Raw genomic sequence first — 55968 nt, 5'->3', positions numbered from 1 at the left:
CCCAAGGACGGTAAAGAACACGGAAGAACACTCCGCCCCAGATCAGCAACAAAAGAACTGTCTCCGCAGCCAGCAGTGCCTCAACCGCGCCAGCAAGACCTGCTACCGGGGTCCACCAGGCTGCCGTGAACCCCAATACAAGCAAAGCCAGCAGTTCACAACCAAAACGCCAACGTTTCCAGCCAAACCCCAGCAACGCATTGGTGCCCAGTGTACGCACGCAATACATTGGTACGTAGACCGACAGCATCCGTGCAGCAACAAGCGCAGGGCCGAAGCTCGGCCCCAGCAACCACGGCAGCAATCCGGCCGCCCACCACACCACCGCTCCCATCAAGATGCCATAGCCACCCGTTGCCGCAGCCAGTGCCAAAAGCAAGCGCCCTGCCTTGGCACGCCCGGCTCCTGCCCGAAACAAGTGAGGCAGCGCGGCCATCATCAGTGAATCTACCGGCAACACCGCGACGCTGATAAACCGATACGCTGCGACGTAGTTGCCGGCCAATACCTCACCTCCCCAGCGCAACGCGAAGGCTTTGTCCATGGAGCCAAGTGCCAGCCCGCTGGCCTGGATCGCCGAAAATCCGAGCCCTGCCCATACATCGCTTCGACCCAGTCCGCGATCAACATTTGTAATGTTCAGTTCACGCATGCAGATGACGCACGACACAGCTGCGGTTATAGCAGTGGCCAGCAGGTGCAGCCACGCATAGCCTCCAATACTTGCTCCGCCTGGCAGCAAGGCCACCGCGACGACGGCCAGGATCCTCATCACCGAAAGTGCTACAGGGACCGCTGCCGCATGCCCCATCCAGTCGCGTGAGGCATACGCAAATGCTACCTGGGACACGACGGGTGCCAAGACCAGCTCCGATATCGCAACTGCCATCAATAATGGCCAACCGGCGCCCACGAACATTCCATGTGCGACTGCCATGAACATGACGGCCAACCCCGCGCCGCTCCACATCAACACTCGTGATGCTTGCCGCCAGCGATCGGCAAGCAGTTCCGAGGCACGCGCTGCATCCTGATACATTCGCAGCCCCTGCCCCAGACCGGCAAATCCACTCATTGCAAGCGCAAGGGCTATGACGCCCGAGAACGCTCCATAACTGGAAGCACCAAGCTCTCGGGCAAGAAGCAGCACCCAAAGCAGTTGGGCACTCAAACGTGCACCACTCCACAGCATGACTACCGCTGAATTTCGCGCCAAGGCACCGGGGCGATAACTTCTCAAGGCAAAAACCTGGTTGGGCAGCGTTATTGAAAAATGCTCGAGACTTTCTGACGATCCGCGTCATCACAACCAGCCCCGTCGGGAACCAGGGCAGAAATCGGGGTGGGCGCTTACTCAGGTGCACGCGGAGGCTGCTGGAAGCAATGCAGACCAAATTGCCTCCCTCGGCCGGCCTCAGCTCCTCATTTGTTTCCGGTCATGCCGCCTTCGGCAAAAAACCGAGCAATACGATCCGATGGACCGCTCTTCTCAAGCACGTTTGGAGTGCAACGCAACTCTTTGAAGTTGCCGCTTATGATGTAGTCCGCCACACCTTCAGGCAGGTCGCCTTCCAGTACCGCATTCGCGCCAAGACCATCAGGTCGCTCGGTACGCGACCGCATGACAATGACGGGAACGCCCAGCGCAGCCAGCTCTTCCTGATTTGAGCCTCCATCTGTCAGCACACAGGCAGCACCCGCCGCCAAGCGAATGAATTTCCTGTAGCCCATGCGCGGGAGGGTGGTGATGCCGGCGTTCGATACTAGCCGGTCCAGCAATCCTTCCTTGACCAGCCGCCCACGAGTCGCCGGATGCAATACGAACTGGATGTGCAAATGCGACGCCAGTCGCTCGATCAAGCCGACCAACTGCCGCAGCCGCTTCGGTTCATACAGATTTTGGAAGCGATGCAAGGACACGACAAGATAGGGGTTCTCCGCATCCGGAGTGACACTGGCCACCTCGGCAAGTCGCACCGCGTCGATGATTGTGTTGCCTTCCGTGTCTATTACCATGCTGCAGCCACGGCGACGCATATACTCGGCCGAGGCAGCGTTCGGACACATCGCGATATCGGTCATCCGGAAAACCAGTCGTCTGAACAGCTCTTCGGGAAAAGGGTCGAACAACCGACCAGAAGTCAATCCACTCTCCAGATGCACGACACCGACCTTGCATCGACGCGCCGCGAACGAGGCAACGAGTGTCGACAGCGTATCGCCATGAACGAGCACGTAGGTTTTTGTATCAGGCGCTGCAGCATGCGCTCGGAGCTTGCTCTTGATGCCTCGATAGGCCGATGGCGCCCAGCGCAACAGCGAGAAAATCGTGGAACGCTCTGTAGCCTGCACTACCGAAATCTGGGGCGAGGTAATCCCGAACTCATCGATGAGATCTTGCATGGTCTCATGGTGCTGCCCGGTCATCAGCATTAACGATGGGAGGTTTCTCTGCTCGCAGGCCACCATGACCGGCGCAACCTTGATCAGCTGCGCTCGCGTGCCAACAACGAAAACCAGCTTGCCTGACATTTTCCTCACACATCCCGGCGATACGTCAGCGCAGTGATCTGCTCCGACACCAGCCCGATCAGAAACACGATCACCGCAGCGCTCCACATCAGCGTGCTGCCGTTGGTGAGGCGACCTTCGTGCGCGAAGGTCCAGGCGTAGTTGGCGCAGCCGAGCAGGAAGAAAAGGCCGCTCGCCGGCACGAACAGCTTCAGCGGCGAGTACAGCGTGGCGATCTTGAAGATGATCAGCAGGAAGCGTATGCCGTCGCGCAGGGGTTTGATGTGGCTTTTGCCGACGCGCTGTGCCGCCTTGATCGGAATGTAGGCGACCGGGTAGGCGCTCCGGAAGAACGCCATGGTGCTGGTGGTGGGGTAGCTGAAGCCGTTCGGCAGCAGGTGCAGGAACTCGCGGAACTTGTCCGCGCGCACGGCGCGGAAGCCGGAGGTGAGGTCGAGCACGGGGTGACCGGTCATCTTGGTGGCCAGCCAGTTGTACAAGGTGTTGGCGATGCCGCGGCCGACGCCGGCTTGGCTGCCCCAATCGCGGGCGCCCACCACCATGTCGTAGCCCTGCTCCAGCTTTTCCAGCAGGCGGGCGACGTCGGCCGGATCGTGCTGGCCGTCGCCGTCCATGAACACCAGGATGTCGCCGCCGGCGGCACGGGTGCCGCGCTTGATCGCCGCGCCGTTGCCCATCGAGTACGGCGAACTGAGGCAGGTGACGCCGTTGTCCTTGCAGATGCGGCGGGTGTCGTCGGTGGAACCGTCGTCGACCACGATGAGCTCGGCCTCGGGCTGGGCGGCGCGCAGGCGCGGCAGCAGTGCGGCCAGCGCGGGCGCCTCGTTCTTGGCGGGCAGGATGATGCTCAGGCGGTTCAACAGGCGGCTCCCCCGGGTGGAGCGGGGATCATAGCGTGAAGGCCGGGCGCAGGTTGCAGAAGGGGTTGGGCTTTTTGAGGGCTTCATCCAGCGCGGTGGCTGGGCAGCGGGGCGCCTACCCTATCGCGTCAAGTAACTTCGAAAACCCTCGAACGTCCGTCATTCCAACGAAAGTTGGAATCCAGTGCCTTGGCTGTTCAAGGGCTTGGAGTCGCTGAATCCCAGCTTTCGCCGGGATGACGAACAAAAACCGAGTTATTCGAGGTGCCCGTCAGGCAATCCGGCCAGACGTCAGGTGATCAGGCTCATGCCGGCATGTTTGGCGGCACCGCGGTCAAACGTCATGGTGTGTTCGCAGCCGGCGGACGTAGCGGTGCATGCGATCAGGCAGTCGGCAAAATCTGCCTTGGAGTTGCGGTAAACGCGCACTGCTTTCCAGACGACCTCCGCACGCTCCACTATCAACTCCTTGGTGCGTAGCAGGGCTTCCAGTGCTTCGGTGAGCTGCGCGCGGTCCAGGCCATACGCCGCACCCAGCACCCAGGCCAATTCGATCACGGATACGATCGAAATCCAGCCCGGCGCCTCGACGGTCAGCGCGTCGAGCAAGGCCGAGGCCTTGGCCGACTGCGTCGTATCGTCCTGCATGATGTAACGCACCAGGACATTGGTATCCAGGCCGATCATTTCGCCGCCGCACCCGCCGCTGCGATCGCGGCGTTCATCTGCTCGATCGACACCGGTTTGCGCGCTTTGCCGAACATGCCCTTGAGTGCGCTCACGGAGCGCGTGGCAGCGATGAACTCATACCGGCCAGGCTCGATTTCCACAAATTCCACCCGATCCCCGGCACGCACATGCATGGCCTCACGCACGGCAACCGGAATCGTGATCTGGCCCTTGCTGGTAACGCTGGCGGTGGTCATGGCCTTCTCCTTCGAGTTCCTTATATCATTGTAAGGAGCTAGAGATGCGCGATCAAGGTAGCCGGGCGCATCGGCCGTGCTTGCACCGTGCAGATGCGCGGATCACCCAGGAACCGGGCCTAGTGATTGCCTTGTCGGCAACACCATTCCGGCGAGAGCGGCGGGCAGCGCTCGCTCTACCCGCTGCTTCCTCCCCTGCTCGCCCTTCAAAGGACTTCCCATGGTCGCTGGGGAGGGTTGGTGGGGTTGCGTCCGGACGAGAGATCAAGAGCTTTACCCCCTCCTGGCCTCCCCCTGCAAGCAGGGGGAGGGACCAGATATGGAGTTCCTGCACGCAGGGGGAGGGACCAGATATGGAGTTCCTGCACGCAGGGGGAGGGACCAGATATGGAGTTCCTGCACGCAGGGGGAGGGACCGGATATGGGGTTCCTGCGCAGGGAGGGCCCGGCTTGGTGTCCTTGGCTCAAACGGAGAGGGGCCGTGCGGGATGTCTTGACCGATACGGCAAGCGGGCCCGCGAGGTGGGTTTGCGCACTGCGTCAACCTGTGCGGCCCTGCCCACCAACGATGGGTGACCTGCGCGCCGGACTGCGGTAGATTCAACAACATACAGGGGCAAGGTCGAGTAGGTTATGTCATCTCAATTACAGCCGTCGCTCGCGGGCTTGTCCGGCATGGCCCGCCGGTTGGTATCTGAAGGGGTAATGCCCGAGGACGTGGTCCGCAAGGCCATGGTCGACAGCAGCCAGCAGAAGGCCACGCTGGGCGCCAGGCTGCTGGACCGCAGCCTGGTCGACAGCGCCGAGCTGACCCGGATCGCCTCGGCCGAATTCGGCATGCCGATGATGGACGTGGCCACGCTGAACCCGGCCACGATGCCGCTGGACCTGATCAGCGAGGCGCTGATCACCAAGCACCAGGCGTTGCCGCTGTTCCGCCGCGGCAAGCGGCTGTACGTGGGCATCGCCGACCCGATGCAGTCGCATGCGCTGGACGAGATCAAGTTCCACTCCAACTGCATGGTGGAGCCGATCCTGGTGGAGCGTGGCTCGCTGCAGCGGGTGATCGAGAGCCTGCTCAACAACATGCGCAACACCATGCCCGACATGGGCGGCGGCGACCTCGACGAGCTGGACATCGAGGGCGGCGACGACGAGGGCGAGTCGAGCAGCGGCGTCGACGCGAATGCGAACGACGACGCGCCAGTGGTGAAGTTCGTCAACAAGATCCTGGTCGACGCAATCCGCCGCGGCGCCTCGGACATCCATTTCGAGCCGTTCGAAACCCAATACCGCGTGCGCCTGCGCATGGACGGCATGCTGAAGGCGGTGGCCAACCCGCCGATGAAGATGGCCAACCGCATCTCCTCGCGCATCAAGGTGATGGCCCAGCTGGACATCGCCGAGAAGCGCGTGCCGCAGGACGGCCGCATCAAGCTCAACCTGTCCAAGACCCGCGCGGTCGACTTCCGCGTGAGCACGCTGCCCACGCTGTTCGGCGAGAAGATCGTGCTGCGCATCCTGGACGGCTCCTCGGCCAGGATCGGCATCGAGAAGCTGGGCTACGAGCCGAACCAGCAGAAGCTCTACGTCGATGCGATCCACAAGCCGTACGGCATGGTGCTGGTCACCGGCCCCACCGGCTCGGGCAAGACGGTGTCGCTGTACACCGGCCTGAACATGCTCAACACCGCCGAGCGCAACATCTCGACGGTGGAAGACCCGGTGGAAATCCGCGTCGAGGGCATCAACCAGGTGCAGCAGAACGTGAAGCGCGGCATGACCTTCGCCAGCGCGCTGCGCTCGTTCCTTCGCCAGGACCCGGACGTGATCATGGTCGGCGAGATCCGCGACCTGGAGACCGCCGAGATCGCGATCAAGGCGGCGCAGACCGGTCACATGGTGCTGTCCACGCTGCACACCAACGATGCCGCGCAGACCATCTCGCGCCTGATGAACATGGGCATCGCGCCGTACAACATCACCTCGTCGGTGACCCTGATCATCGCCCAGCGCCTGGCGCGACGCCTGCACGATTGCAAGAAGCCGATCGAGCTGCCGCCCAAGGTGCTGCTGGATGCCGGTTTCACCCAGGCCGACATCGACGCGGGGCTGACCATCTACGAGGCCGTCGGCTGCGACAGCTGCAACGAGGGTTACAAGGGTCGCGTGGGCATCTATCAGGTGATGCCGATGCTGGAGGATATCCAGAAGATCATCCTGCAAGGCGGCAACGCGCTGCAGATCGCCGAGGTGGCCAAGGCCGCCGGCATCAACGACCTGCGCGCGTCGGCCCTGCTGAAGGTGAAGCAGGGGCTGACCAGCCTGACCGAGATTGACCGCGTCACCAAGGAATGAGCGGCGGATATGGAACCCCTTTTGCACCGAACTTGCGTCCGACGCCACGGTTTGACGCCGCAAAAATGGCATAAGCTGCACAAATACTGTCTGCCGCCCGCATAGGGCGGCTCCGGGACTGGTCCACTGGGGGAAGATGCGCATGGCCACGGCTACCGCAACGAACATCAACAAGGCGCGCGAGCTCGGGGCCCAGCGCGCCGAAGTCAGCAAGCTGACCACCTACGAGTGGGTGGCGCTGGACAAGCGCGGCAAGCGCATGAAAGGCGACATGCCGGCGAAGAACGCCTCGCTGGTCAAGGCCGAACTGCGCCGCCAGGGCATGAACCCGCAGACCGTGCGCGAGCGCGCCAAGCCGCTGTTCGGCGCCACCGGCAGCACGGTCAAGCCGGGCGACGTGGCCGTGTTCAGCCGCCAGATCGCCACCATGATGGCCTCCGGCGTGCCGATGGTGCAGTCCTTCGACATCATCGCCGACGGCCAGAAGAACATCCGTTTCAAGAACATCCTGCTCGACGTGAAGCAGAACATCGAGGGCGGCGCGGCGCTGCACGAGGCGCTGGCGCGCTACCCGGTGCAGTTCGACGAGCTGTATTGCAACCTGGTGCACGCCGGCGAGACCTCCGGCGTGCTGGATACCGTGCTGGACACCGTGGCGACCTACAAGGAGCGCACGGAGGCGATCAAGAAGAAGATCAAGAAGGCGCTGTTCTACCCGATGATGGTGCTGGTGGTGGTGTTCCTGGTCTGCCTGATCATGCTGTTGTTCGTGGTGCCGGTGTTCGCCAAGACCTTCCAGGATGCCGGCGCGCAGCTGCCGGCGCCGACCCAGTTGCTGGTGACCGCGTCGGAATTCATGCAGAGCTACTGGTGGGTGGTGATCGGCGTGACCGTGGGCGGCGTGGTCGCGCTGGTCGTCGCCAAGAAGCGCTCGGTGAAGTTCGCCCACTTCCTCGACCGCATGGCGCTGAAGATGCCGGTGATGGGCAACATCGTGCGCAACTCGGCGATCGCCCGCTTCGCCCGCACCCTCGGCGTGACGTTCCGCGCCGGCGTGCCGCTGGTCGAGGCGCTGGACGCGGTGGCCGGCGCCACCGGCAGCGTGGTCTACGGCGATGCCGTGAAGCAGATGCGCGAGGACATCTCGGTCGGCCACCAGCTGCAGCTGGCGATGAAGCAGACCGGGCTGTTCCCGAACATGGTGGTACAGATGACCGCGATCGGCGAAGAGTCCGGCGCGCTGGACAACATGTTGTTCAAGGTCGCCGAGTTCTACGAGGAAGAAGTCAGCAACGCGGTCGACACCCTGTCCACGTTGCTCGAACCGATCATCATGGTGGTGCTGGGCACCCTGGTCGGCGGCATGGTGATCGCGCTGTACCTGCCGATCTTCAAGCTCGCCGGCACGTTCTGATTCCTGACGTTGCTGATGCTTGGGGAATCGAGCATCGCGGCAACCCCGCACCCTCTCCCTAAGGGAGAGGGGCTTTCAGAAAACCCGCACCTGCTTTGGAGCCCCTCTCCCCTCGGGAGAGGGGTGGGGGAGAGGGTACGATCCAGCGATGAACCCCAAGCCACCGCTACCCACGCACACGCTCAATACGGCGAAGTCGCTGCGAACCTCCGGCACCGACGCAGAGCACGAGCTGTGGTACCACCTGCGTGCCCGGCGCCTGGATGGACTCAAGTTCCGCCGCCAACATCCCATGCCGCCCTACGTCGCGGACTTTTACTGCGATGAGCTCAAGTTGGTCATCGAGCTGGACGCTTCACAGCACGATGAGCAAAGCGACTCGATCCGTACACAGGCACTGCAGCGCCAGGGCCTGTTTGTGCTGAGATTCTGGGACAATCAGGTATTGCAGGAAACCGGAGCAGTGCTTGAGGCGATCTTGAATTTCGCTCGGCACCGCACCCTCTCCCCCACCCCTCTCCCGACGGGAGAGGGGCTTTAGAGCAAGGCCGACGCATGCCCGAACTTCCCTTTGCCCTGTGGATCGCCCTGGCCGGCGTGCTCGGCCTGCTGGTGGGCAGCTTTCTCAACGTGGTGATCCTGCGCCTGCCCGAGCGCATGGCGGCGGCGTGGCGGCAGGAAGCGCGCGACGTGCTGGAGCTGCAGGCCGATGCCACACCGCTGCCGCCGGGCATCGTGCGCGAGCCGTCGCACTGTCCGCATTGCAAGCATCCGCTGTCGGCGCTGGACAATATTCCGCTGTTCGGCTGGTTGCTGCTGCGCGGACGCTGCCGCTACTGCCAGGCGAAGATCTCGCTGCAGTACCCGCTGGTGGAACTGCTCAGCGGCGTGCTGAGCGCGGTGATGGTGTGGAAGTTCGGACCGTCGTGGGCGGCGCTGGCGGGGCTGGCGCTGACCTGGACGCTGATCGCGCTGTCCGGCATCGACTTCCGCACCCAGTTGTTGCCCGACCAGCTCACCCTGCCGCTGCTGTGGTTGGGCCTGCTGCTGTCGCTGCTGCCGATGTTCGTCACCGCGCCGGCGTCGATCCTGGCCGCGGCGATCGGCTACCTCAGCCTGTGGAGCGTGTACTGGGCGTTCAAGCTGCTCACCGGCAAGGAAGGCATGGGCCACGGCGATTTCAAGCTGCTCGCCGCGTTGGGCGCATGGATGGGGCCAGTGGCGCTGCTGCCGATCATCCTGCTGTCGTCGCTGATCGGCGCGCTGGTCGGCGGCACCCTGATCGCGCTGCGCAAGCATGAGCGCGAGATTCCGATGCCGTTCGGCCCGTTCATCGCCGCCGCCGGCTGGGTCTGGTTCGTGGCCGGCGCGGACCTGCTGCAGGGTTACATGCAATTGACCGGCCTGCGGTGAACGCGCGGCCACGCGCGCTGGTGATTGCCCTGACCGGTGGCGTGGCCGCCGGCAAGACGGCGGTGACGCGGCGCTTCGAGGCGCTGGGCGTGCATGTGCACGACGCCGACGTGGCCGCCCGCGAGGTGATCGAGCCGGGCACGTCGGGGCTGGCTGCGGTAGTCGACGCGTTCGGCGCCGGGGTGCTGGACGATGCGGGCCGGCTGGATCGCGCGGCGATGCGCCGTCACGTATTCGCCGACCCGACGGCACGAAAAACGCTGGAAGCCATCATCCACCCGCGCGTGCGCCAATGGCTGCACGAGCGCGCGCTGGCCGAACGCGGGCCGTATTGCCTGCTGGCGATTCCGCTGCTGGCCGAGAACATCGAGCACTATCGCTGGGTCGACCGCGTGCTGCTGATCGACGCTCCCGAAGCGGTGCAGCTCGCGCGCCTGATCGAGCGCGACGGCATCGACGAAACCCTCGCCAGCCGCATGCTGGCGCACCAGGCCAGCCGCGCCGAGCGCCTGGCCGTGGCCGATGACGTGATCGAGAACAGCGCTGACGAAAGTGCGCTGGACCAGGCCGTCGCCGACCTGCATCGGCGCTACCTGGCCCTGGCGGCCGCCCGGTAGGAGCCCGCTGGCGGGCGGTGCTTTGAAGGCCGGGATGACCAGACGTTCGTCTGTTGAAAGCCGGATTCGGGATTCGCGAAAGCAGGAGCAAGAGCATCGCCCGCGAGCGGGCTCCTACAGGGTCAGGTGTCGCGCATGTCGAGCAGGGCTTGCAGGACCGGCCGATCCGCCGGGGTGAGGATCGCCATGTCCACCAGGCTGGGGAACTGCCATTGCAACGCCTGCCCTTCCAGCGGGCGCGGCTCGCCGGCCCACGCATCGACCCGCCAGGCATCGAGCAGCAGCTCACGCTCGCCATAGTTCCATGGCAGCGCGACCAGCGGCTCGGCGTGTTGCAGCGTGACGCCCAGCTCCTCGCGCAGTTCGCGCGCCAGCGCCGCCACCGGCGCCTCGCCCGGTTCGCGCTTGCCGCCGGGAAACTCCCACAGCCCGGCCAGATGCTTGCCGGGCGGACGCTGCGCCAGCAGCACGCGGCCGTCGGCATCCAGCAGCAGCCCGGCCATCACGTGCATGACCGCGCACGACACGGAAGCAGGCATCAGGCGCTGCGCAGGTATTCGACCATGTCGAAGTCGTAGGCGTGCTCGGCATCGGCCTTGTGGTGCACGCGCGAGACCTCGGTCCACTCGCTGAAGTGCACGCCGGGGAAGAACGCGTCGGCGCCGTCGATCGCGGCGGCCACCCAGGTGAGGTACATGCGGCGCGCGCGCGGCAGCGCTTCGGCGAACACCATGCTGCCGCCGATCACGATCAGGCCGGTGTTGTCGCAACGCGCCTGCGCCTCCTCGATCGAGCGCACGGTGATCTGCCCCGGATACGGCGCCTCGTGACGGCGCGTCAGCACCAGGTTGACCCGGTCCGGCAACGCGCGGCCGATCGACAGCGCGGTGTTGTAGCCCATCAGCACGTTCTTGCCGGTGGTCAGCTGCTTGAACCAGCGCAGGTCGTCGGGCAGATGCCAGGGCAACTGGCCCTTGCGGCCGATCGCGAAGTTTTCGTCGAGTGCGGCAATCAGCGAAATGGCCATGGCAAATCCTTGGAAGGCTGGATGGTCAGTGGGACGGCCGGCGCCCGCGAGCGGTGCCGCCGATGACGCCCGATCTTAACAGGCGGCAACGCCGAGATGCCGGCCTCGCAGATTCCTGCGCCGCGGCTACACGGCCACGGCGGCCTTGATCGCCGGATGCGACTGGTAACCCTCGACCGCGATGTGCTCGTAGCGGAAATCGAAGATCGAGCGCACCGCCGGATCGAGCTGCAGCCGCGGCAGCGGCAGCGGTTCGCGGCCCAGCTGCAGCCGCGCCTGTTCGCGGTGGTTGTTGTACAGGTGGGCGTCACCCAGCGTGTGCACGAAGTCGCCCACACCCAGGCCGCAGACCTGCGCCACCATGTGGGTGAGCAGCGCGTAGCTGGCGATGTTGAACGGCACGCCGAGGAAGATGTCGCCGGAGCGCTGGTACAGTTGGCAGCTGAGTTTTCCGTCCGCCACGTAGAACTGGAACATGGTGTGACAGGGCATCAGCGCCATCTTCGGCAACTCGCCCACGTTCCAGGCGCTGACGATCAGCCGGCGCGAGTCCGGGTTGCGCCGGATCTCGTCGACCACCCAGGCGATCTGGTCGACCGTGCCGCCGTCGGCGGTGGGCCACGCGCGCCACTGCTGGCCGTAGACGGGGCCGAGGTCGCCGTTCGCGTCGGCCCACTCGTCCCAGATGCGCACGCCGTGTTCTTTCAGGTAGGCGATGTTGGTGTCGCCGCGCAAGAACCAGATCAGCTCGTGCACGATCGACTTGAGGTGCAGCTTCTTGGTGGTAACCAGCGGAAAGCCTTCGTTGAGGTCGAAGCGCATCTGCCAGCCGAACACGCTGCGCGTGCCGGTACCGGTGCGGTCGGTCTTTTCGGTGCCATGGTCGAGGACGTGGCGGAGCAGGTCGAGATAGGCGTGCATCGGTGGATTCTAGCCCGCGGGGCATGACAAGGGTCACTCCCGCCATGCGCTTGCCCGCCCTAGACTCGGGCCTTTCACCAGGAGATGGACCATGGCGCAGTGGTTTTTCAGCTACGGCAAGAACAGCGATCGGATCGGCCCGCTCGACGACGCCGCGGCACGGGCGCAGGCACAGCGCCAGCCGGACGGCTACTGCTGGTGCGAGGGCTTCGCCGAATGGAAGCCGATCCGCAGCGTGGCCGAGTTCGGCGGCACGCCGCTGGCGCCGCCACCGATCCCGCCGGCGATGGGCAGCGGCCGCGCCGACGAGATCGACTATCGCATCGTCGGCACCGACATGCAGTTCGTCGAGATCGAGCTGGACCCCGGCGAAAGCGCGATCGCCGAGGCTGGCGCGCTGATGTACAAGGAAGCCGCGGTGCAGATGGACACCGTATTCGGCGACGGCTCCAGCGGCGGCCAGAGCGGCGGCGGCCTGATGGACAAGCTGCTCTCCGCCGGCAAGCGGGTGATCACCGGCGAGAGCCTGTTCACCACAGTGTTCACGCATGCCGGCCAGGGCAAGGCCAAGGTGGCGTTCGCCGCGCCCTACCCCGGCACGGTGATGGCGATGAAGCTGTCCGACCACGGCGGCCGGCTGATCTGCCAGAAGGATGCGTTCCTGGCCGGCGCACGCGGCGTGCAGCTGGGCATCTTCTTCCAGCGCAAGATCCTCACCGGCCTGTTCGGCGGCGAGGGCTTCGTCATGCAGAAACTCGAGGGCGACGGCTGGGTGTTCGTGCACGCCGGCGGCACCGTGGTGCAACGCGAGCTGCAGGCCGGCGAGCGGCTCGACGTGGACACCGGCTGCGTGGTCGCCTTCCACGACACGGTGAATATGGACGTCAAACCCGTCGGCGGCATCAAGAGCATGTTGTTCGGCGGCGAAGGCGTGTTCCTGGCCACGCTGACCGGGCCGGGCACGGTGTGGCTGCAGTCGCTGCCGTTCTCGCGCATGGCCGGGCGCATGCTGGCGGCGGCGCCGCAGGGCGGTGGCCAGCGCCGCGGCGAAGGATCGATCCTCGGCGGCCTGGGCGACATCCTCGGCGGCGACCGCAACTTCTGACCACCCGGCGCGGTAGGAGCCCGCTTGCGGGCGATGCTTTCGATGTATAGCGAGAAGAGCATCGCCCGCGAGCGGGCTCCTACGAAGAACTCAGGCGCGCGCAGCCAGCGGCAGCGTGGGTGCGCGACGCGACATCGCCAGCAGTACCAGCCCGACTGCGATCAGCGGCAGCGACTGCATCTGTCCCATCGTCACCCACTGGGTACCGAACAGGTAGCCGAGCTGCGGGTCGGGCACGCGCACGAATTCCACCGCGAAGCGGAAACAGCCGTACAGCAACGCGAACAGGCCGGACACCAGGTAACGCGGCCGCGGCTTCAGCGAGACCAGCCACAGCACCACGAACATCAGCACGCCCTCCAGCAGCATCTCGTACAGCTGCGAGGGATGCCGCGGCAGCCGGTCCGGCGCCTGCGGAAAGATCATCGCCCACGACACGTCGCTGGGCTTGCCCCACAGCTCGCCATTGATGAAGTTGCCGAGCCGTCCCAGCCCCAGCCCGATCGGCACCAGCGGCGCCACGAAGTCGATGGTGTCGAAGAAATGCAGCTTCTGCTTGCGTGACCACCACCAGCCCGCCGCGAGCACGCCGAGCAGGCCGCCATGGAAGCTCATGCCGCCATCCCACACCTTGAACAGGGTCTGCGGCGCGGTCCAGATCCAGTCGATGTCGACGTAGAACAGCATGTACCACACGCGCCCGCCCACGATCACGCCGAGCATGCCGTAGAACAGCAGGTCGCCCAGCGCATCGCGGCTGACCGGCAGGCGCCCCTGCCGTCGACGGTATTCGCCCAGCACCGCCACGAAGAAAAAGCCGAGCAGGTACATCAGGCCGTACCAGTGCACCTGGATCGGGCCGAGGTGGAAGGCGACGGGATCGAAATCGACGACGTAAGGCTGGGACATGGCGACCGCGCTGACAGGCAAAGGTCAAGTGTAGCGGGACGCCGGAACGGGCGGCGGCCTCTTCCGTCACGGCTTTCGCAACCACTAGAATCCCCGCTGATCGTCCGCACTGGGGAGTTTGGACGAGGATCGCGCATCCGCCCCGCCGGGGGATGTCCGCATCCAGCCCGACCACCTTGCTCCAGGCGGCCGGACTTATTGCATGGAGCTTCAGGGGAGAAAACCGATGTCTTGCTGTCTTGCGCGGACCATGCTGTCCGCTGCCTGTCTGTTGTTGCCCGCCGCGGCCGTAGCGGCCGATCTGGTACCGGTGGAGGACTTCGCGCGTCACCCGCTGTTGACGATGCCGCGGCTCTCGCCGAATGGGCAGTACCTCGCCGTGAACATGAATGACCCCGGTGGCGATTCGCACATGCTGGCCGTCTACAAGGTGGACGACATGAAGCAGCCGGTGAGCATGCTGCGCCTGCCGAAATACGAGATTGCCGCCGATATCACCTGGGTCAGCAATACCCGGCTGGTAGTGGACAAAGGCAAGATGTACGGCTCGATCGACAAGCCTTTCCTGACCGGTGAAGTCATCGCCACCGATCTGGACGGCAGGAATCAGGACTATCTCTACGGCCGCGACAGCCTGAGGTACGGCTCGCGTGCCGCCACGCGTGGCACCGATCGGGGATGGGGCTTCGTCGAAAGCAAGCCACTGCCAGCCAATGGCCACTTCTACATGAGCACGCAGAGTTGGGAGAACACCGGTACCAGCACGCTGTACGACGTTGACGCAGGCAAGAACACCCGTCATCTGATCGGCCAGATCAGCGTCGGCGGCATGAGTTTCATGGTCGGTGCCGATGGCAAGGCCCACTTTGCTTACGGGCGCAACGACAACTACGACTACGTCGTCTACCAGCAGCAGGCAGCAGGCTGGGCCAAGATGACACCCGCCCAGGTTGGCGGCAGCTTCACACCGATCTTTTTCACCCCGGACAAACAAGGGATCTACGCCGAGTACAACGCTGGCGGCGGTCCGACTGTGCTGGTGGCACAGGACGAGAACGGCGACAACCGCAAGGTGCTCGCCAGCGACGGCTTCAGCAGCATCGGCGATATCGAATGGACGGCTTGGCCGTACCAGCCGTTCGCCACGGCACCGGCCACCGGCGTGCCCAAGGTCAGTTACCTCGATCCGAACCTGCCCATGGCAAAACTGCATCGCGCGTTGAGCCTGAAATTCCCCGGCGACTACGTCCACTTCATCGACTCCAGCGAGGATGGCGGCAAGGTGCTGTTCGAGGTCAGCAGTGACCGCGATCCGGGAACCTACTACCTGATCGATACGCACCACTACAAGGTGCTCAAGCTGTTCGCCACGGCGCCGTGGATCGATCCAGCCAGGATGGCCGAGCGTCGTCCGCTGCACTTCAAGGCCAGCGACGGCATGGAGCTGGAAGCGATCCTGACGATTCCGAAGGGCGCCAGCCAGACCAACCTGCCAATGATCCTGCTGCCGCACGGTGGCCCGATCGGCGTGCAGGACGACTGGTCTTACGACAACGGCGCCCAGTTCCTCGCCAGTCGTGGCTATCTCGTGCTGCAGGTGAATTACCGCGGCTCCAGCGGCCGCGGCGAGGACTTCAAGGAGGCCGGTTACCTGAAGTGGGGCACCCGCATCCAGCAGGACCTGATCGACGGCGTGAAGTGGGCGATCGCTGAGAAGTATGCCGACCCGCAGCGCATCTGCGTCTACGGCGGCAGCTTCGGCGGCTACTCGGCGATGATGACCACGATCCGTGCGCCGGGCCTGTTCAAGTGCGCGGTGGGCTACGCCGGCGTCTACGACCTGAAGATGATGTACAAGAAAGGCGATGTCCGCGAAAGCAAGTCAGGCCGCAGCTACCTGAACACGGTCATCGGCAAGGACGACGCCGACCTCGACGCCAACTCGCCCGACAAGCTGGCCGACAAGATCGACGTACCGGTGCTGCTGGTCCACGGCGAAGACGACAAGCGTGCGCCGTTCGCGCAGGCCAAGGCGATGCGCGCCGCGCTCGACGCCGCGCACAAGCCGTACGAGTGGCTGAGCAAGCCGGGCGAGGGCCACGGCTTCTACGACGAGAAGAACACCATCGAGTTCTACAACCGGCTGCAGGCTTTCCTGGAGAAAAACATCGGCCCCGGCGCGTCAGGGACGCGGTAGTCATCGGACAGAACCTTGCCAAGGAGCAACCATGATCATCAAGCATATCCATCGGCTGATACTGTGCGCGGCATTCGTCCTGCTCGCGCCCGTGGCCGCCCACGCCAGCGAAATTCCCTACCGGGATTTCGCGCGGCATCCGCCACTGACCCATCCGGTGATTTCGCCCGACGGCAAGCACCTGGCCGTGTCGGTCCACAACGAAGATGGCAGCTACCAGCTCGGCGTGCTGGCGCTGCCGGACCTGAAGCCGGTCAGTCGCCTGAACATGGCCCCGCGCACCCTGCCCATCGGCATCACCTGGGTCAGCAACACGCGCCTGGTGATGGGGCTGGGCGAGGAAAGCGGCACGCTCGAGGCGCCGCAGGGCACCGGTGAGGTGGTGGCTGTCGACTTCGACGGCTCGCACAAGCGCGTGCTCTACAGCTGGCGCGTGCGCGACACCAAGGGCACGAACATGAACATCCTGAGCATGGTACGCGGTGCCGGCTTCATCGCCGGCACGCCGCACCAGCTCAACGGCCATGTCTACATCAGCGTCAGCCCGTTCCGCACGCATGCCAGCAGCGGCTCCCGCGACAGCGGCCAGAGCCTGATCTACGACGTCGAGACCGACAGCGGCCACGCCACGCTGATGGGCCGGATCGACGAGGCCGGCATGAGCTTCGTGCTGCACGACGACGTGGCCCGCTTCGCCTACGGCAGCAACCAGGACGACCCCTACCGCATCGACGTCTACCGCCGCGAGAATGCCGACAGCCCGTGGCACAAGCTCCCGGCCAGCATCACCGGCAAGCGCCTGGTGCCGATCCACATCAGCGCCGACGGCAAACACCTCTACTCGCTGTACAGCGCCGACGGCGGCCCCGACCAGCTGGTGGTGAGCAACCTCGACGGCAGCGCGCGCAGGGTGCTGGCCGGCGACGATTTCGCCGCGGTGGACGACGTGCTGTGGACGCCCTATCCGTACCAGCCCTACGGCGTGGTGTTCGGCGCCGGCAAACCACGTATCCAGTACCTCGACGACAGCATCTACGCGCAGATCAGCCAGGCTCTCGCGGCCAAATTCCCGGACGAGTTCCTCACCGTCGCCAGCGCCAGCCAGGACGGCATGCAGCTGATCATCGGCGCGCACAGCGACCGCGACCCCGGCACCTACGCACTGTTCGATCGCAGCAGCATGAACCTGCAGCCGCTGTTCCGCAGCCAGCCGTGGATCGACCCGCAGCAGATGGTGCCGCGCCAGCCGATCAAGTTCACCGCCAGCGACGGCACCCAGCTGGCCGGCTTCCTGACCATGCCGGCCAACAGCGCCGGCAAGCCGATGCCGCTGGTGCTGCTGCCGCATGGCGGGCCGATCGGCGTGGCCGACTCGTGGGGCTACGACCCCTGGTCGCAGTTCCTGGCCAATCGCGGCTATGCGGTGCTGCAGGTCAACTACCGCGGCTCGGGTGGCCGCGGCACCGACTTCGAGCACTCCGGCTACAAGCAATTCGGCAGCGGCATCCAGCAGGACCTGATCGACGGCGTGAACTGGGCGATCAGGCAGGGCTACGCCGACGCGCGGCGCGTGTGCGTGTTCGGCGCCAGCTTCGGCGGCTACTCCTCGCTGATGGCGCCGATCCGTGCACCGGGCATGTTCAAGTGCGCGGTGGACTACGCCGGCGTATCGGACTACGCCATCGAGCTGCATCGCAGCGACACCCGCCGCTCGGCTGGCGGCCGCAACTACTTCATGCAGGCCATCGGCACCGACGACGACACCATCCGCGCGATCTCGCCGATCTACCACCTGGACAAGTTCAACATCCCGGTGCTGATCATCCACGGCAAGGACGACCCGCGCGTGCCATACGAGAACGCCACCGAGCTGCGTGCGGCGCTGGACAAGGCCGGCAAGCCGTACGAATGGCTGGTGCGCGACAAGGAGCAGCACGGCTTCTACAGCGAGGAAAACAACATCGCCTTCTATGAGGCACTGCAGGCCTTCCTCGACAGGCACATCGGCAAGGGCGCGCACTGACGCAAGCCCGCTGCCTCGCCGGCCATCCGAGAAGCCGCCTTCGAGCAAGGCGGCTTTTTTTGCACCCGCACCACCGCCGGAGAGGCCCCGACCAAGCGGCCAAAACCGCTCGGCGAAGGGCATCTGCAAATTGTTGCGGGCACGTGAACCTTACGTTATGGTCGAGCTCGTGCGCCCCTGCCCGGTCTCGGGCATGGCGTCACAAAGGGACGGCGGAGGAAATCCCGCCAAATACCTGCGACTGGGGAGGCCGCAGGCATTTCTGCCACACAAAAGGGGAAATTCATGCACCGCAAGCTTCTTGCAGGCGCTATCTGCGCCTCGCTGTCACTGCCGTTGTGGGCAAGCTCCGCGCACGCGCCAAACCAGGCCGACAGTCAAGCCGACCAAGCCACTACACAGGCCAGCCAGCAGGACACCAAGGCCGACAAGAAAGAGGCCACCAAGCTGCAAGGCATCCAGGTCACCGGCTCGCTGCTGCCGCGCGCACAGATCGAAACGGCCACGCCGACCATCCAGATCACCGCCGAACAGATCACCAAGCAAGGCTTCACCACTGTCGCCGAGGCCTTGCAGGCGCTGCCGCAAGCCACCGGCTCGGTGCAGGGCGCGCAGTTCTCCGGCGGCTTCACCCAGGGTGCGCAGACGATCAGCCTGCTCGGCCTCGATCCCGGCTTCACGCTGTTCCTGATCGACGGCAAGCCGATGGCCGACTACCCCCTGCTGTACAACGGCTCGGGCAACTTCGTGGACATCGCCACCATCCCGATGGCGATGGTCGACCACATCGACATCGTGCCGGGCAACCAGTCCGCGATCTACGGCTCCAGCGCGATCGCCGGCGTGGTCAACATCATCCTCAAGCAGCACGTCGAAGGCGTCACCATGAATCTGCGCGGCGGCGGCTTCAGCGAGGGCGGCGGCGGCAGCCAGCGCTTCCAGCTGACCGGTGGCCACGACTGGGAGAAGGCCAAGCTGACCTACAGCGTGGAGCTGCGCAACCAGCGCCCGATCTACCGCTACCAGCGCCGCTGGTTCGACTCCAACAATGACCGCCCCGGCTTGCCGGCCGGCGCATCGCGCCCGGCCCTGGACTACCTGCTGCAGGATCTGTTCCACAGCCAGATCGGCACCGACCGCTTCTTCGTGCCGGGCGGGCAGGCCAGCTGCGACCGCGTCGCTTCCGGCTTCGGCAACACCACGGTATACGCCACCGACGCGGCCGGCCGCGGCCACTTCTGCGGCAGCCCGAACTCGCCGGCCTACTCCACCATCATGAACGGCTCGAAGGCAGGTACCGGCTACCTGAACTTCTCCTACGACATCACGCCGAACACCCAGTTCTACGCGAACGCGCTCTACAACGTGACCAAGTCCGACTACTACGTCGGCTCCAACTACACCTGGTGGGGCTCTGGCGTGGACCTCGGCCCAATCTACGCCAACAATGTCGACAACGGCTCGGCGCTGGACGGCCCCGGCACGTTTGTCTCGACCCAGTACACCATCGACAGCTCGGCCGCCGGCATCGGCAACCTCGCCAACGAGAAGGACCTCAATCGCTCCTACGTGGCCAACATGGGTTTCCGCGGCACGTTCGGCGACTCCGACTGGGGCTACGACGCCTACTACCACCGCTCCGACAACGTGATCACCACCCGCCAGTTGCACCTGGTGGCCAACAAGGTCGACAACTACTTCCTCGGCGACCAGGTGGGCTGGGATCCGGTGTTCGATGCCTACCCGGCATACAACCTGAATCTCGATCGTTTCTACTCGCTCATGTCGCCGGCAACCTATCGCTCGCTGAGCGAACAGATTCGTACGCGTTCGCACACGTACACCCAGGAAGTGACCGGCACGGTTACCAACACCAATCTGTTCGATCTACCCGGCGGCTCCGCCGGCCTCGCCGTACTGCTGCAGTACGGCGACCAGAAGTGGGAGAACCCCACCGACCAGCGCCTGATCGACGGCTACTTCTGGGGACTGACCGGCACCCAGGGCACCGGCAAGCGTGATCGCTACGCCGCCGCCACGGAGTTGAGCCTGCCCATTACCAGTTGGCTGACCGCCAGCACCTCGCTGCGCTACGACACCTACAAGGCCGCCGGCCGCACGGATTCCAAGGTCACCTACAAGGCCGGCCTGGAACTGCGCCCGATCGACACGCTCCTGATCCGCGGCACCTACGCCACCGCTTTCCGTGCTCCGGACATGGCGGGCCTGTTCCAGGGAGAGAGCGGCTTCTACACCAACGTGGTCGATTACTACCGCTGCCGCCTGGCCAACGGCGACAACTTCGACGTCGACACCTGCAGCTACAACAACGAGCAGGTATTCGGCACGCAGGCCGGCAACAAGGACTTGAAGAACATCACCGCCAAGTCGCTGACCGGCGGCATCGTCTGGTCGCCATCGGACAAGTTCAACATCCACGCCGACTACTACCGGATCACCATCAGCGACGAAGTGTCCCAGCGCAGCATCAACGGCATCATGTCGCTGGAGGCGGACTGCCGGATCGGCCATACCGTGGGCGGCTCACCGGTGGACATCAACTCGCCCCGCTGCGTCGAGGCGCTGGCTCTGGTCGACCGCAACAACCCGTCCAATCCGCTGCAGTCCGGCATCAACAGCGTCCACACCTATCCGATCAATATTTCCAACGAACGGGTTACCGGCATCACCGCCGGCGCCCAGTACCGCTGGGATGCGGGTCAGGCGGGCGACTTCACGTTCGGCGCCGATTACAACGTCACCCTGGACCACACCTATCGCCAGTATCCCGGCGATCCGACCCTCGATCTGCTGACCTACCGCACCTTCCCGCGCGAGTTCAAGCATCGCGAGAGCGCCACCATCAACTGGAGCAAGGGACCGCTGAGCGCGACCTTGTACGGTCTGCGGGGGGGGCCGACGATGAACTTCAAGCAGACGGGTACGGTCGGCCCGTGGATCACCTACAACGCCAGCGTGGCGCTGCAGGTCAACGACGAGGTCAAGGTATCGCTGATCTCCAACAACCTGCTCAACAAGCGGCCGCCGCGCGACAGCACCTACACCTCGTACCCGTACTACGACGGCTTCAACTACAACGGCTACGGTCGCTCGATCTTCGCCGAGCTGGAGTGGAAGATGTTCTAGGCATCGCGACGTGGACCAAGGGGCCGGCATCTGCCGGCCCTTTTTTTTGTGCGGCATCCATCAGGGTCGACCGATGCCCGGCCTGCTCCCGCGGAACGCTGAGCAGTGTGCATGCGACACGCCCTGCCGGGCCTCAGGCCGGCACGGCCCGAGGCCCGGCAGGTATCAGAGCAGCACCGGCTGATCCGGCAGTTCGTCGCGGCGGGTCCCGCCGTCGCCGGGGAAATGCCGTTCCAGCAAGGCGTTGGCGGCGGCAATGCCGTCGAGACTGCCGGTGCGCCATTGCCCGGTGGCGTAGCTTTCGCGCATGCGGGCGCAGACCGCCGCCCATTCGTGCGCCGCCACCTTCGCCGCGATGCCGCGGTCGGCGACGATCTCGATGCGATGCTCGGCCATCAGCACGTAGAACAACACGCCGCTGTTGTGTTCGGTGTCCCATACGCGCAACTGGGCGAATACCTGGCGCGCGCGGGCTGCGGCGTCGAGGCCCTCCAGCACGGCCAGCGGTGCCAGCCGCGATTCGACCGCGAAGCGGATCTCGCCCAGGTGGTGGCGTTCGCCGGCGGCAATCGCCGCGGCCATCTCGTCCAGCAGTGCGGGCGGAAAGCGCCGCGACAGCTGGAACCAGCTACCGCAAAGATTCGCCCACAGTCGCCGCATGCGCGCCATCACCAGCTCCCCGAAGAACCGCCGCCGCCGAAGCTGCCGCCGCCGCCGCTGAAGCCGCCGCCGCCGAAACTTCCGCCGCCGCTGCCGCCACCCCAGCCGCCTCCACCGAAGCCGCCCCAGCCACCGCCGCCGATCGAGCGGCCGGCGCCGCCGGGCAGCAGCATCAGCACGCCGCCGACCAGCGCGCCGAGGATGCCGGCGCCCATCGAGATCAGCAGCCACAGCAAGCCGCCGACCAGCACGGCGCCCAGCGGCCCCCTGACCAGCGCCGGAGTGCGGCCGAAGATGCCGCGCAGGAACAGTGCCACGAACACGGCGATCATCAGGCCGCTCTGCAGATCGAGGCCGGGGCGGCCACGCTCGGGAGCGCCTTGCAGCGGCGGCGGCAGCGGTTCGCCGTTGATCAGCTGGGTCAATGCACCGACCGCGTCGCTGATGCCGCCGAAGTAATCGTTGCTGCGGAACTTCGGGGCGATGTATTCGCGAATGATCCGCGCGGTGGCCGCATCGGGAATCGCGCCCTCCAGGCCGTAACCCACCTCGATGCGTACATGCCGATCGTCTTTCGCAATCAGCAGCAGCACGCCGTCGTCGGTGCCCTTGCGGCCGACCTTGTTCGCCTCGGCCACTGCCAGCGAATAGCTCTCGATGTCCTGCTCGCCGGTGCTGCCGACCATCAGCACCACCAGTTGCGCGCCCTTGGCCTGTTCCAGCGCCACCAGCTGTGCGTCGAGCTGGTCGACCTGCTGCGCGCTCAGCGTACCGGTGAGATCGGTGACGTGCCGTGCCAGCTTCGGCACGGCAGCGGCCGCGTGCAGCAGCACCGGCAGCAGCAGCGCCAGCAGCAGCCAGCGGCGCGGGAAGCGCCCGGGCATCATCAATGCGTCGCGGCAGGCGCCGGCGCGGTGGTGCCGAAATCCACCTTCGGCGCGGTGGAGATCGCCTGTTCGTTCTCGACCGTGAAGTTCGGCTTGACCTGGTAACCGAAGATCTTCGCGGTCATGTTGTTCGGGAAGGTGCGGATCATCGCGTTGTATGCCTGCACCGCCTGCACGTAGCGGTTGCGCGCCACGGTGACCCGGTTCTCGGTGCCTTCCAGCTGCGCCTGCAGGTTCTGGAACAGGCCGTCGGCCTTCAGCTGCGGGTAGTTCTCGCTGACCACCATCAGCCGCGACAGCGCACTGCCCAGCTCGCCCTGCGCGGCCTGGAACTGCTTGAGCTTCTGCGGATCGTTCAGCGAATCGGCGTTGACCTGCAGGCTGCCGACCCTGGCGCGCGCCTCGGTGACCTCGGTGAACACCTTCTCTTCGTGCTGGGCGTAGCCCTTGACCGTGTTGACCAGGTTCGGCACCAGGTCGGCGCGGCGCTGGTACTGGTTCAGCACTTCGGACCAGGCCGCCTTGACTGCCTCGTCCTGCTTCTGGATGGCGTTGTAGCCGCAGCCGCCGAGGCCGAAGGCGAGCAGCAACAGCACGAGGTTGCGCAGAAGTTTCATGGCATCGCTCCGATCCGGTGGAAGGCCATTCCATCATCCCATGCCGCTTGCCGCAATCGTGTCAGCACGGGGTGAACGCGCGCGCTAACCGAACAGGCGCGGACCGAGGATCAAGCCCCAGCTCAGCACCACCAGCACCAGCAGCACGAACACCGCCGCCGAACCCATGTCCTTGGCCCGTCCGGCCAGCTCGTTGAACTCCGGGCTGACCTTGTCGACCACCGCCTCGATCGCCGAATTGAGCAGCTCGGCCGACAGCACCAGCATCGGCGCCAGGATCAGCACGAATTTCTCCGCCCCGCCATGACCCAGCCACAGGCCGAGCGGGATCAGCACCACCGCCAGGCAGGCTTCCAGCCGGAACGAGGCCTCGTGCCGCCAGCCGGCCCGAAGCCCCTTCATCGACCACAGAAACGCGTTCCAGACCTGTTTCGGACCGCGAAAACCTTCGGCGGCCATCAGCGGCGCCGCCCGACCGACCGCAAGCGCCGCGGCGGTATCAATGCGATGGACATGGACGGCAAGACTCCCTGGAACAGGTCGATTCGAGCGGCCGATGATGCCACAAGCGCCGGCAGCGGGCGCCCGCCGCAGCTTCGGTGTCTTGCCGCAGTGCAGCTACACCCCGATGGCGAATGGGTTACGCTTCGTCGGTTGTGGTCCGTCCATGGGCCGCATGGCACTGGCGCGTGCCCGCATGCGCCACGGTTCGAATCTCGTACGGAAAACCTATGGCAACCCAGAACCCGCCCGTCTCGCAGACGCGCTCATTCAGTACCGTCTTCCTGATCGAAATGTGGGAGCGCTTCGGCTTCTACGGCATGCAGGTGTTGATGGTCACCTACATGGTGAAGAAGCTCGGCTTCGTCGACAGCAAGGCCAACCTGATCTGGGGTGCCGCCGCAGCACTGATCTACGCCACGCCGGCGATCGGCGGCTGGGTCGGCGACAAGCTGATCGGCACCCGCCGCACCATGCTGCTCGGCGCCGTGGTGCTGACGCTGGGCTACGCGATGTTGTGGATTCCCACCAACAACGCCTACTTCCTGTACATCGCGCTCGGCGTGATCATCGTCGGCAACGGCTTCTTCAAGCCGAACGCCGGCAACCTGGTGCGCAAGATCTACGAGGGCGACGACACCAAGATCGACAGCGCCTTCACCATCTACTACATGGCGGTGAACATCGGCTCGACCATCTCGATGCTGCTGACGCCGTGGATCCGCGACTACGTGGGTGCCAAATACGGCGACGCCTGGGGCTGGCACACCGCGTTCGGCGTCTGCGCGGTCGGCCTGGTGCTCGGCCTGGTCAACTACACGCTGATGCACCGCACGCTGGCGCACATCGGCTCGCCGGCCGACGACAAGCCGGTCGACGTCAAGCGCCTCGGCACAGTGCTGCTGGCCGCGATCGGCATGGTGTTCGTCTCCGCCTTCATCCTGCAGGACCAGACGGTCGCCAAGTGGTGCGTGTACGCCGCCGGCGTGGTGATCCTGGGCATCTTCGTGCACCTGATCCGCGGCAGTGAGCCGCACGAGCGCGCCGGCCTGGTCGCCGCGCTGGTGCTCACGGTGCAAACGATCTTCTTCTTCATCTTCTACCAGCAGATGTCGACCTCGCTGAACCTGTTCGCCCAGCGCAACGTCGACCTCTCGTTCGGCCTGTTCGGCCTGCATCTGTTCAACTGGATTCCCGAGCAGTTCCAGTCGCTCAACGCGATCTGGATCGTGCTGCTGAGCCCGGTGCTGGTGTTCGTCTACAACACCATGGGCAAGGTCGGCAAAAACCCGTCGGTGGCGGCCAAGTTCGCCTGGGGCTTCGCTGCGGTGGCGATCGGCTTCTTCATCTACGGCGTCGGCGCCCGCTTCGCGGTGAACGGCCAGGTCTCGTCGTGGATCATGGTGTGGGGCTACGGCCTGTATTCGCTGGGCGAGTTGCTGGTGTCGGGCCTCGGCCTGGCGATGATCGCGCGCTACGTGCCGGCGCGGATGGGCGGCTTCATGATGGGCGCCTACTACGTCGCATCCGGCATCTCGCAGTACCTGGGCAGCGTGGTGGCGAACTTCGCCAGCATTCCGACCGACATCAAGGATCCGCTGGTGTCGCTGCCGATCTACACCGCGCTGTTCAACAAGCTCGGCTTCGCCGGCGTGGCCTGCACGGTGATCGCGCTGGCGATGCTGCCGCTGATGAAGAAGCTGTCGAGCAGCCATTCCGACTCCGTCGCCAACAACCCGCTGCCGCCCGTGCGCAGCGAGGAATTCAACACGCCGACGTGAGCCGCCGTGCCCGTCGCGCACGGCGCGGCGGGCACGCCGTTTTCAGCAAGCCCGGAAGATCGCCATGCCGCACCGATCCACCCAACGCATCGGCCTGTTTGCGCTGACGCGCACGCTGGCCTGGCTGCGGATCTGCGCCATCGCCGGCCAGAGCGCCGCCGTGCTGGTGTGCGCCTGGTGGATGCAGCTGGCCATTCCGCTGCTGCCGCTGCTGCTCGGCATCGGCCTGCTCGCGGTGTTCTCGGTGTTCGCCGCGTGGCGGCTGACCCAGCCGTGGCCGCTGCGCGAATGGGAGGCGGTCGGCCACATCGCCTTCGACACGCTGGTGCTGGGCTACCTGCTGTACTTCACCGGCGGCGCCAGCAACCCGTTCATCACCCTGCTGCTGGTGCCGATCGCGCTCAGCGCGGCGGCGCTGCCCGGCCGGGCGGTACTGACGGTGGCCGCGCTGGCCGGCGTCGCCTACGTGAGCCTGCTCTACTCGTACGTGCCGCTGCCGCTGCCGATGGCCGCCGATTCGCCCAGCCGGTTCACGCTGCACGTGGTCGGCATGGGCGTGAACTTCGTGATCATGGCGCTGCTGCTGAGTTTCTTCATCAGCCGACTGGCGCATGTCCTGCGCCTGCAGCAGCTCGAAGTACAGCGCGTGCGCGAACGCGCGCTGCGCGACGAGGGCATCCTGGCCATCGCCACCCAGGCCGCCGGTGCGGCGCACGAGCTCAACACGCCGCTGTCCACCATGCGCACCCTGCTGCCCGAACTGCGCCGCGAGCATGCCGACGACGAGACGCTGGCCGAGGACCTGGCGCTGCTGGAGAGCCAGGTCGACCGCTGCCGCACGATCCTTCGCGAGATGGTCGCCTTCGGTAAGGCGCAGCTGTCGCAAGAGCCGGAGCGGCTCACGGTGGCGGTGTTCATCCACGGCTGCCTGGAGCGCTTCCAGTTGCTGCGGCCGGAAGCCGAAGTGACCCTGCCGCTGGACGAGGACGTCGCCCGGATCGTGCTGCGGACCCCGCCGGGCCTGCGTCACGCGCTACTCAACCTGCTCAACAACGCCGCCGACGCTTCGGCCATCAACCATTCCAACGCGGTGGCGCTGCACGTCTCGCGCGACGGCGAGTGGCTGCAGCTGAGCGTGCGCGACCACGGCCCCGGCTTCGACACCGAAGGCGAGCTGACCCTGCTTGGCTACTCGCGGAAGCAGACCGGGCTGGGCATCGGCCTGGCCCTGGCCGAAGCCACGGCCGAGCGGCTCAACGGCGAGCTGATTGCCAGCAATACCGCGCGCGGCGCCGAGGTCTGTCTGCGCCTGCCACTGGCGGTGATCGCCGAGAGATAACCTGCCGGACGTGCAAGTGCCGCCGCTTCCGGCAAGAATGGGCGCCTGATCCACTTCCAGGAAACACCGCCGATGACCGAGTTGCCTCATGCCGCCACGGCCCGCCCGCTGCTGCTGGTCGACGACGACACCACCTTCCTGCGTGTGCTGGCGCGCGCGCTCGGCTCGCGCGGCTTCGAAGTCATCACCGCCAGCAACTTCGAGGAGGCGCGGGCGCTGACGCGGCGGCACAGCCCGCGCTACTGCGTGCTCGACTTGAAGTTGGGCGAGGAGAACGGCCTGCGCCTGATTCCCGAGCTGCACACTCTGGTGCCGGACCTCCGCGTGCTGCTGCTGACCGGCTACGCCTCAATCGCCACCGCGGTGGAGGCGATCAAGCGCGGCGCCCACGACTATCTGGCCAAGCCGGTCGACGCCGACGCCGTGGTGCGCGCCCTGCTCGACGGCGACAACGAGAGCGACAGCGACGGCGACCTGCCGGACGCGCCCGAACAGCCGCTGGCGCTGCGCCGGCTGGAATGGGAGCACATCCAGCGCGTGCTGACCGAATGCGACGGCAACATCTCCGAGACCGCCCGCCGCCTCGGCATGCACCGCCGCACCCTGCAGCGCAAGCTGAGCAAGCACCCGGTACGCGAACGCCCCGACCGGGAAGACTAGACCGCATTCGCAGGAGCGCGCCGGGCACCTTTCGCCGTGCCCATGCATCCCATCGCCGCCCTCGCTGCGACAACGCGCCATCTGTCGCGCGCACGGCAGCGAACTATCCTTGCAACCCTAGACCCCCATCCAGAGTGTCGTCTTGAACACCCTACCCCTCGGCCTTTGTGCAGTCGCACTCGCCGTGTCCGCCAGCTCGCTGCTGGCCGCCGATGAACCCGCCCCCGCCGCCACCCTCGCCCCGATCTCGGTACACGCCAGCGACACCATGGTGATGGAAACGCCCAGCGTGCAGGTCCGCCTAAAACGGGAAAAGCTGCAGCAGCAGAACCTCACCGAAAGCGCCGACGCACTCAAGTACGCACCGAACATGATGGTGCGCAAGCGCTACATCGGCGATCCGAACGCGGTGATCAGCGGCCGCAACGCCGGCACCCTGCAGAGCGCGCGCAGCCTGGTCTACGCCGACGGCCTGCTGCTCTCCAACCTGATGACCAACGGCTGGGACGGCGCGCCGCGCTGGGGCATGGTGGCGCCCGAGGAAATCGGCGCCGTCGACATCCTCTATGGACCGTATTCCGCGCTGTACCCGGGCAACTCGCTGGGCAGCACCGTGCTGGTCCACACCGTGCTGCCGCAGCAGTTCACCGCCAGCGTGAGCACCCAGTTCTTCAGCCAGGATTACCGCGACGCGTACGGCGCCGGCGGCCACTACAACGGCCATCAGGCTGCCGCCACGCTGGGCGACAAGCAGGGGCGCTTCAGCTGGCTGCTGGAATTCAGCCGGCTCGACAACCATGGCCAGCCGATGCAATACGCCACCGCGAAGGCCGGCGGCAATGCGGCCGCGGCGTTGCCGGTCAGCGGCGCCGTGCCGGACCGCAACCCGAACGGCTCGCCGCGGCTGGTGTACGGCGCCAACAGCATCGAGCACACGGTGCAGGACCAGGCGAAGCTGAAGGTCGGCGTGGACATCAACGAACAGGTTGCCGCGCTGTTCACCGTAGGCTGGTGGCGCAACCGCGCCGAGGATCGCACCCGCAGCCTGATCCGCGATGCTGCCGGCCACCCGGTCACCGGCGGCGCGATCAGCGCGGCCGGACAGACCTGGACCCTGCCGGCCAGCGGCCTGGCACCCTCCTCGGCCAGCGACACCCACCTGCTGTACGGCGTCGAGTTGAACGGCCACCTCGACAACGGCTGGCGCTGGACCGCGGTGGCCAGCCACTACGACTTCCTGCGCTCGCAGGCGGCCACCGCCAACCTGGCCAAACCCGGCGCGCCCACGGGCGGGCCCGGCACGATCGCCGACAAGGCCGGTTCCGGCTGGGACACGCTGGACCTGCGCAGCTCCGGGCCGCTCGGCGAGCGCCACATGCTGTACGCCGGCGCGCATGGCGACCGCTACGTACTGGACAGCCGCGTGCGCAGCGCCAGCGACTGGCGCGGCGATGCCGACGGTGCGCAGGTCAGCGCGTTCGCCGGCCGCACGCAGGCCCGCGCACTGTACCTGCAGGACGTGTGGAGCTTCGCCGACGCCTGGGCGCTGACCCTGGGCGGCCGGCTGGAGCAATGGCGCGCCTACGGCGGCCTGCGCGCGAATGCGGTCAACGCCGTGCATTACGCCGATCGCCGGCGTACCGACTTCTCGCCCAAGGCGGCGCTGAGCTGGGACCTCGCCGACGGCTGGGAGCTGCGCCTGGCCCACGGCAAGGCGGTGCGCTACCCGACCGTGACCGAACTGTTCCAGGGCAGCCTGTCGGCCAACGCGATCGTCAACAACAATCCCGCGCTGAAGCCCGAGACCGACGAGTCCACCGACCTCACCCTGACCCGCCACCTTGCGCACGGCCACTGGCGCGTCTCGCTGTACCAGGACCGCATCGCCGATTCGCTGTACTCGCAGACCGACATCACCGTCACCCCCACCGTCACCAGCGTGCAGAACATCGACAGGATGCGCAGCCGCGGCATCGAGGGCGAGATCAATCTCACTGACCTCTGGCTGGACGGCCTCGAACTGCAGGCCAGCCTCGCCTTCAACCATGCGAAGACGCTTGAGGACCGCCAGTACCCGCTGGCCAACGGCAAGACCTTCCCGCGCATTCCGAAAGTCCGCGCCAGCGTGTTCGCCGACTACCGCTTCGCGCCGCAGTGGGACGCCTCGCTCGGCATCCGCCACTCCGGCCGCCAGTACGGCACGCTGGACAACAGCGACTACGTGGACGGCTACGGTGCGGTGAGCCGCTTCACCGTAGCCGACGCGAAGCTGCGCTGGAAGTTCGCGCCAGGCTGGACCGCCGCGCTCGGCGTCGACAACCTCACCAACGAGCAGTACTGGGTCTACCATCCCTACGCCGGCCGTACCTGGTTCGGCGAGCTGCACTGGGAGCTGTGAGGAACCGCCATGCGTTACCTGCTGATCGCCCTGTTCTGCCTGCTGTCGCCCGCGCTGTTCGCGCACGACGGCATGCGCATGGAGATGCCGAAAGGCCCTGAGCTGGGCGCCAGCACCGCGTTCGACAGCCACGGCCGGCTGTGGCTGGTGGACGCGGCCGACGGCCACGTGCGGCTGCGCCATTCCGACGACGACGGCCGCACGCTGAGTGCGCCGGTCGAGGTGAACGCCGCGGCCGAGCGCATCTACGCCGAAGGCGAGAACCGCCCGAAGCTCGCGTTCGGCCCGCACGACGAAATCTACGTAAGCTGGTCGCAACCGCGCGCCGCGCCGTGGACCGGCTTCGTGCGCTTCGCCCGCTCGCTGGATCGCGGCGAACACTTCAGCGAACCGCTGACCGTGCACCGCGACCGTGCCGAGATCACCCATCGCTTCGATGCGCTCGCCGTTGACGACAAGGGCCGCATCGTGGTCGCCTGGATCGACAAGCGCGACCTGCTCGCTGCCGATGCCCACGGCAAGCCGTACCTGGGCGCCGCGATCTACTACAGCTGGTCGGACGATGGCGGCAAGAGCTTCGTGGCCGAGCGCAAGCTCGTCGACCAGAGCTGCGAATGCTGCCGCATCGCGCTGGCACGCACGCCCGCTGGCGAAGTCGCCGCGTTCTTCCGCAGCATCTATGGCGACAACATCCGCGACCACGCCTATGCCGTGTTGCGCACGGACGGCCAGACCAGCCAGGCCGCCCGTGCCACCTTCAGCGACTGGCAGATCGCCGGCTGCCCGCACCATGGCCCTGGCCTGGCGATCGGCGCCGACGGCATCCGCCACGCCGTGTGGTACGAAGCCAAAGGCCAGCCCACGATCTGGTACGGCCAGCTCGATCCCGGCCATGCGCCGAAACACCCACTGGCGATCGCCGGCGCCGGTGCCGGCCATGCTGACGTGGCCGTGCACGAGCGCATCGTGTGGGTGGCCTGGAACCAGGTAAGTGCGGACGGCTATGCGCTGATGCTGCGCCGCTCGTCCGACAACGGCGCGCACTTCGATGTCCCACGCGAAATCGCCCGCAGCAGCGGCGCGGCAGGCTCGCCGCAGCTGCTGCTGAAACAGGGCCGCGCGTTCGTGGCGTGGAACACCGCCACCGGTTTCCGCCTCGTCGAGCTGCCGCAATGAAACGCCTGCTGCTTGCCTTCGCCCTGTGGTTGCCGGCGCTGGCCAGCGCCGGCTCACTGCAGCCACTGGCCGCCGCCGACGTTCCCGTGCTGCTGCAGCCGCCGGCGCACGGCGCGCGCATCCTCGCGCTGTGGTCGCTCGACTGCGCCTACTGCGAACCGAACCTCGAAGCGCTGGCCAGGGTTCAACGCGCCGATCCTGGCAACATCGAACTGGTCACTGTGACGACGGACAGCATCGAGCTGCGCCAGACGATCGAGGCACGCTTGCGCAGCATGAAAATGGACGGCTATCCCGCGCGTGCCTACGCCGAGGCCTCGCCCGAACGCACCAACTTCCTGCTCGACCCGCACTGGGGCGGCGAGACGCCGCGCGTGCTACTGATCCGCGCCGACGGCAGCCGGCGCGGCATCAGCGGCGCGCTGACTCCAGCGCAGCTGCGCAAGCTTCCGTAGGAGCCCGCTTGCGGGCGATGCCTTCCCGAATCCCGAAAGAGCATCGCCCGCAAGCGGGCTCCTACGGCAACAGCGGCGGTGGTGCGACCTACGGCTGCGCGACACTATCGGCCGGCGCCGGCGCCGGCAACTCCGCGGTGCCGTCGTCCTCGTCGCCGTAGAGCGCCACGTGCGGCACGCCGTCGGCGCCGATCCAGCCGCGGTACATGCCGTCGGTGTTGAACGGGATCGAGATGTGGCCTTGCGCATCCAGCGCGATCGCGCCGCCGTTGCCGCCCATCGAGGGGATTTCCTGGTTGATCACCTCGGCGGCGGCGCGCTTCAGCGGCACGCGCATCTGGGTGACCTTCATGCAGATCTGGTGCGCGGCCACCGTGCGGATGTAGAACTCGCCCCAGCCGGTGCCGGACACGGCGCAGCCGCTGTTGGCGTAGGTTCCGGCGCCGATGATCGGCGAGTCGCCGATGCGGCCCCAGCGCTTGTCGGTCATCCCGCCGGTGGAGGTTCCGGCAGCGAGGCGGCCCTGCGCGTCCAGTGCCACCGCGCCGACCGTGCCGAAGTGCTTGGCCGTCTCGACGTCCGCGTGCGGCTGCTTCGCGGCGTCCTCCTTCAACGCCTTTTGCAACTGCTGCCAGCGCGCTTCGGTGCGGAAGTACGACGAATCGACCAGGGCGATGCCGTGCTCCTTCGCGAAGGCTTCGGCGCCCGTGCCGGACAGCATCACGTGCGGCGACTGCTCCATCACCGCGCGCGCCAGCAGGATCGGGTTCTTCACGTGTTCGACCCCGGCCACCGCGCCGGCACGCAGCGTGTTGCCGTCCATGATCGCCGCGTCCAGCTCGTTGCTGCCGTCATGGGTGAACACCGCGCCCTTGCCGGCGTTGAAGTTCGGATCGTCCTCCAGCACGGTGATCGCCGCGGCCACCGCGTCCAGCGCGCTGCCGCCCGCCTTGAGCCGGGCGTAGCCATCCTGCAGCGCGTAGGCCATCGCCGTGCGCACCGCCTGCTCCTTCGCCGGCGTCATGTCGCGCTTGATCACGCCGGCGCCGCCATGGATCACCAGCACGGGTGAAACGGCGGCGTGGCTCATGCCGGTGATTCCGAGGGTGGCCAGGGCAAGGAACAGATGGTGCGGTCTCACGTGGGTGTTCTCCCGGACAACAGCATGAGTATACCGGGACGCGGTTGGTCACCTGGGCGTGAAGCGCACCCGCTCGCCATCCAGCACCAGCTTCATGCCGGCAAGGTCGGCCACCCGTTGCATCGCCGTGCCCGCAGGCATGTCGTTGAACGACAACGTGACCGGAGCATGGCCCAGCGCCTCCGGGTTGGCGAGCGTCCAGCCCGCCTTCGCCGCTATCGATTCCGCCACGGCACGCGCCGTGCTGTTCGTGACGTGCCCGGTGACCTTGACCGGGGAAGCTTCGGCAACCGCCCGTGCGGGGCAGCCAGCCTGCGGCGTGACGTCGATGACATACGCATGCTTGCCGTCGCCCCCCGTGCCGGCGGCGTGCAATTTATGACCAAGCGCGCCAAGCAGCTGGCTATGCGCAAGCGGCGACTCACCTGTATTGCCCACGGCAAGGTCGATACGCACCTGCCGATCGCCGGCGGGCACGGTGGTCGCTTCCACCCTCAGGGTCCCCACGCTTGCCATCGCTGCCTTGCCCGGCGCCATGCACAGCGCCAGGGCCACATTCTCCGCATGACGCTCGTGACCAGCGTCGGTTGAAAGTTCGACTTGCATGTCCAACTGATACTCCTGACCCCGGACCTTCCAGGTCGCATGGTCTGCCTGGACTTCCCACGCCGGGCGCTCTCCTTGCGGCGCACTGGCGGCATAGACCGAGCCGGCCACCACGATGGCGACGGCAATGCCGGCGATCATTCCGGTGTTCCGACGCCAACGGTTCGGTGAAGGCAGTTTCAACATGGCAATACGCTCCGTGAGTGGATGGCGAGGGGACCACGTGCACCCCACCGGCAGCGCGAACGCGGCCGACTGGGTCTTCAACATCGCATTCGCATAGCTGCGCCGTTGTGCGCCGTGCTCGCGCAGCACGGCGGCGTCGCAGGCCAGTTCCTGGTCGTGACGCAGCGCGGCCAGTGCCCACCATGCCAACGGGTGGAACCAGAACAGCGCAGCAAGGACTCGCGCGAGCAGGCACCACCAGCCGTCGCCGCGGCGCGCATGGGCGGTCTCGTGGGCCAGGATCAACGCGCGTTCGCCAGCGTCGTAGCGCTGCTCGAAATCCGCCGGCAGCACGATGCGCGCGCGCCAGGCGCCGATCAGGGCGGGACCGACATCCGGACCGGGTGCACGCAGCACTGGCCAGCGCGACTGCGCATCGACAACGCTCGTGGCGCCACACAGCCGCATGCGGTAACGCGCCTGCGCGAGAACGGCTTGCAACAGGCTGGCCATGCTGCCCAACAGCCACAGCAGCATAGTCCACACGCGCCAGTCGGTCGCACTCGGTCCAGCGGCGTACACCGGCAACGCGGTCGCTGCCGAGGTGATCGCAACCACCACCGGCGACAACATCACGGCCGGTGCTGCTGTCGCATGCGGCAGCTGGCTGGCCAGCAGCGCCAGCGGCGGTAGCAGCCACAGCTGGAACGCGCGCTCGGCGCCGAACAGACGGCGGCATGGCCGGCGCAGCGCGGCCGCCATCAGCGCGGCGGCGGTGAAGGCGAGGATCAGCAGCCAGCCGCGTCCGAGCCAGTCGATTCCGGTCAGCTCAACACTGCTCATCGTCGAGCTCCTTGAGCAGCTTGCGCAGTTCGGCGATGTCCTTTTTCGACAGCTTGCGCTGCTCGGAGAAGTGCGCCACCAGCGGCGCCACGCGGCCGCCGAACAGGCGGTCGAGCAGGCCCTTGCTCTCCTGCTGCACGTACTGCTCGCGCGTCAGCAGCGGCGTGTAGAGGTAACGGCGACCGTCGCGCTCGGCATGCACGGCCTTCTTCCGGAGCAGGCGGTTGAGCAGGGACTTCACCGTGCCTTCCTGCCAGCGCTGTGTCGGACCGACTTCGGCCAGGATCTCCTCGGCCGTGCGCGGCGCCTCGCGCCACAGCACGTCCATCACCACCGCCTCGGCTTCGCTGATCGCCATGGGTCACCGTTTACGCGTGTAAGTGATTGTGATGTTTACACGCGTAAATGATGCCGTCAAGCTCGGGCAGGCGGTCGCACTGGCGGGCTTGCGACCTTGGTACAAGGCCGGCTCGGGCCAAACCGTCGTATCCTTGGCAGCTGACTCTCCCTGAGGAAGGCACAGCGATGAACAAGGTTTATCCGAGCGCGGCACAAGCCCTTGACGGCCTGCTGGGCGACGGCATGACGATCGCCGCCGGCGGCTTCGGCCTGTGCGGCATCCCCGAGAACCTGATCGGCGCGCTGCTGGAAGCCGGCACCAAGGGCCTGACCATCGTCGGCAACAACGCCGGCGTGGACGATTTCGGCATGGGCCCGCTCTTGAAGACGCACCAGGTCAAGCGCGTGTACGCCTCCTACGTCGGCGAGAACAAGGAGTTCGAGCGCCAGGTGCTGGCCGGCGAACTCGAATTGCACCTGACCCCGCAGGGCACGTTGGCCGAGAAGCTGCGCGCCGGCGGCGCCGGCATTCCCGGCTTCTACACGCGTACCGCGTTCGGCACCAAGCTGGCCGAGGGCAAGGAAACCAAGGTCTTCAACGGCAGGGAATACGTGCTGGAGGAATCCATTACCGCCGACCTGTCGATCGTCAAGGCCTGGAAGGGCGATGCGCACGGCAACCTGGTGTTCCGCGAAACCGCGCGCAACTTCAACCCGATGATCGCCACCTGCGGCAAGGTCTGCGTGGCCGAGGTGGAGCAGCTGGTGCCGGTGGGCGAGCTGGACCCGAACAACATCCACGTGCCGGGCATCTACGTCGACCGCATCGTGCAGGGCGCGAAGTACGAGAAGCGCATCGAGTTCCGCACCATCGCCGGCGTGGCCGGCGGCAAGGAAAGCCCGATCCGCGTGGCGATGGCCAGGCGCGCCGCGAAGGAACTGCGCGACGGCTTCTACGTGAACCTCGGCATCGGCATCCCGACCATGGTGGCGAACTACATCCCCGATGGGGTCAGCGTCACCCTGCAGTCGGAAAACGGCCTGCTCGGCATCGGCCCGTTCCCGACCGAGGACCAGCTCGATCCCGATCTGATCAACGCCGGCAAACAGACCATCACCACCCTGCCTGGCTCCAGCTTCTTCTCCAGCGCGGAGTCGTTCGCGATGATCCGCGGCGGCCACATCGACCTGTCGATTCTCGGCGGGCTGGAAGTGTCCTGCACCGGCGACCTGGCCAACTGGATGGTGCCGGGCAAGATGGTCAAGGGTCCGGGCGGCGCGATGGACCTGGTCAGCGGCGTCAAGCGCGTGGTGGTGCTGATGGAGCACACCGCGAAGGACGGCTCGCCGAAGGTCAAGAGCCAGTGCGACCTGCCGCTCACCGGCAAGCAGGTGGTGGACCTGATCATCACCGACCTGTGCGTGTTCTCCGTGGAGAAAGGCAAGGGCCTGACCCTGATCGAGCTCAACGACGGCGTGACGCTGGACGAAGTGAAGGCGAAGACCGGCTGCACCTTCGCGGTGGCGCTACCGGCCGGTTGACGCCGGTGCAGGAGCGCACCCGGCGCACAAGCTGCGCTCCTACGATTCGCTGAAACTCCGCTCCGGCACGTCGGCCGGCAGCGGATGCGGGAAGCGGATGCGGGCGATGTTTTCCTGACCCTGGCCCGCCTGCAGCTCCAGTGGCCAGGCGAAGCGTTCGCTGATGCGCTGCGCTATGGCCAGTTCGAAGCCGTGCCGGTCGGCACCCCGGGCGCGAACCGGGTAGCCGCTGCCGGGCGCCTGCGAGGTGATCCGGTTACGCACGCTGATGCTGCCGGGCAGCACGCTGACCACCACGCTGCCCTGCTCGGTCTGCTGGCAGGCATTGCGGATCAACTGCCAGCACAACACCGAGAATGCCCGCGGCGAACCCTGCAGCGCGAAGCGCTGCCGGCTCCTCCAGCAGCAGTTCGATCGGCCGACCGATCAGCAGCTCGCGGGCGAAGTCCAGTTCCCTGTGCAACGCGTCGTTGACGACGAAGCACTGCTCGTCGGCAGCGCTGCCCGTCTCGCGCGCGAGGATCAGCAGCGCATCCACCAGGACCTCCATCTCGCGGGTGGCGCGCTTGATCCGGCGCACCGAGCGCAGGCCGAATTCGCTGAGGCCTTCCTCCTCGGCCAGCATGTCCACCGACATCTTGATCACCGTGAGCGGACTGCGCAGCTCATGGCTGGCGTCGCGGGTGAAATTGCGCTCGCGCTGGTTGTAGCTGGCCAGGCGCGTGGCGAAACCGTGCAGCCCCCGCGCCAGCGAAGCCACGTCGGCATCGGCATGGGCGGACAATTGCTCCAGGTGCAGCGACTCCGGATCCAGCAACTGGCCATCCCAACGGCTCACCACCCGGGCCAGCGCACGCACCGGACGCCATTCGCGCCGCATGGCGAGCCAGGCCAGCGCGGTGGTAAGCACGATCACCGCGATCACCACCGCGGTGTGCGCCACGTTGTAGATGCCCAGGACGCAGACGATCGCCACGATCAAGAACTGCAGGGCAAACACCCACGCGATGCGCCGGCGGAAAGCCCCCACACGAAACGTGATTGCGTTGACCCTGCTATCCATTACCTGCGTGCGCCCACCTGTATGCGCCGTGTCGATATCAGGCCGTCTGGGGCGAAGAGGCCACTTCCGACTCAAGATCCGCAAGACGATAGCCCGCCGAGTGGATCGTGTGTAGCAAAGGCCGCGCGAAAGGTTTGTCGATGACCCGGCGCAGGTTGTACAGGTGCGAACGCAAGGTGTCCGAATCGGGCAGTGTGTCGCCCCAGATCTCGCGCTCGATGTCGCGCCGGCTGACCACCCGCGGCGACTCGCGCATCAGGATCGCCAGCAGCTTCAGGCCGATCGGCGACACGGTCAGTTCCTGGCCGTCGCGGGTCAGCCGCAGCGTGGCGGTGTCCAGCATCATGTCGCCGACGCTGAGCACCTCGGTGGACACCTGGCGGCGGTCGCGGCGGATCAGCGCACGCAGCCGCGCCTCCAGCTCGCGCACCTCGAACGGTTTGACCAGGTAGTCGTCGGCGCCGGCCTCCAGCCCGATCAGCTTGTCCTCCAGCGTGTCGCGGGCGGTCAGCATCAGCACCGGGGTGGCCTTCTTGGCCTCGCGGCGCAGCTTGCGGCAGACCTCCAGCCCGTCCAGGCCCGGCAGCATCAGATCCAGCACCAGCACGTCATAGCTGTTGGACACCGCCAGGTGCAGCCCGCTCACGCCGTCGGCGGCGTAATCCACCGAGTAGCCGCGCCGCTCCAGGAATTCGCCGACCATCTCGGCGATCTGGCGGTTGTCCTCGACCAGCAGGATCAGGCCCGCCTGTTCGTCATGTACCGTCATTGTCCTTACCTCCGTGCCTTCACATACGTGAAGAGCTAACCGGTGCGCAAGTGACGGCCGCGTGAAAACGGCGCCGGCGGTTCAGAACCGATTCGGTTTCAGCGCAGCAGCGGCCGCAGCGGTTTCCACACGGTATCCAGCACCCGCGGCTGGGCGGCAGCCACCGGATGCAGGCCGTCGGCCTGCATCAGCGCCGGATCGAGCGCCACGCCTTCGAGCAGGAACGGCACCAGCGCGACGTGGCGGCTTTGCGCCAGCTCCGCATAGACCGCGCGCAGCCCGTCGCGGTAGCGCGGGCCGTAGTTCACCGGCAGCTCGATACCGACCAGCAGCACGCGCACCTTCGCTTTTTGCGCCGCCACGACCATCGCGTCCAGATTGTCGCGCAGCGCCGGCAGCGGCAGGCCGCGCAGGCCATCGTTGGCGCCCAGCTCCAGCACCAGCACGGCCGGCCGGTACGTCGCCAGCAGCGCCGGCAGGCGGTGGCGCCCGCTCAGCGAGGTCTCGCCGCTGATGCTGGCATTGATCGCGCGCCACTTCGGTACCATCTGGTTGAGACGCGCATCCAGCAGATGCACCCAGCCGGCCTCGACCGGGATGTTGTGCGCGGCGGACAGCGAGTCACCCAGCACCAGCACGGTTTTCGGCGCCGCCGCCTGGGCGCTGCCGATGCCGCACAGAAAAACCAGCAACCACAGGCACTGACGCATGAGTGATTCTTCCCGGCCGCTTCTTGAAGCCCGCGATGTTAGCAAGTCGGTCAACGGTCCCGAGGGGAGGCTGGAAATCCTCAGCCAGGTCAGCCTGCAGGTGCAGCCGGGCGAGAGCTTCGCCATCGTCGGCGCCTCCGGTTCCGGCAAGACCACCCTGCTCGGCCTGCTGGCCGGGCTGGACACGCCGGACGGCGGCAGCATCGCGCTGGACGGCCATGCCTTGCAGCAGTTGGACGAGGAGGCCCGCGCCGACCTGCGCCGGCGCCTGGTCGGCTTCGTGTTCCAGTCGTTCCACCTGCTGCCCGCGCTCACCGCCGAGGAGAACGTGATGCTGCCGCTGGAACTGGAGGGCAGCAGCGATGCGCGCCAGCGCGCCCGCGCCGCGCTCGACGCGGTGGGCCTGGGCGCGCGGCGGCGACATTATCCGGCCCAGTTGTCCGGCGGCGAGCAGCAGCGCGTGGCGATCGCCCGTGCGTTCGTGCACCGCCCGCGCGTGCTGTTCGCCGACGAACCCACCGGCAACCTCGACCAGCGCACCGGCCACCACGTCTGCGACCTGCTGTTCGCGCTGAACCGCGACCACCACACCACCCTGGTGCTGGTCACCCACGACGCGGCCCTGGCCGCGCGTTGCGACCGCCGGATCGAGCTGGAGGAAGGCCGCGTCGTCTCGACCGGCACGGACGTGCCGGCATGAAGATGCTGCTGCTTGCCCTGCGCAGCCTGCGTCGCGAATGGCACCTGCCGGAACTGCGCACGCTGGCCGCCTCGCTGGTGCTGGCGGTGGTCGCGCTGGGCGTGGTCGCCACGCTGGCGACGCGGATCGAGCGCGGCATGCTGGCCAGCGCCGCCGAACTGATCGGCGGCGACGTCGGCGTGTCGGCGCCGCAGGCCCTGCCGCCGGTATTCGCCGAGCGCGCGCGTCGTAACGGCCTGCAGCTCGCCCGCACCGCCAGCTTTCCCAGCGTGGCGTTCGCCCATGAGCAGACCCAGTTGCTCGACGTGCAGGCGGTCGATGCGCACTATCCGCTGCGCGGCAAGCTGGAGCTGCGCGACGCCGCCGGCCGCACGCGCAACGGCCACGCCCCAGCCGCGGGCGAGGTCTATCTCGACCACCGTGCCCTGGTGGCGCTGGGCCTCCAGGTCGGCCAGCCGCTGCAACTCGGCGGCCGCGAGCTGACCATCGGCGCCGAACTGCTGCGCCAGCCCGACGGCGGCGAGCTGCTGGCGCTGGCGCCGCGCGCGCTGATGAGCCTGGCCGACGCCGAGCAGGCCGGCCTGCTCGGCACCGGCAGCCGTGCCCGCCACCGCCTGCTGCTGGCCGGCGCGCCGGCCGCCGTGCAGGCCTGGCGCGACTGGGCGCAGGCGGCCGCGCTGCCGCAGGGCGCCGAACTGATCACGCCGGAGCAGACCCAGGAGCGCATGCGCACGGCATTCGATCGCGCCGGCGCATTCCTGCGCCTCACCGCCCTGCTGTCAGCCTTGCTCGCCGGCATCGCGATCGCGCTGTCCGCGCAGCGCTACGCGCGGCGCAAGACCGCCGAAGTGGCGCTGCTGCGTGCGCTGGGCACGCCGCGCCGGCGCGTGCTGGGCCTGCTGCTGGGTACGCTGGGCGCGCTCGCCGTGCCGGCCACCGCACTCGGCATGCTGCTCGCGCTGGGCTTGTCGCAGCTGGCCTGGCTGCTGGCCAGCCAGTTGTTCGGCAACGTACCGACCGTGCTGCCGCTGGCGCCGTCGTTCGCCGCCGCCGCGATGGGCGTCGCCGTGCTGATCGGCTTTGCGCTGCCGCCATTGGCGCGGCTGGCCGAGGTGCCGCCGGTGGCGGTGTTCCGCCAGAGCATGCAGCGGCAGGTGCGGCGTTTCGATGCGCTGTACCTGATCCCCGCGCTGGTGGCGCTGGGCCTGATCTGGAGCCAGAGCAGCTCGCTCACCCTGGCCGGCATCCTCGCCGCCAGTCTGCTCGGCGTGGCGCTGATCGCGGCGCTGCTGGCCGGAGCGCTGCTGTGGCTGGCCCGGCGCATTGCACCGGGCGCGCACCCGGCATTGCGGCTGGGCCTGGCCGCGCTGGCACGGCGACCCGCGCTGAGCGTGATCCAGGCCACCGCGCTCAGCCTGGGCCTGTGCGCGCTGCTGTTGCTGGCGATCGTGGCGCCGGCGCTGCTGCAGGGCTGGCGCCAGGAGCTGCCGGCGGATACGCCGAACTGGTTCGCGCTGAACCTGCAGGACGACCAGCGCGCCGGCTTCGGGCAGGCGCTGGCCAACATCGGCGGCGACCAGCTCAACATGCTGCCGCTGGCGGTGGGCAAACTCACCGCGATCAACGGCCGCCCGATCGACCAGCTCGCCTTCGCCGACGAGCGCGCGAAGGATTGGACCGACCGTCAGCTGCGGCTGTCCTGGTCCGCCGAGCTGCCGCCCGCGAACGACGTGATCGCCGGCCGCTGGCCGGGCGCGCAGCCGGCGCAGGCCGAGGTCTCGATCGACACCATGTGGCGCGACATGTTCGCGCTGAAGATCGGCGACACGCTGCGCTTCGACGTGGGCGAAGGCCGCATCGATGCGAAGGTCAGCAGCGTGCGCAAGGTCGACTGGAGTTCGTTCCGGGTCAACTTCTTCCTGCTGCTCGACCCGGCCCACGCCAGCGAGCTGCCGCATACCTGGCTGGCCAGCTTCCACCTGCCGCGCGGGCATGCAACCGGACTGGCGCAACTGTCGCGCGACTACAGCAACCTCAGCCTGGTCGACGTCGACTCGCTGCTCGACCGCGTGCGCGAGATCGTCGATCGCGTGGGCAATGCGGTGCGCTGGATCCTCGGCTTCAGCCTGCTCGCCGGCGCGCTGGTGCTGGCCGCCGCGCTGGCCGCCAGCGCCGCCGAACGCCGCCACGAAGCCGCGCTGCTGCGCACGTTGGGCGCACGCCGCGCGCAGCTGCGCGTGGCCGCCGCCTGCGAGTTCGCCCTGCTCGGCCTGGTCGCCGGCCTCACCGCCGCACTCGGCGCCGCTGGCGCCGGCGTGTGGCTGGGCCAGGCGGTGTTCCACATCGAGCACTTCGTGCCGCCGCTGTGGCCACTGGTCGGCGGTGCCGTCGGCGCCGGACTGGTGGTGATGCTGCTGGGCCTGGCCGGCACCCGCAAGGTCAGCCGCACGCCGCCGATGCGGTTGTTGCGCGAGGGCTGAGCCGGCATCGAAGGACGGGCTGATAAAGTACGTCGACGCCCCACCGGACTTCCCGATGATTGCAAGCCGCACACGACAGCGCCTCAAGGAGGAATGGCTGCTGTGGTTGTTCGCGGCGCTGGCGATCGCGCTGGCGGTGCTCGATCCGCAACCGCTGGCGAGCTACCGGCGCTGGCTGCAGTTGCCCACTCTGGCCGGCATGATGGGCCTGCTGATCGCGATCCAGGGCATCCGCGACAGCGGCCTGGTGCAGCACGCGGCGGTGGCCATGGTGGCACGCGCGCATTCGCTGCGCGGCCTGGGCCTGTTGCTGGTGTCCGCGACGGCGCTGCTGTCGATGGTGCTGACCAACGACGTGAGCCTGTTCCTGATCGTGCCGCTGACCCTGGCGATCGGCGCCGTCTCGAACCTGCCGGTGCTGCGCATGGTGGTGCTGGAGGCGCTGGCGGTGAACGCGGGTTCCACCCTGAGCCCGATCGGCAACCCGCAGAACCTGCTGCTGTGGCAGCACTCGCAACTGCCGTTCCTGCATTTCGCGGCAGCCATGCTGCCGGCTGCGGCGGTGATGTTCGTGCTGGTGGCGGCGTTCACGCTGCTGTGGCTGCCGCGCGATCGCGTGGCGTTGAGCCCGGAACGGATCGACGGCGTGGTGGCTTCAAACCGTCTCGGCACGTGCTCGATGGCCGCGCTGGTCGGCATGGTGCTGCTGATGGAATACGGCCAGGCTCCGCTGGGCGCGCTGCTGTTGCTGGCGCTGTTCGCGCTGCTGGCGCGATCGAGCCTGGCGCGGATCGACTGGCTGCTGCTGCTCACCTTCGCCGCGATCTTCCTGGGCCTGGGCCACTTCGCGAACTTGCCGCTGGTGCACCAGGCGCTGGACCGGCTCGACTTCGGCCAGCCGCTGACGCTGTATGCCAGCGGCATCGTCGCCTCGCAGCTGATCAGCAACGTGCCGGCGACGGTGCTGCTGCTCGAACGCACACCCGACGCGATCGCGCTGGCGGTGGCGGTAAACGTGGGCGGCTTCGGCGTGGCGATCGGTTCGCTGGCGAACCTGATCGCGCTGCGCCTGGCGAAGCAGCCGCATGGCCTGCGGCTGCTGCACCTGGTGTCGATCCCGTTCCTGCTGGTGTGCGCGCCGCTGGTGTATCTGGCCTGGCGCTGGCTGGGTTGACGGCTGCGCTCAATCGTCGTCGTGCGGCACGCTGACCTTGCCCTTCACACCGGAGTGGTTGACGTCGCCGCTGCCCTTGGCGCCGAGGCTGAAATCGCCGCCGACGTCGTTCACCACGAGATCGCCGGAGCCCAGCGTATCGGCGCGCACGCTGCCGCCGACGTGGCGCAGCGTGACGTCGCCGGAGCCGATGCTGCCGATGCGGGCGTCGCCCTTGATGCCATCGGCCTTGAAGTCGCCGGAGCCCACCGAGCCCAGCTCCAGGCTGCCGACGTCGGTGGCGTCGACGTCGCCCGAACCCACGCTGGTGCCGAACTTGCCGGATACCTGGCGCACGTGCAGGTCGCCCGAACCCACGCTGGTCTGCAGTTGCTGCACGCCGCCGACGTCGGCGTCGCCGGAGCCCACGCGCACGGTGACCGGCAGGTTGGCCGGCAGTTGCACGGTGACCTCGAGGCTCGAATAGTTACTGCCGCCGAACAGGCTGAAATTGAAACTGCCGGTGTCGCCGATGTCGATCAGCAACTGGTCGCCTTCACGCCGCTGGGTCACCTGCAGCTTGTCCAGCGCCGCCTGCTCGGAGGCACAGGCGCGGCCGGTGAGGGTGAGACCCCTGGCGCTGTCGCTGCCGGTCAGGTGCAGGTCCTGGCTGTGCACGTCGATCTGCACGCTGCGCACGCCGGCAAGGTCGAGCTGCAGGTTGCGTGGTGCTTCGTACTTGCACGGGTTGGCGGCAAACGCGGCGAACGGGGCGAGCAGCAGGGCTGCGGTAAAAAGACGGCGCATGGAACTCTCCTTGGGGTGGTCGACCCAGCTGGGATGCAGCCGGCGGCAGAAAGGTTGCAAGCATGACGGCATGCATGAACCGGCCAGTCAACGTGCCGGCATCGGCCGCGTTTTCCAGTTTACCTACCGAGGAGACCGCCATGCACCGCAAAACCCTGCTTGCTTCCGCGCTGGCCGTGCTGATCGCCGGATCGAGCGCGCTCGTCATGGCCCAGCAAACGCCACCCCCACCGTCGCCGGCACCCTCCGCGATGGCCGGCAAGGACCTGCGCGCGCATCACAGCGACCGTGACCACGGCATGCGCATGCACCGCTTCGACCATCAGCGCAACGGCGTGATCGGCGACCTGCACGGCCTGGAGCGGCTGTACATGCAGGCCGGCCGCAGCAAGGAGATGGCGTCGATCTACAACGACGTGCTGGCCAGGTCGCAGGATCCGCGCGTGCGCGACTACGTCTACCAGCGCCTGGCCCGCCTGCAGGCGCAGCCGGCCAACGTCGACCAGGCGATCGCCACGCTGCGCAAGGGGCTGGACGAAAACCTGGCCAACGAGGCGAAGAGGCGTGCCGAGCGTGAGAAGATGCGCGCCGCCTGGCAGCAGCGCGCTGGCGAGGCGGCGCCGCCGGCGAAGTAAGTTCGATCGCCAGAGCCACGACGACGCGGTGACCCCGGCCACCGCGTCGTTCAGTGGTTGCCCTCGCCCTGCTTGGCGCGCTGCCACAGCTGTTCCTGCTCGCCCAGCGTGCGTTTGCCAAATGCCGCGCCGTCGGCCGTGGCCAGCTGCTCCATCCGGCGGAAACGCCGTTCGAATTTCCCATTGGCATGCCGCAATGCCTGCGAGAAATCGACCCCGGCATGGCGCGCCAGGTTCACCATCACGAACAGCACGTCGCCGATCTCGTCCTGCAGGCGCGCCGGATCGGCGCCGTTGGCGAACTCCGCGCGTACCTCGTCCACTTCCTCGGCCAGCTTGGCCAGCACCGGCGCGGGATCGGGCCAGGTGAAACCGGTGGCCGCGGCACGCTGCTGCAGCTTCTGCGCGCGCTTCCATTCCGGCAGGCCGCTGGAGATGCCCGCCAATGCGCTGGCGTCGGCCGGCTCGCCCTTGTCCGCGCGCTCGGCCGTCTTGATCGCCTCCCATGCCTGCATCTGCGCCGCCAGGTCGGCGTAGCGCACGTCGCCGAACACGTGCGGGTGGCGGCGCAGCATCTTCGCGCTGATCGCGTGGGCGACGTCGGCGAAATCGAACAGGCCCCGTTCGGAGGCCATCTGCGCGTGGAACACCACCTGCAGCAGCAGGTCGCCGAGCTCGTCGCGCAGGTCGGGCCAGTCGCGGCGGTCGATCGCGTCGGCCACCTCGTAGGCTTCCTCGATGGTGTAGGCCGCGATCGAGGCGAAATCCTGCTGCACGTCCCACGGGCAGCCGCGCTCGGGATCGCGCAGGCGCGCCATGATGGCGAGCAAGTCGTCGAGGCTGTGCCGGGGCGAGTCGCTCATGGCGCCAGCAACCGCGCGGTCCAGTCGATCGTGGTATCGCCGACCGCGACGAACTCGGGGTTCAGCAGCGACTCGCCGCGGTTGTAGCGGAACGGCTGGCCGGCCAGGTCGAGCACCGCGCCGCCGGCCTCCTCCAGCACGCATTGCGCCGCGGCGGTGTCCCATTCGCTGGTGAGGCCCAGGCGCAGGTAGAGGTCCGCCGCGCCACGCGCGATCAGGCAGAACTTCAGCGACGAGCCCAGCGGTATCAGCTGGTAGTCGTCGCCGACCAGTTGCTGCAGCACATCGCCCTGCACGCCGCCGTGCGAACGGCTGCCAGCCACCAGCGCCGGTTGCCGCAGCGGGCGCGCGCGGATGCGTTGCCAGGGATCATCGGCCTGCGCCTGCAGCCAAGCACCCTGCCCCTGCGCGGCGACATACAGCTCGCCGCTGACCGGCGCCAGCACCACGCCCAGCGCGCTGCGGTGGTCATCGATCAGCGCGATGTTGACGGTGAACTCGCCGTTGCGCTTGATGAACTCGCGGGTGCCGTCGAGCGGATCGACCAGCCAGTAGCGCGGCCAGTGCCGGCGCTCGGACCACGGCAAGGCCTTCGCTTCTTCCGACAGCACCGGCAGCACCGGTTCGAGCGCCGCCAGACCGGCCATGATGACCTGCTGGGCGGCCAGGTCGGCAGCGGTCAGCGGCGAGGCATCGGCCTTGGTCTGCACCGCGAAGTCGCCGTGGTAGACGTCGAGAATCGCCGCGCCGGCGGCACGGGCGATCGCACCGACCTGTCGGGCCAGCTCGGGCGGCATGGTTCCGGGCGGCATGCTCATGTGCGCAGGAAGCGCCCGGCGAGATACTCGCGGGCCATGAACAGCGCGGCAATCGAACGCCCCTCGGTCACGTCATCGCGGCCAAGCAGGGTATGCAGTTCGGACATCTTCCACGGCACCACTTCGAGTTCTTCCGGCTCGTCGCCGACCAGTTTCTCGGGGTACAGATCCTGCGCCAGCACCACGTGCGCCATGTGCGTCATGTACGACGGCGACAGCGACAGGTTGTGCAGGATCTTGAGCTTGTGTGCGCCGTAGCCGATCTCTTCCTTCATCTCGCGCTCGGCGCCCTGCTCGGCGGTCTCGTCCTGGTCCAGCCGGCCCTTGGGCAGACCCAGCTCGTAGCGGCCGACGCCACCGCCGTACTCGCGCACCAGCAGCACGGTGTCGTCGTCCAGCATCGGCACGATGATCACCGCGCCCAGGCCGCTGCCTTTCAGGCGTTCGTAGGTGCGGCGCGCACCGTTGGAGAATTCCAGGTCGAGTTGCTCGACGTGCAGGAAGTGGCTGTCGCTGACGTCGCGCGTGGCGTGGATGATCGGTAGTTTGCGCATCCGGCGATTCTAACCTCTGCCGTTCAGCGCCGCAGGCGCTGCAGGGCCTGTGCATGGATCGCCGGCGTGCCGGCCAGTACGCTGGTCGTGTCCAGCGTCGGCGGCGCGCCGTCCAGGTCGGTGAACACGCCGCCGGCCTCGCGCACGATCACCGCCAGCGCAGCGATGTCGAGGATGTTCACGTCCGACTCGATCACCAGGTCCAGGCTGCCGCGCGCCAGCAGGTGGTAGTGGCAGAAATCGCCGTAGCCGCGGATCCGGTTGCTGTCGCGGATCAGCGCGCCCAATGCGTCCCAGCGGCTGTCACCGGTGAGCGTCTTGACGTTGCCGGTGGAGATCGAGGCTTGCGCCAGGCGCGCCGTGTCCGCCACGCGCACGCGCTCGCCCTCGAACCACGCGCCATTGCCGGCGCTGGCCCACATCGTCTCGCCGTAGACCGGCGCGCTGGACACGCCGAGCACCAGCTCGTCGCCGTCCATCAGCGCGATCTGGGTGGAGAAGAACGGCGTGCGGCGCACGAAGCTCTTGGTGCCGTCGAGTGGATCGACCAGCCACAGCAGGCCGCCGCGTTCGCCGTCCAGGCCATACTCCTCGCCGTAGATCGACGCCTGCGGCAGCGCCATCTGGAGAACCCGCCGGATCGCCTGCTCGGCCTCACGGTCGGCGATCGTCACCGGCGTGGCGTCGGACTTCAGCTCCACCTCGACGCCGCGCCGCCAGTAGTGTTCGATCACCTCGGCGGCAGCGGCGGCGGCCTCGCGTGCGGCCGTCAGGGCCGTGGCGGCGATATCCGGATTCATGCTCGTCTCGCGTCCTTCAGTTCGTGGATGGGGCCGGCGCGCTGCCGGCCAGTCCGCCGCGGCGCTGGAGGCGCACGCTGCCGTCGGCCGCCGGCGGGCCCAGCCTGGCCAGCCAGCGGCGCAGGGCCGGGTCAGTCTGTCGGGCGCGCAGCGTCGCGTCCAGTCGCCAGCCAAGCGGGCTCAGCTGCAGTTCGCCATCGGCGTGCAGCGGGCCGTGCCCGTCGTCGTGCAGTTGCGCCCGGATCACCCCGCCCTGCGCGCTCGCCTGTGCCTGCAGCATGCCCAGCGCCACGTCGCCGTCCTGCGTCGTGTGCATGAGTGCCTGCGGCCATTGCGCCTGCGCCTGCAGTTGCATGGGCCAGCCGCCCTGCAGCAGGGCGTGGCCGATCGTCACTTGCAGTTCGCCGCGCGGCTGCCCCCATGGCGGCATCGCGGCATGGGTCCATGCCGCGAGCTCCGCACGCACGCTCGCGTTGCTCACTTCGACCTGGCCGTCCGGCAGCCGCCGCACTCCGCCGGAAAACGCGAGTCGAGGCCCTTCGAACTGCAACTGCAGCCGCACCTGGCCGAGCATGGCCCGACGCGACAATCGCCACTGCAGTCGCCCCAGCGCCTGTCCGTCGGCGGCCACCACCTCGTCGGCCCGGCCATGCCACAACGTGCCCTGCACCTGCTGCAGCTGCAGTCCGTGCAGTTGCGGCTCGATCCATGGCATCGCCCAGCGTGCCGGCAGGAACCACAGCAGCACGGCGGCGGCCAGCGCCAGCACACCGAGGCCGATCAGGCATTTACGCAGTGGCTTCAAGCATCGATTCCCGGGATGAGCGATGTGCGGGCTTGAGCGCCCGTCGTGCAGCGTCGATGATAGCCGGATGAACAACTCCGCAAGCGGCAACGCCGCGCTCGCCGCGCGCGACCTGCGACACGTCTGGCACCCCTGCACGCAGATGCACGACCACGAGAGCGTGCCGATGGTGCCGATCGTGCGCGGCGAAGGCGCCTGGCTGATCGACGCCGACGGCCGGCGCTACCTGGACGGCATCAGTTCGTGGTGGACCAACCTGTTCGGCCACGCCAACCCGCGCCTCGCCGCCGCGCTCGCCGAGCAGGCGCGCACGCTGGAACACGTGATCTTCGCCGGCTTCACCCACGAACCGGCGATCGAACTGGCCGAGGAACTGGTGCGGATCACGCCGCCCGGGCTGGATCGCGTGTTCTACGCCGACAACGGCTCGGCGGCGATCGAGGTGGCGCTGAAGATGAGCTTCCACTACTGGCTCAACCAGGGCCATGGCGAGAAGACCCGCTTCATCGCGCTGACCGGCAGCTATCACGGCGAGACACTGGGCGCGCTGTCGGTGAGCGACGTGGCGCTGTATCGCAAGACCTACGCACCGCTGCTGCTGACGCCGTTCCTGGCGCCGTCGCCGGATGCGTACGAAGGCGAACCCGGCGAGTCACCGGAACAGACGGCCAAACGCCGCCTCGGCGAACTGCGCACGCTGCTGGAACGGCACGCACACGAAACCTGTGCGGTGATCGTCGAGCCGCTGGTGCAATGCGCCGGCGGCATGCGCATGTATCACCCCGGTTACCTCAGCGGCCTGCGTGCGCTGTGCGACGAGTTCGCGGTGCACTTCATCGCCGACGAGATCGCGGTGGGCTTCGGCCGCACCGGCACGCTGTTTGCCTGCGAACAGGCGGCGGTGACGCCGGATTTCATGTGCCTGTCGAAGGGGCTCACTGGCGGCACCCTGCCGCTGTCGGCGGTGCTTACCCGCGACGTGGTCTACCAGGCGTTCTACGCCGAGTACAACGCCGGCAAGGCGTTCCTGCATTCGCACAGCTACACCGGCAACCCGCTGGCCTGCCGGGTCGCGCTGGAGACGCTGGCGATCTTCCGCGACGAGCCGGTGCTGGAACGCAACCGCCAGCTGGCCGTCCACCTGGCCCGCCGGCTGCAGCCGCTGCGCGCGCATCCGCACGTTGCCGACGTGCGCCAGACCGGCCTGATCGCGGCGATCGAGCTGGTTGCCGACAAGGCCAGCCGGCGACCGTACCCTGCCGCTGAACGGCGCGGCCTGCGCGTCTACCTGCACGGCCTGCAGCACGGCGCGCTGCTGCGCCCGCTGGGCAACGTGGTGTATTTCATGCCGCCCTACGTGGTCAGCGAAGCCGAGATCGACCAGTTGGTCGACACCGCGATCGCCGGGATCGAGCGCGCCGTCGCGGACTGAACCCGGCGCGGCTCAGTGCCCGTGGACCGTGATGCGGGGGTCGAGCTTCTGCAGCGCCCGGCCCAGTTCGGGCTCGCCCGTGCGCTGCAGGTCCTGCTGGCTGTAGCTGCGTCCGTTCACCGGCAGGCACTGTCCCTTCTTCGCCGGAATATGGCTGCCGGTCTCGCGGATGCAGTTGTGGTCGTCCGCTCGGGCGGCCCGTTGCTGGCCGGATGATGCGGCGGAGGGCGGTGAATTCGGCGAATCCTGTGCCAGCAGCATGGTGCTTGCGCCGCTGCCTGCCAGCAGCATGGCGGAAACGAAAACGAACCTGGACATGGAGCCTCCGGCTCGCAGATACGGATGCGGCGAGCGCGCATGGGGAGTGCGATCCATGTTGATACGACGCGGCAACAGGAGCAAGCGGCGGCGCCCGGCGGTCTCACGCCCGTTCATCCGCGGGCATGGCAGGCGTGAGCCGCGCTATGCTGGGCGGCCGTCCAGACCCAACCCGCTCCGATGCGCACGATCCGTATCCACGTCGACCAGCCGCTCGTCGTCTGCGCCGAACCGAACCTGCCGCCACAAGCCGCCGAACACGTGGGGCGCGTGCTGCGCATGAACCCCGGCGACCCGCTCACCCTGTTCAACGGTGACGGCCACGACTACGCCGCGGTCATCCTCACGGTGGGCAAGCGCGAGGTGGCCGTCAGGGTCGAGTCCAAGCAGGCCTTGCGGAACGAGTCGCCACTGCCGCTGACCCTGGCCCAGGGCGTCGCCCGCGGCGAGAAGATGGACCTGATCGTGCAGAAGGCGACCGAGCTGGGGGTGGCGCGCATCGTGCCGCTGCTGACCGAACGCTCGGAAGTGAGGCTGGACGCGGCCCGCGCGGAAAAACGGCTGGCGCACTGGCGCGCGGTGGTGGCCAGCGCCTGCGAGCAGAGCGGCCGCGCACGCCTGCCCGAGGTCACCCCGGCGCTGCCGCTGGCGGCGTGGCTGGGCAGTCTGGCCGACGACGGCACGCTGCGCCTGGCCCTGCTGCCGGAAGCCGACCGCTCGCCGCGCCAGCTGCAATTCGGCCCGGCCGGCGGCCTGCTGGTGGTCGGCCCGGAGGGTGGCCTGGGCGAACGCGATGTCGACGCACTCAGCGCCGCCGGTTTCGAGGGCCTGCGGCTGGGGCCGCGCATCCTGCGCACCGAGACGGCGGGGCTGGCCGCGCTGGCGGCGCTGCAGGCGCTGCACGGCGACGGTTAGACGCGCCGCCCGGCGGGGTTTCAGTCTTCCGAATCGAACGAACTGGACGATGCCGCCGATGCCGCCGGCTCGGCGGCATCGAGCAGTTCCAGCAGGGTGGCCTCGATCCATTCCAGGTCGGGGATCATCGCCACATCGTCGCGTACCAGCACGTGCGCGCGCACGCCCGGCGGCAGCGGCTTGCCGTCGTGGGTGGGAATGATCAGCTCCGCGTTCAGCGTGGTCAGGCGCGGGAAACCCTGGGTCAGCACGGCGATGAACGGCAGTTTCGGATGGCCGCCGAGCGCCTTCAGCACGGCCACGCGCACGCTCAGCTCGGCGTCGCCTTCCTCGGTACCGGCCAGTTCGGTGAACGACACCAGCGGCACGCGCCAGCCGCGCCAGGCGATCCGGCCGAGCAGCCAGGCAGGCGCACCGGCCACCGGCTCGGGCGTGCTCTGGGTGATCACCTCGGCGATGGTGGCGTTGGGCAGCAACAGGCGCAGGTTGCCTACCGGCACCAGGACGCAGCGGATTTCACGCGGCAGCGGATCACTCATGGAAACACCTCGATCAGGTGCGCCGCCAGCTCGGACGGCGTACCGGAGAAACTGACCAGTCGTTCGGCAAAGATGCCGCTGACCATGTCGGCGAAATGCTCGCCGGATGACGACTCCACCCAGACCTGCCCGCCGCGATCGTGGACCGCCTGCGCGCCGGCCACGGCGTCGTTGCCGCGCCCGGCGAACACGATGGCCAGCGCGTCGCGGCCGAACGCATTCGCGGCCATGGTCAGACTGGCGTCGATCGACGGCTCCGGCGGCGCATCGGCGTCGTTCGCCTGCAGTTCGATGTTGCCGTCACGGCGCAACCGCACCTGCTGCCCGGCCGGCACCAAGAGCACCTCGCCGGGCTTGGCGCGACCGGCCTTGGCCAGTCGCACCGGCAGCGCACAGTTCGCGGAAAACTCCGCCACCAGCGACGCATCCGACTGCCGGCCCAGATGCTGGGTGAGCAGGAAGGTCTGCCGGGTCGACGCCGGCAGCGCGGCCAGAAAGGTGCATACCGCGTCGATGCCGTCGGTGGCGGCGCCGAGCAGCACCACCTTGCTCAATGCGCCACTGAGGTCGTCCAGCACCATCTCGTGTTCATGTTCGTGCTCGTGCACGTACGCCTGCGGCGCGATGGCTTCCTCCATCGACACCAGTTCGAGGCTCATGCGCGGCTGGACGTCGGCGGCGACCGCCTCGACATCGGGCGCAAGAAAGTCGGCAGCGCTCAGCTTCTGGATCCCGAACACCTGGGCATCAAGCCTTTCCGGAGTCTCCGGCGCGGCATCGTCGTCGACCAGCGCCCAGCCCTCCGGAGCGTCCACCGGCGCTGCGCCGACGGCCGCTGCCGGCGCTGCCGCCGAAGCCGGCGCGATGGCGACCGCGGCGTCGGTCAGCGACGACAATGGCGAAGGGTCCGCCTGGAACGCCGCCGGCGGCGCACCGAAGTTCCCGTCATGCAGGGACGGCGGCTCCTCGTCGTCGACGAAACGCAGGCCCGGACCAGCTGACACGTCGTCATCGGCCGGCAGTTCGCCGGAGGCCAGCAGCGCTTCCAGCTCCGCCGCCAGACTTTCCGATTCCGCCGCCGCGATCTGCCCGCGCTGACCGTCGGGGTCCTCATGCGCCGGAAAAGCGGATTCCGTGCCGGGATCGGCTGCCGTGCCGGGATCGGCCGCCATGACGGGTTCGACCGCCGCCGTTTGCGCCGGCGCCTCGACGCCGGGGGCGCCGCCCGGTCGCGGCGGGTCGATGTCGCCCTCCGCCAGTACCTTGACCGCCAGGTGACGCGCCCAGCGGGCACGATCCCAGCCGACCAGCGCGCGGCTGGCTTGCGCGTCGTTGAAGACCACTCGCGGGCGATCGGCGTCGATCACCTCGTAGAGGCGATCAAGTGCGTCGTCCGCGCTGTCGTCCAGGTTGACCACCAGCACGTCGACGCCGACCTGCTGCAGCAACTCGCGACTGAGGCTGGCGACGCCGCCTTCGTGCACGATCCGGGCGCCGCGCTCGTGCAGCGCCTCGCGCAACTGGCTGCCCAGTTCGGTGTCGTCGAACAGCAGGGCCACCGCAGGAGCCGTGTCAGTCATGAACCGGCTCCACTGCACGCTGTTCCAGCACCTCCCCGATCTGCACCAGCAACTCGGCCTCCTGGTACGGTTTGCCGAGATAGCGGTCCACCCCGATGTCGAACGCACGCTGGCGGTGTTTGTCGCCGCTGCGCGAGGTGATCATGATGATCGGCACCTCGCGCAACCGCGGATCGGCCTTCATGTGGGTCGCCAGCTCGTAACCGTCCATGCGCGGCATCTCGATGTCCAGCAGCATCAGGTCCGGCACGCGCTCGTGCAGTTTCTCCAGTGCATCGACGCCGTCCTTCGCCGTGCTGACCTCGTACTCGTGACGCTCCAGCACGCGGCTGGTGACCTTGCGCATGGTGATCGAGTCGTCCACCACCATCACCAGCGGCTTCGTCGCCACTTCCTCGACCACCGGCGCCTGGACCGCGCTGAGGCCTTCGGCCAGGCGCTGTTCGCGCCGGATCATGCCGTGGCGAACCAGCGGCGCCAGGTCGAGAATGATCAGCACCGAACCGTCGCCCATGATGGTCGCGCCGAGCAGGCCCGGCACCGAGCTGATCTGCGGGCCGACCGACTTGACCACGATCTCGCGCGAACCGAGCACCGCGTCGATGCGGATCGCCGCACGCAGGTCGCCGGCGCGGGTCAGCAGCAGCGGCTGCTGCTCGTCCTCGGTCGGCAGGCCCGGCGGCAGGCCCAGCAATTCGGCCAGGTCGTGGATGCCGTACGCCTCGTTGCCGTACTGGAACGAGGGTTCGTCCTCGGCCATCAGCGCCGTCAGGTCGTCCGGATTGACCCGCGCCACGCCCTGCACCGAGGTCATCGGGATCGCGAACGTGGCCTCGCCGATGCGCACCAGGATGGCCTGGGTCACCGCGAGGGTGAACGGCAGGCGCAGGACGAAGGTGGTCCCCTTGCCTTCTTCGGACTCGATCGACAGCGAACCGCCTAGCTGCTTGATCTCGTTCGCCACCACGTCCATGCCGACGCCGCGACCGGCCAGCTGGGTCACCTGGCTGGCGGTGGAGAAGCCGGTCTGCGTGATCAGCGAGAGCAGCTGGTTGTCGGTCGGCCGGGTCTCGGCGCGCAGCAGGCCGCGTTCGACGCCGCGCTTGCGGATCGCCTCGCGGTTCAGGCCGCGACCGTCGTCGCTGACCCGGATCACAACTTCGGTGGCCTCGCGCGCGACCGTGATGTTCACCACGCCCTCGACCGGCTTGCCGGCCTTGCGCCGTTCGGCCGGGGTCTCGATACCGTGCGCGATCGCGTTGCGCAGCATGTGCTCGAACGGCGCCTTGATGCGGTCGAGCAGGTTGCGGTCCATTTCGCCGTGGGCGCCGTCCACGTGGAGCTGGGCGTGCTTGCCCTGCTCCTGCGCGGCCTGGCGCAGCGTGCGGCGCAGGTTCGGCACCATCGTGTCGAACGGCAGCATGCGCGTGCGCAGCAGGCCGTCCTGCAGTTCGGTACTGACCCGCGACTGCTGGATCAGCAGGGTCTCGGCCTGGCGGGTCAGCTCGTCCAGCATGTTCTGGATCGACACCAGATCGGATACCGACTCGGCCAGTGCACGCGAGTACTGCTGCAGCTGCGAGTAGCGGTCGAGCTCGAGCGGATCGAACGCCGCCATGCCCGCCTCGCGATGCTCGCGCTGGAAGCGCGCGATGATCTGCGCCTCGGTCTCGATTTCCAGCATGCGCAGCTGACTGCGCAGGCGCGCCACGGTCTGTTCCAGTTCGACCAGGTTGAAGCGGTAGCCGGCGACCTGCTGTTCCAGCCGCGAACGGTAGATCGCCACTTCGCCGGCATGGCTCACCAGATTGTCGAGCAGGTCGGCGCGAACGCGGATCTGCTCCTGCGAGGAGCGCACTTCCTCCTCCGTCTCCGGCATCAGTTCGGGCAGCCCGAGCTCACCTGCCGCGGGAACCGCCGGCGACGGCGCGGCCGCAACCGGCGCCGGCATCGCGGCCGCCATCGGCACCAGGTCGTCGGCCAGCGTCGTTTCGCCCGCCAGCGCCAGCAACTGGTCGATCATCGCCCGCGGGTAATCAATCGCCCGATCCTGTGCCACCTGCTGCACCAGGGCGTGCAACTGGTCGAAGCTGGCCTCCAGCGCGGCGATCAGCGACCCGGTCTTCGACGTATCGCGGATCGGCTTCTCCAGCAGGGTCTCGATCGCGTGGCTGAGATCGCCCACCGCAGCCAGGCCGGCAATGCGCGCACCGCCCTTCAGGGTATGCAGGTCGCGCTGCAGCTCCGGCACGTGCGCCAGTTCGGCCGGCTCGGCATGCCACTGGGCCAGCACGTCGTCGGCGTGGTCGAGGATCTCGCGTGCCTCGTCGATGAAGACTTCCAGCAGGTCGGCGTCGATCTGGCCGGAACCGGCCAGGGCATACGTGGGCTCCGGCGGCGTCGCGGCGTCCGCTTCCTCCGTAGCACGGCTCGCCGCGGCCTGCTCGGCGGCCAGCTTCTCCGCTGCG

Annotated in this window: 50 protein-coding genes and 2 pseudogenes (1 of these 52 only partly in view); 23 read left to right on the top strand and 29 right to left on the bottom strand. The window is 67.5% G+C overall.

What is annotated here, in order from left to right; translation table 11 throughout:
- From RHOOR87_RS0118770 to RHOOR87_RS0118750, 5 genes are all read right to left on the bottom strand, one after another.
- A protein-coding gene (locus RHOOR87_RS0118770) for a lipopolysaccharide biosynthesis protein (RefSeq protein ID WP_345775222.1) crosses the window boundary here: on the bottom strand, positions 1 to 1216 show its 5' portion. The gene continues 11 nt to the left of window position 1, outside the view; only the first 1216 of its 1227 coding nucleotides appear in the window; its start codon is at positions 1214 to 1216; its stop codon lies off the left edge, out of view.
- A gap of 206 nt (positions 1217 to 1422) precedes the next feature.
- Entirely contained in the window at positions 1423 to 2532 is a 1110-nt protein-coding gene (locus RHOOR87_RS19535) for a UDP-N-acetylglucosamine 2-epimerase (RefSeq protein WP_051357979.1), read from the bottom strand.
- Between the two features lie 5 nt (positions 2533 to 2537).
- Positions 2538 to 3392, bottom strand: a complete 855-nt coding sequence (locus tag RHOOR87_RS0118760) for a glycosyltransferase family 2 protein (protein WP_027485885.1) — start codon at positions 3390 to 3392, stop codon at positions 2538 to 2540.
- Between the two features lie 291 nt (positions 3393 to 3683).
- Positions 3684 to 4079: a type II toxin-antitoxin system VapC family toxin gene (locus tag RHOOR87_RS0118755; protein WP_007513922.1), complete on the bottom strand. Its 396-nt coding sequence runs from the start codon at positions 4077 to 4079 to the stop codon at positions 3684 to 3686.
- The gene (locus RHOOR87_RS0118750) at positions 4076 to 4318 is read right to left on the bottom strand and encodes an AbrB/MazE/SpoVT family DNA-binding domain-containing protein (protein ID WP_007513924.1); all 243 of its coding nucleotides are present in this window, start codon (positions 4316 to 4318) and stop codon (positions 4076 to 4078) included. Before RHOOR87_RS0118750 ends, RHOOR87_RS0118755 begins: the two co-directional genes overlap by 4 nt.
- Positions 4319 to 4951: 633 nt before the next feature.
- On the opposite strand from RHOOR87_RS0118750, the gene pilB reads away from it, so the two are divergent.
- The 5 genes from pilB (at position 4952) to coaE (ending at position 10120) form a co-directional block, all read left to right on the top strand.
- Positions 4952 to 6676 carry a type IV-A pilus assembly ATPase PilB gene (gene pilB / locus RHOOR87_RS0118745; protein ID WP_027485884.1) on the top strand — a complete coding sequence of 575 codons (1725 nt, stop codon included), beginning with the start codon at positions 4952 to 4954 and terminating at the stop codon, positions 6674 to 6676.
- Between the two features lie 142 nt (positions 6677 to 6818).
- Positions 6819 to 8090 (top strand): type II secretion system F family protein, encoded by a 1272-nt coding sequence (locus tag RHOOR87_RS0118740; protein ID WP_027485883.1) that lies wholly within the window; start codon positions 6819 to 6821, stop codon positions 8088 to 8090.
- 148 nt (positions 8091 to 8238) lie between these two features.
- On the top strand, positions 8239 to 8631 hold the full coding sequence (locus RHOOR87_RS0118735) for a DUF559 domain-containing protein (RefSeq protein WP_027485882.1): 393 nt from the start codon (positions 8239 to 8241) through the stop codon (positions 8629 to 8631).
- 14 nt (positions 8632 to 8645) lie between these two features.
- On the top strand, positions 8646 to 9503 hold the full coding sequence (locus RHOOR87_RS0118730; protein WP_027485881.1) for an A24 family peptidase: 858 nt from the start codon (positions 8646 to 8648) through the stop codon (positions 9501 to 9503).
- Entirely contained in the window at positions 9500 to 10120 is a 621-nt protein-coding gene (coaE, locus tag RHOOR87_RS0118725; protein WP_027485880.1) for a dephospho-CoA kinase, read from the top strand. The genes RHOOR87_RS0118730 and coaE overlap by 4 nt, the downstream gene beginning before the upstream one ends.
- Positions 10121 to 10242: 122 nt before the next feature.
- Here the strand turns inward: coaE and RHOOR87_RS0118720 are convergent, their stop codons facing one another.
- The 3 genes from RHOOR87_RS0118720 to RHOOR87_RS0118710 all read right to left on the bottom strand — a co-directional run bounded on the left by RHOOR87_RS0118720 (position 10243) and on the right by RHOOR87_RS0118710 (position 12068).
- Entirely contained in the window at positions 10243 to 10659 is a 417-nt protein-coding gene (locus tag RHOOR87_RS0118720) for an NUDIX domain-containing protein (RefSeq protein ID WP_027485879.1), read from the bottom strand.
- Positions 10659 to 11147: a dihydrofolate reductase gene (locus RHOOR87_RS0118715; RefSeq protein WP_015447031.1), complete on the bottom strand. Its 489-nt coding sequence runs from the start codon at positions 11145 to 11147 to the stop codon at positions 10659 to 10661. The genes RHOOR87_RS0118720 and RHOOR87_RS0118715 overlap by 1 nt, the downstream gene beginning before the upstream one ends.
- 126 nt (positions 11148 to 11273) lie before the next feature.
- The gene (locus tag RHOOR87_RS0118710; protein ID WP_027485878.1) at positions 11274 to 12068 is read right to left on the bottom strand and encodes a thymidylate synthase; all 795 of its coding nucleotides are present in this window, start codon (positions 12066 to 12068) and stop codon (positions 11274 to 11276) included.
- A gap of 91 nt (positions 12069 to 12159) precedes the next feature.
- Here RHOOR87_RS0118710 and RHOOR87_RS0118705 point away from each other — a divergent pair, with 91 nt between their 5' ends.
- Positions 12160 to 13173 (top strand): TIGR00266 family protein, encoded by a 1014-nt coding sequence (locus RHOOR87_RS0118705; RefSeq protein ID WP_027485877.1) that lies wholly within the window; start codon positions 12160 to 12162, stop codon positions 13171 to 13173.
- 90 nt (positions 13174 to 13263) lie between these two features.
- Here RHOOR87_RS0118705 and lgt read toward each other — a convergent pair whose 3' ends face one another.
- Positions 13264 to 14082 (bottom strand): prolipoprotein diacylglyceryl transferase, encoded by an 819-nt coding sequence (gene lgt / locus RHOOR87_RS0118700; protein WP_027485876.1) that lies wholly within the window; start codon positions 14080 to 14082, stop codon positions 13264 to 13266.
- Between the two features lie 226 nt (positions 14083 to 14308).
- On the opposite strand from lgt, the gene RHOOR87_RS0118695 reads away from it, so the two are divergent.
- From RHOOR87_RS0118695 to RHOOR87_RS0118685, 3 genes are all read left to right on the top strand, one after another.
- Positions 14309 to 16279 carry a S9 family peptidase gene (locus tag RHOOR87_RS0118695; protein ID WP_231381840.1) on the top strand — a complete coding sequence of 657 codons (1971 nt, stop codon included), beginning with the start codon at positions 14309 to 14311 and terminating at the stop codon, positions 16277 to 16279.
- A 31-nt stretch (positions 16280 to 16310) separates the two neighbouring features.
- The gene (locus RHOOR87_RS0118690; RefSeq protein ID WP_027485874.1) at positions 16311 to 18302 is read left to right on the top strand and encodes a prolyl oligopeptidase family serine peptidase; all 1992 of its coding nucleotides are present in this window, start codon (positions 16311 to 16313) and stop codon (positions 18300 to 18302) included.
- A gap of 285 nt (positions 18303 to 18587) precedes the next feature.
- The gene (locus tag RHOOR87_RS0118685; protein WP_043796088.1) at positions 18588 to 21449 is read left to right on the top strand and encodes a TonB-dependent receptor; all 2862 of its coding nucleotides are present in this window, start codon (positions 18588 to 18590) and stop codon (positions 21447 to 21449) included.
- 165 nt (positions 21450 to 21614) lie between these two features.
- On the opposite strand, the gene RHOOR87_RS0118680 is transcribed toward RHOOR87_RS0118685, so the two are convergent.
- The 4 genes from RHOOR87_RS0118680 to RHOOR87_RS0118665 form a co-directional block, all read right to left on the bottom strand.
- Positions 21615 to 22118 (bottom strand): TPM domain-containing protein, encoded by a 504-nt coding sequence (locus RHOOR87_RS0118680; protein WP_027485872.1) that lies wholly within the window; start codon positions 22116 to 22118, stop codon positions 21615 to 21617.
- Positions 22118 to 22996, bottom strand: a complete 879-nt coding sequence (locus RHOOR87_RS0118675) for a TPM domain-containing protein (protein ID WP_007506981.1) — start codon at positions 22994 to 22996, stop codon at positions 22118 to 22120. The genes RHOOR87_RS0118680 and RHOOR87_RS0118675 overlap by 1 nt, the downstream gene beginning before the upstream one ends.
- Complete coding sequence (locus RHOOR87_RS0118670; RefSeq protein ID WP_007506983.1) at positions 22996 to 23613, bottom strand: LemA family protein; 618 nt, start codon at positions 23611 to 23613, stop codon at positions 22996 to 22998. The genes RHOOR87_RS0118675 and RHOOR87_RS0118670 overlap by 1 nt, the downstream gene beginning before the upstream one ends.
- 84 nt (positions 23614 to 23697) lie before the next feature.
- Positions 23698 to 24072 carry a diacylglycerol kinase gene (locus RHOOR87_RS0118665; RefSeq protein ID WP_027485871.1) on the bottom strand — a complete coding sequence of 125 codons (375 nt, stop codon included), beginning with the start codon at positions 24070 to 24072 and terminating at the stop codon, positions 23698 to 23700.
- Positions 24073 to 24344: 272 nt separating this feature from the next.
- On the opposite strand from RHOOR87_RS0118665, the gene RHOOR87_RS0118660 reads away from it, so the two are divergent.
- The 6 genes from RHOOR87_RS0118660 (at position 24345) to RHOOR87_RS0118635 (ending at position 31923) form a co-directional block, all read left to right on the top strand.
- Positions 24345 to 25895 carry an oligopeptide:H+ symporter gene (locus RHOOR87_RS0118660; RefSeq protein WP_027485870.1) on the top strand — a complete coding sequence of 517 codons (1551 nt, stop codon included), beginning with the start codon at positions 24345 to 24347 and terminating at the stop codon, positions 25893 to 25895.
- A 64-nt stretch (positions 25896 to 25959) separates the two neighbouring features.
- Positions 25960 to 27234 carry an ATP-binding protein gene (locus RHOOR87_RS0118655; RefSeq protein ID WP_007506990.1) on the top strand — a complete coding sequence of 425 codons (1275 nt, stop codon included), beginning with the start codon at positions 25960 to 25962 and terminating at the stop codon, positions 27232 to 27234.
- Positions 27235 to 27306: 72 nt separating this feature from the next.
- Entirely contained in the window at positions 27307 to 27894 is a 588-nt protein-coding gene (locus RHOOR87_RS0118650) for a response regulator transcription factor (RefSeq protein ID WP_007506991.1), read from the top strand.
- Positions 27895 to 28036: 142 nt separating this feature from the next.
- Positions 28037 to 30292, top strand: coding sequence for a TonB-dependent receptor (locus RHOOR87_RS0118645; protein ID WP_027485869.1), 2256 nt, complete (start codon positions 28037 to 28039; stop codon positions 30290 to 30292).
- A gap of 9 nt (positions 30293 to 30301) precedes the next feature.
- Positions 30302 to 31468: a sialidase family protein gene (locus RHOOR87_RS0118640; RefSeq protein ID WP_027485868.1), complete on the top strand. Its 1167-nt coding sequence runs from the start codon at positions 30302 to 30304 to the stop codon at positions 31466 to 31468.
- Complete coding sequence (locus tag RHOOR87_RS0118635; protein ID WP_027485867.1) at positions 31465 to 31923, top strand: hypothetical protein; 459 nt, start codon at positions 31465 to 31467, stop codon at positions 31921 to 31923. Before RHOOR87_RS0118640 ends, RHOOR87_RS0118635 begins: the two co-directional genes overlap by 4 nt.
- Before the next feature lie 88 nt (positions 31924 to 32011).
- Here the strand turns inward: RHOOR87_RS0118635 and RHOOR87_RS0118630 are convergent, their stop codons facing one another.
- The 3 genes from RHOOR87_RS0118630 to RHOOR87_RS0118620 form a co-directional block, all read right to left on the bottom strand.
- Entirely contained in the window at positions 32012 to 33013 is a 1002-nt protein-coding gene (locus RHOOR87_RS0118630) for an isoaspartyl peptidase/L-asparaginase (protein WP_043796084.1), read from the bottom strand.
- 99 nt (positions 33014 to 33112) lie between these two features.
- Positions 33113 to 34678: a M56 family metallopeptidase gene (locus RHOOR87_RS0118625; protein ID WP_027485865.1), complete on the bottom strand. Its 1566-nt coding sequence runs from the start codon at positions 34676 to 34678 to the stop codon at positions 33113 to 33115.
- A complete protein-coding gene (locus RHOOR87_RS0118620; protein ID WP_007506997.1) occupies positions 34665 to 35036 on the bottom strand; it encodes a BlaI/MecI/CopY family transcriptional regulator in 372 nt (123 codons plus the stop codon). The genes RHOOR87_RS0118625 and RHOOR87_RS0118620 overlap by 14 nt, the downstream gene beginning before the upstream one ends.
- Positions 35037 to 35083: 47 nt before the next feature.
- Here RHOOR87_RS0118620 and RHOOR87_RS20880 point away from each other — a divergent pair.
- Both RHOOR87_RS20880 and RHOOR87_RS20875 read left to right on the top strand, forming a co-directional pair.
- Positions 35084 to 35839, top strand: a pseudogene (locus RHOOR87_RS20880) (CoA transferase subunit A); the annotation flags it as partial.
- Positions 35840 to 35932: 93 nt separating this feature from the next.
- The gene (locus tag RHOOR87_RS20875; protein WP_231381841.1) at positions 35933 to 36559 is read left to right on the top strand and encodes a 3-oxoacid CoA-transferase subunit B; all 627 of its coding nucleotides are present in this window, start codon (positions 35933 to 35935) and stop codon (positions 36557 to 36559) included.
- A 39-nt stretch (positions 36560 to 36598) separates the two neighbouring features.
- On the opposite strand, the pseudogene RHOOR87_RS19530 reads toward RHOOR87_RS20875, so the two are convergent.
- The 3 genes and pseudogenes from RHOOR87_RS19530 to RHOOR87_RS0118600 form a co-directional block, all read right to left on the bottom strand.
- Positions 36599 to 37622: pseudogene (locus tag RHOOR87_RS19530) on the bottom strand (HAMP domain-containing sensor histidine kinase).
- 37 nt (positions 37623 to 37659) lie between these two features.
- Positions 37660 to 38391, bottom strand: coding sequence for a response regulator transcription factor (locus RHOOR87_RS0118605; protein ID WP_027485863.1), 732 nt, complete (start codon positions 38389 to 38391; stop codon positions 37660 to 37662).
- Between the two features lie 98 nt (positions 38392 to 38489).
- Positions 38490 to 39101 (bottom strand): arylesterase, encoded by a 612-nt coding sequence (locus RHOOR87_RS0118600; protein ID WP_007507005.1) that lies wholly within the window; start codon positions 39099 to 39101, stop codon positions 38490 to 38492.
- Between RHOOR87_RS0118600 and RHOOR87_RS0118595 the strand changes: the two genes are divergently transcribed.
- From RHOOR87_RS0118595 to RHOOR87_RS0118585, 3 genes are read left to right on the top strand one after another with little or no spacing between them, the layout of a single operon-like run.
- A complete protein-coding gene (locus tag RHOOR87_RS0118595) occupies positions 39100 to 39801 on the top strand; it encodes an ATP-binding cassette domain-containing protein (RefSeq protein WP_015447013.1) in 702 nt (233 codons plus the stop codon). The two genes, RHOOR87_RS0118600 and RHOOR87_RS0118595, sit on opposite strands and share 2 nt — an antisense overlap.
- Positions 39798 to 42281: an FtsX-like permease family protein gene (locus RHOOR87_RS0118590; RefSeq protein ID WP_027485862.1), complete on the top strand. Its 2484-nt coding sequence runs from the start codon at positions 39798 to 39800 to the stop codon at positions 42279 to 42281. Before RHOOR87_RS0118595 ends, RHOOR87_RS0118590 begins: the two co-directional genes overlap by 4 nt.
- A gap of 55 nt (positions 42282 to 42336) precedes the next feature.
- Complete coding sequence (locus RHOOR87_RS0118585; protein ID WP_027485861.1) at positions 42337 to 43455, top strand: SLC13 family permease; 1119 nt, start codon at positions 42337 to 42339, stop codon at positions 43453 to 43455.
- 9 nt (positions 43456 to 43464) lie between these two features.
- Here the strand turns inward: RHOOR87_RS0118585 and RHOOR87_RS0118580 are convergent, their stop codons facing one another.
- On the bottom strand, positions 43465 to 44241 hold the full coding sequence (locus tag RHOOR87_RS0118580; protein WP_027485860.1) for a DUF4097 family beta strand repeat-containing protein: 777 nt from the start codon (positions 44239 to 44241) through the stop codon (positions 43465 to 43467).
- A 140-nt stretch (positions 44242 to 44381) separates the two neighbouring features.
- Between RHOOR87_RS0118580 and RHOOR87_RS0118575 the strand changes: the two genes are divergently transcribed.
- Positions 44382 to 44876 carry a hypothetical protein gene (locus RHOOR87_RS0118575; RefSeq protein ID WP_015447009.1) on the top strand — a complete coding sequence of 165 codons (495 nt, stop codon included), beginning with the start codon at positions 44382 to 44384 and terminating at the stop codon, positions 44874 to 44876.
- A gap of 50 nt (positions 44877 to 44926) precedes the next feature.
- Here RHOOR87_RS0118575 and mazG read toward each other — a convergent pair whose 3' ends face one another.
- From mazG to RHOOR87_RS0118550, 5 genes are read right to left on the bottom strand one after another with little or no spacing between them, the layout of a single operon-like run.
- Entirely contained in the window at positions 44927 to 45739 is an 813-nt protein-coding gene (gene mazG / locus RHOOR87_RS0118570) for a nucleoside triphosphate pyrophosphohydrolase (RefSeq protein ID WP_007507018.1), read from the bottom strand.
- Positions 45736 to 46557, bottom strand: a complete 822-nt coding sequence (gene cysQ, locus RHOOR87_RS0118565) for a 3'(2'),5'-bisphosphate nucleotidase CysQ (RefSeq protein WP_027485859.1) — start codon at positions 46555 to 46557, stop codon at positions 45736 to 45738. Before cysQ ends, mazG begins: the two co-directional genes overlap by 4 nt.
- Complete coding sequence (gene nudE, locus RHOOR87_RS0118560; RefSeq protein ID WP_007507022.1) at positions 46554 to 47111, bottom strand: ADP compounds hydrolase NudE; 558 nt, start codon at positions 47109 to 47111, stop codon at positions 46554 to 46556. The genes cysQ and nudE overlap by 4 nt, the downstream gene beginning before the upstream one ends.
- 23 nt (positions 47112 to 47134) lie before the next feature.
- On the bottom strand, positions 47135 to 47911 hold the full coding sequence (locus RHOOR87_RS0118555) for an inositol monophosphatase family protein (protein WP_007507024.1): 777 nt from the start codon (positions 47909 to 47911) through the stop codon (positions 47135 to 47137).
- Positions 47912 to 47927: 16 nt separating this feature from the next.
- Entirely contained in the window at positions 47928 to 48716 is a 789-nt protein-coding gene (locus RHOOR87_RS0118550) for a type II secretion system protein N (protein WP_007507026.1), read from the bottom strand.
- Between the two features lie 67 nt (positions 48717 to 48783).
- On the opposite strand from RHOOR87_RS0118550, the gene RHOOR87_RS0118545 reads away from it, so the two are divergent.
- Entirely contained in the window at positions 48784 to 50148 is a 1365-nt protein-coding gene (locus RHOOR87_RS0118545) for an adenosylmethionine--8-amino-7-oxononanoate transaminase (RefSeq protein WP_027485858.1), read from the top strand.
- Positions 50149 to 50160: 12 nt separating this feature from the next.
- Here RHOOR87_RS0118545 and RHOOR87_RS0118540 read toward each other — a convergent pair whose 3' ends face one another.
- On the bottom strand, positions 50161 to 50466 hold the full coding sequence (locus tag RHOOR87_RS0118540) for a hypothetical protein (protein WP_015447005.1): 306 nt from the start codon (positions 50464 to 50466) through the stop codon (positions 50161 to 50163).
- Positions 50467 to 50646: 180 nt separating this feature from the next.
- On the opposite strand from RHOOR87_RS0118540, the gene RHOOR87_RS0118535 reads away from it, so the two are divergent.
- On the top strand, positions 50647 to 51381 hold the full coding sequence (locus RHOOR87_RS0118535; RefSeq protein WP_015447004.1) for a 16S rRNA (uracil(1498)-N(3))-methyltransferase: 735 nt from the start codon (positions 50647 to 50649) through the stop codon (positions 51379 to 51381).
- Positions 51382 to 51401: 20 nt separating this feature from the next.
- On the opposite strand, the gene RHOOR87_RS0118530 is transcribed toward RHOOR87_RS0118535, so the two are convergent.
- From RHOOR87_RS0118530 to RHOOR87_RS19525, 3 genes are all read right to left on the bottom strand, one after another.
- The gene (locus tag RHOOR87_RS0118530) at positions 51402 to 51920 is read right to left on the bottom strand and encodes a chemotaxis protein CheW (RefSeq protein ID WP_015447003.1); all 519 of its coding nucleotides are present in this window, start codon (positions 51918 to 51920) and stop codon (positions 51402 to 51404) included.
- The gene (locus RHOOR87_RS0118525) at positions 51917 to 53500 is read right to left on the bottom strand and encodes a chemotaxis protein CheB (RefSeq protein WP_027485857.1); all 1584 of its coding nucleotides are present in this window, start codon (positions 53498 to 53500) and stop codon (positions 51917 to 51919) included. The genes RHOOR87_RS0118530 and RHOOR87_RS0118525 overlap by 4 nt, the downstream gene beginning before the upstream one ends.
- The coding region (locus RHOOR87_RS19525; protein WP_043796080.1) for a response regulator at positions 53493 to 55968 on the bottom strand (2476 nt) is incomplete at its 5' end. The genes RHOOR87_RS0118525 and RHOOR87_RS19525, both read right to left, overlap by 8 nt.

The sequence above is a fragment of the Rhodanobacter sp. OR87 genome (assembly GCF_000473345.1).
Classification (GTDB): domain Bacteria; phylum Pseudomonadota; class Gammaproteobacteria; order Xanthomonadales; family Rhodanobacteraceae; genus Rhodanobacter; species Rhodanobacter denitrificans.
This window is presented reverse-complemented; position numbering and strand designations above follow the sequence as displayed.

What these genes read in the sequence shown, in the direction of transcription:
- RHOOR87_RS19535 (WP_051357979.1), bottom strand. Translation starts at nt 2,532, where the DNA reads ATGTCAGGCAAGCTGGTTTTCGTTGTTGGCACGCGAGCGCAGCTGATC.
- RHOOR87_RS0118755 (WP_007513922.1), bottom strand. Translation starts at nt 4,079, where the DNA reads ATGATCGGCCTGGATACCAATGTCCTGGTGCGTTACATCATGCAGGAC.
- RHOOR87_RS0118750 (WP_007513924.1), bottom strand. Translation starts at nt 4,318, where the DNA reads ATGACCACCGCCAGCGTTACCAGCAAGGGCCAGATCACGATTCCGGTT.
- pilB (WP_027485884.1), top strand. Translation starts at nt 4,952, where the DNA reads ATGTCATCTCAATTACAGCCGTCGCTCGCGGGCTTGTCCGGCATGGCC.
- RHOOR87_RS0118740 (WP_027485883.1), top strand. Translation starts at nt 6,819, where the DNA reads ATGGCCACGGCTACCGCAACGAACATCAACAAGGCGCGCGAGCTCGGG.
- RHOOR87_RS0118735 (WP_027485882.1), top strand. Translation starts at nt 8,239, where the DNA reads ATGAACCCCAAGCCACCGCTACCCACGCACACGCTCAATACGGCGAAG.
- RHOOR87_RS0118730 (WP_027485881.1), top strand. Translation starts at nt 8,646, where the DNA reads ATGCCCGAACTTCCCTTTGCCCTGTGGATCGCCCTGGCCGGCGTGCTC.
- RHOOR87_RS0118720 (WP_027485879.1), bottom strand. Translation starts at nt 10,659, where the DNA reads ATGCCTGCTTCCGTGTCGTGCGCGGTCATGCACGTGATGGCCGGGCTG.
- RHOOR87_RS0118715 (WP_015447031.1), bottom strand. Translation starts at nt 11,147, where the DNA reads ATGGCCATTTCGCTGATTGCCGCACTCGACGAAAACTTCGCGATCGGC.
- RHOOR87_RS0118710 (WP_027485878.1), bottom strand. Translation starts at nt 12,068, where the DNA reads ATGCACGCCTATCTCGACCTGCTCCGCCACGTCCTCGACCATGGCACC.
- RHOOR87_RS0118705 (WP_027485877.1), top strand. Translation starts at nt 12,160, where the DNA reads ATGGCGCAGTGGTTTTTCAGCTACGGCAAGAACAGCGATCGGATCGGC.
- lgt (WP_027485876.1), bottom strand. Translation starts at nt 14,082, where the DNA reads ATGTCCCAGCCTTACGTCGTCGATTTCGATCCCGTCGCCTTCCACCTC.
- RHOOR87_RS0118695 (WP_231381840.1), top strand. Translation starts at nt 14,309, where the DNA reads ATGTCTTGCTGTCTTGCGCGGACCATGCTGTCCGCTGCCTGTCTGTTG.
- RHOOR87_RS0118690 (WP_027485874.1), top strand. Translation starts at nt 16,311, where the DNA reads ATGATCATCAAGCATATCCATCGGCTGATACTGTGCGCGGCATTCGTC.
- RHOOR87_RS0118685 (WP_043796088.1), top strand. Translation starts at nt 18,588, where the DNA reads ATGCACCGCAAGCTTCTTGCAGGCGCTATCTGCGCCTCGCTGTCACTG.
- RHOOR87_RS0118680 (WP_027485872.1), bottom strand. Translation starts at nt 22,118, where the DNA reads ATGGCGCGCATGCGGCGACTGTGGGCGAATCTTTGCGGTAGCTGGTTC.
- RHOOR87_RS0118675 (WP_007506981.1), bottom strand. Translation starts at nt 22,996, where the DNA reads ATGATGCCCGGGCGCTTCCCGCGCCGCTGGCTGCTGCTGGCGCTGCTG.
- RHOOR87_RS0118670 (WP_007506983.1), bottom strand. Translation starts at nt 23,613, where the DNA reads ATGAAACTTCTGCGCAACCTCGTGCTGTTGCTGCTCGCCTTCGGCCTC.
- RHOOR87_RS0118665 (WP_027485871.1), bottom strand. Translation starts at nt 24,072, where the DNA reads ATGGCCGCCGAAGGTTTTCGCGGTCCGAAACAGGTCTGGAACGCGTTT.
- RHOOR87_RS0118660 (WP_027485870.1), top strand. Translation starts at nt 24,345, where the DNA reads ATGGCAACCCAGAACCCGCCCGTCTCGCAGACGCGCTCATTCAGTACC.
- RHOOR87_RS0118655 (WP_007506990.1), top strand. Translation starts at nt 25,960, where the DNA reads ATGCCGCACCGATCCACCCAACGCATCGGCCTGTTTGCGCTGACGCGC.
- RHOOR87_RS0118650 (WP_007506991.1), top strand. Translation starts at nt 27,307, where the DNA reads ATGACCGAGTTGCCTCATGCCGCCACGGCCCGCCCGCTGCTGCTGGTC.
- RHOOR87_RS0118640 (WP_027485868.1), top strand. Translation starts at nt 30,302, where the DNA reads ATGCGTTACCTGCTGATCGCCCTGTTCTGCCTGCTGTCGCCCGCGCTG.
- RHOOR87_RS0118635 (WP_027485867.1), top strand. Translation starts at nt 31,465, where the DNA reads ATGAAACGCCTGCTGCTTGCCTTCGCCCTGTGGTTGCCGGCGCTGGCC.
- RHOOR87_RS0118630 (WP_043796084.1), bottom strand. Translation starts at nt 33,013, where the DNA reads ATGAGCCACGCCGCCGTTTCACCCGTGCTGGTGATCCATGGCGGCGCC.
- RHOOR87_RS0118625 (WP_027485865.1), bottom strand. Translation starts at nt 34,678, where the DNA reads ATGAGCAGTGTTGAGCTGACCGGAATCGACTGGCTCGGACGCGGCTGG.
- RHOOR87_RS0118620 (WP_007506997.1), bottom strand. Translation starts at nt 35,036, where the DNA reads ATGGCGATCAGCGAAGCCGAGGCGGTGGTGATGGACGTGCTGTGGCGC.
- RHOOR87_RS20875 (WP_231381841.1), top strand. Translation starts at nt 35,933, where the DNA reads ATGGCCAGGCGCGCCGCGAAGGAACTGCGCGACGGCTTCTACGTGAAC.
- RHOOR87_RS0118605 (WP_027485863.1), bottom strand. Translation starts at nt 38,391, where the DNA reads ATGACGGTACATGACGAACAGGCGGGCCTGATCCTGCTGGTCGAGGAC.
- RHOOR87_RS0118595 (WP_015447013.1), top strand. Translation starts at nt 39,100, where the DNA reads ATGAGTGATTCTTCCCGGCCGCTTCTTGAAGCCCGCGATGTTAGCAAG.
- RHOOR87_RS0118600 (WP_007507005.1), bottom strand. Translation starts at nt 39,101, where the DNA reads ATGCGTCAGTGCCTGTGGTTGCTGGTTTTTCTGTGCGGCATCGGCAGC.
- RHOOR87_RS0118590 (WP_027485862.1), top strand. Translation starts at nt 39,798, where the DNA reads ATGAAGATGCTGCTGCTTGCCCTGCGCAGCCTGCGTCGCGAATGGCAC.
- RHOOR87_RS0118585 (WP_027485861.1), top strand. Translation starts at nt 42,337, where the DNA reads ATGATTGCAAGCCGCACACGACAGCGCCTCAAGGAGGAATGGCTGCTG.
- RHOOR87_RS0118580 (WP_027485860.1), bottom strand. Translation starts at nt 44,241, where the DNA reads ATGCGCCGTCTTTTTACCGCAGCCCTGCTGCTCGCCCCGTTCGCCGCG.
- RHOOR87_RS0118575 (WP_015447009.1), top strand. Translation starts at nt 44,382, where the DNA reads ATGCACCGCAAAACCCTGCTTGCTTCCGCGCTGGCCGTGCTGATCGCC.
- mazG (WP_007507018.1), bottom strand. Translation starts at nt 45,739, where the DNA reads ATGAGCGACTCGCCCCGGCACAGCCTCGACGACTTGCTCGCCATCATG.
- cysQ (WP_027485859.1), bottom strand. Translation starts at nt 46,557, where the DNA reads ATGAGCATGCCGCCCGGAACCATGCCGCCCGAGCTGGCCCGACAGGTC.
- nudE (WP_007507022.1), bottom strand. Translation starts at nt 47,111, where the DNA reads ATGCGCAAACTACCGATCATCCACGCCACGCGCGACGTCAGCGACAGC.
- RHOOR87_RS0118555 (WP_007507024.1), bottom strand. Translation starts at nt 47,911, where the DNA reads ATGAATCCGGATATCGCCGCCACGGCCCTGACGGCCGCACGCGAGGCC.
- RHOOR87_RS0118545 (WP_027485858.1), top strand. Translation starts at nt 48,784, where the DNA reads ATGAACAACTCCGCAAGCGGCAACGCCGCGCTCGCCGCGCGCGACCTG.
- RHOOR87_RS0118540 (WP_015447005.1), bottom strand. Translation starts at nt 50,466, where the DNA reads ATGTCCAGGTTCGTTTTCGTTTCCGCCATGCTGCTGGCAGGCAGCGGC.
- RHOOR87_RS0118535 (WP_015447004.1), top strand. Translation starts at nt 50,647, where the DNA reads ATGCGCACGATCCGTATCCACGTCGACCAGCCGCTCGTCGTCTGCGCC.
- RHOOR87_RS0118530 (WP_015447003.1), bottom strand. Translation starts at nt 51,920, where the DNA reads ATGAGTGATCCGCTGCCGCGTGAAATCCGCTGCGTCCTGGTGCCGGTA.
- RHOOR87_RS0118525 (WP_027485857.1), bottom strand. Translation starts at nt 53,500, where the DNA reads ATGACTGACACGGCTCCTGCGGTGGCCCTGCTGTTCGACGACACCGAA.